Raw genomic sequence first — 57671 nt, 5'->3', positions numbered from 1 at the left:
GCGAAGACCCGTACGCCGTTGCCGCACATCTCGGCGATCGAACCGTCGGCGTTGCGATAGTCCATGAACCACTCGGCCTCGCCCGCCATGGCCCGCGCCTCCGGGTGCGCGGCGGACCGTACGGCGTGCAGCAGCCCGTCACCGCCGATGCCGGCCCGGCGGTCGCACAGCCGGGTGACGACGGAGGCGGGCAGGTCGACGGCATTGTCCGGGTCGGGAACGATCACGAAGTCGTTCTCGGTGCCGTGGCCCTTGAGGAAGGCGATCTGCGAGATGCTCACAGGGCAACTGTACGAGGCGGCGCCGACAGCCGACGAAACCAGGTCGCGCAAGGGTGCACCGGGCAGCGACCGGGCATCATGCCGAAGCAGGGTCCCTGCGCCACACTGCTGCAGCCGCTCCGCCCGTCAGCGGAGCCGTGCCACGCGCCAGACGGCGAGTGTGACCAGTGCGGCGCACACGGCGACGTACAGTGCGATCACGCGCCAGTCGGATCGCTCGCCCGAGCCCCGCTGCGGCAGCCCGGGCCAGGTGTAACCCACGCGGCGGGCGGCCATCATGCCCCAGCCCGCGGCGCAGCAGCTGATCAGCAGGCCCAGCATGGCGACGACCGCGCCGCCGTCGCCGAACTCGAAGGCCAGCGGGAACGCGAACATCAGCGATCCCACGGCGGCGAGCATGACGATCGGTGCGAGCTGCCAGATGCGCAGACGCCGCGCGGGCCGCAGCTCGACCTCGACCTCGGGGGTCACCTCGAGCTCATCGGGCCCGTCCGGGCTCAAGCGTCCTGCCTCGTGCAGCGTGTCCGGTGCGTCTTGTTCTGTGTCGCGAGGGCCGGCCTCCATCGCCACGCGCCCTCCCAACTCGGACTCCACTGGTCGATCGATGCTCGATGATGGCACGCTCCCGGTCACCGAAATGACGGGCAGGGCTTCCCGATGCCATCACGTGATCAGGCTGTAACCGCTCGTTCGACCAACGCCAGCGCCTGGTGCGGGAGTTCCCCGCGGTGTTCCGCGGCGCCATTCAGCCAGTGGACCCGCGGGTCGCGGCGAAACCATGAGTCCTGACGGCGCGCGAATCGTTTGGTGGCGCGTACGGTCTCGGCACGCGCCTCGGCCTCCGTGCACCCCTGGGCCAGTGCGGCAAGCACCTGCTGGTAGCCGAGCGCCCTGGACGCGGTCCGTCCTTCGCGCAGACCGTGCGCCTCCAGGGCGCGCACCTCGTCCACGAGTCCGGCCGTCCACATCCGGTCGACCCTCAGCGCGATGCGTTCGTCGAGTTCGGGGCGGGCCACGTCGACGCCGATCTGGACGGTGTCGTACACCGCATCGTTACCGGGGAGATTGGCGGTGAAGGGCTGGCCGGTGATCTCGATGACTTCGAGGGCCCTGACGATTCGGCGGCCGTTGCTCGGCAGGATGGCCCGGCCCGCTTCGGGATCGGCGGCCGCGAGCCGGGCGTGCAGTGCCCCGGAGCCGCGCTCGACCAGTTCCTCCTCCAGCCTGGCCCGTACGCCGGGGTCCGTGCCGGGGAACTCCATGGCATCGATGGCGCCCTTCACATACAACCCTGAGCCGCCGACCAGGACGGGGGTACGGCCCGCGGCAAGCAGCCGGTCGATCTCGGCGCGGGCCAGCCGCTGGTACTCGGCGACGCTGGCAGTCTCGGTGACGTCCCAGATGTCCAGCAGGTGGTGCGGAACGTTTCCGCGTTCGGAGAGCGTCAGCTTCGCAGTGCCGATATCCATCCCCCGGTAGAGCTGCATGGAGTCGGCATTGACCACTTCGCCGTCGAGCTGCTGAGCAAGGAATACCCCCAGATCGGACTTTCCGGCTGCAGTGGGACCGACGACGGTGATGACCCGCGGTGCGGGAGCTGAACTTCTCACCGCCCCAGTCTCGCAAACCTCCGGCCCTCTTCCGGAACGAGTGGGGTGACCCGCTCCGAAAAAACCGTCTGCCGTTCCGGCCACAAGCCCCCGGCCCTGGCGCAGGGGCAGGCGTAGCGGCGGGGTGTGCCGCTCCGAGCGGCGCGGTTCTTCGCCCGGACCAGTAGAATTCGTAAGTGAATACGGGCGTTTTTTCACGGTTTGCCGTTCACTCTCAGGGCTGCCTGATGAGGCCGTCGGCAGCGAGGTCGGAGAGGACGCCCGACCCTAGTCCCCCAGCAGGGAAGGTGCCCGATGGGCTTCCTGGACAATTTGAAGGCCAAGCTGAACCCCGCCAAGGACAAGGTCGGCGATCTCGCGCATCAGCACGGGCACAAGATCGACCAAGGGCTCGACAAGGCCGCACGGACGGTCGACCAAAAGACCAAGGGCAAGTACAGCGACAAGATCGAGTCCGGCACGAAGAAGGCCAAGGAAGCGGTCGAGCGCCTGTCCCACAAGCACGACGAGGGTGGTACCAAGCACGACGAGGGCGGTACGCCGCCGGATACGCCGGGCGGTACGCCGCCGGGCACGCCGCCCGCTTCCTGAACATCAACTGATCAAGCCCGACGGACGGCCGTGGAGCGAGGACGCTGCACGGCCGTCGGCTGTATCTGCTCGGGCAGGGGTAGGGACGGGGGCTCAGGACCAGGTGGCGACCAGGTAGCCCACGCCGTACGGGGCGTCCTCATACAGCAGTCGGCCGCCCAGGCCCGCCCCCTCGGCGGCGCCCGCGAGCACCTGCCAGGGCGCCCGGCCCGCCGCTTTCAGTTCGTACGCCAGCGCCTCGTCCAGCGCGATCAGCGCGTCGGGGTCCGCCGTGCCCAGCGCATGGGCGGCCGCCGCATCGAACGCCTCGGCACGGTCGTCCAGATAGCCGGGGGCCTTGAGCGTGCGGCAGGCGCTGCCGTCGCCCATCACCAGCAGGGCCACCCGGTCCGCCCTGGCGGCCAGGTCCCGTCCGGTGCTCGTGCAGCGAACGGTTTCGAGCGGCTCCCCCACGCCGAGCCCTTCGACCGGCGCCTCGGCCCATTGCGCGCGGGCGAGCAGCCAGGCACCGACGGCGAGGGACGGCGGAAGCGGGCGATCCGTCACCTGCCCCCTTTCGCGCCCCAGCCGCACACCGAGGTCGACGCCGAAGCCCTTGAAGGTGCCGGGGGCCCCCTCAGGATGCGGGCCACGCCCCGCGTGGTCCGCGGGTCCGATCACGATCAGCAGATCGGGCCGGGCGGCAGCGAGCACACCGAGAGCATCGGCGCAGGCGTCCCGCAGGGCGTCGAGCTCGGGCGCGGCACCGGCGGCGACCTCGGGTACCAGCAGGGGCGGGCAGGGGCAGACAGCGGCGGCGACAAGCATGGTGGGCAGCGTACTGCTTGGGTGCGATGCGCCCGTCGGCCACCGCCGCCGTCTGCGTCCTGCCGGTGTCAGTCGCAGCCGCAGCCGGGGGCCGCGGTTGCGGGCAGCGGCGCCGGGGCGCCGATACCGGGCAGCCCGAGCATCACTCCGGCAGGCTTGGCGGCCTCGGTGACGGTGCGCTTCGCCCAGGCGTCCCCGGCCCGGGTCCGCCGTACGCCCACCGGAACGCCCTCGGCGAGGAGGTGGTGCGGGGCCGCGTAGGTGATCTCGACGGTCACCACATCGCCCGGACGCACCTCCTCGTCCGGCTTGGTGAAGTGGACCAGGCGGTTGTCGGGGGCACGGCCGGAGAGGCGGTGGGTGGCGCCGTCCTTGCGACCCTCGCCCTCCGCAACCATGATCTCCAGCGTTCGGCCGACCTGCTTCTTGTTCTCCTCCCAGGAGATCTCCTCCTGAAGGACGGACAGGCGCATGTACCGCTCCTGGACGACCTCCTTGGGGATCTGCCCCTCCATCTCGGCGGCCGGGGTTCCGGGGCGCTTGGAGTACTGGAAAGTGAAGGCGTTGGCGAAGCGCGCCTCGCGGACCGCGTGCATGGTCTGCGCGAAGTCTTCCTCGGTCTCGCCGGGGAAACCGACGATGATGTCGGTGGAGATGGCGGCGTCCGGCATCGCGGCGCGCACCTTCTCGATGATGCCGAGGAAGCGCTCCTGCCGGTACGAGCGCCGCATAGCCTTGAGGATCGTGTCCGAGCCCGACTGCATCGGCATGTGCAGCTGAGGCATCACATTGGGCGTCTCGGCCATCGCCGCGATCACGTCGTCGGTGAAGTCACGGGGATGCGGCGAGGTGAAACGGACCCGCTCCAGGCCCTCGATCTTCCCGCAGGCGCGCAGCAGCTTGGAGAAGGCCTCGCGGTCGCCGATGTCGGAGCCGTACGCGTTCACGTTCTGGCCCAGCAGGGTGATCTCCGAGACGCCCTCGGCGACCAGTGCCTCGATCTCGGCGAGGATGTCGCCGGTGCGGCGGTCCTTCTCCTTGCCGCGCAGCGCCGGGACGATGCAGAAGGTGCAGGTGTTGTTGCAGCCGACGGAGATGGAGACCCACGCCGCGTAGGCGGACTCGCGGCGGGTGGGGAGCGTGGAAGGGAACGCCTCCAGGGATTCGGCGATCTCGATCTGCGCCTCTTCCTGGATACGGGCGCGCTCCAGCAGCACCGGCAGCTTGCCGATGTTGTGCGTACCGAAGACGACATCCACCCAGGGGGCCCGCTCGACGATGGTGTCGCGGTCCTTCTGCGCCAGGCAGCCGCCGACGGCGATCTGCATGCCGGGTCGCTTGGTCTTCATCGGGGCGAGCCGGCCGAGATTGCCGTAGAGCTTGTTGTCGGCGTTCTCCCGCACCGCGCAGGTGTTGAAGACGACCACGTCGGCGTCGCCGTCGGAGCCCTCGGCGGCACGTACGTAACCCGCGTCCTCCAGCAGCCCCGACAGCCGCTCGGAGTCATGGACGTTCATCTGGCACCCGTAGGTGCGCACCTCGTACGTCTTCAAACCGTCCACTACTCCACCAGCCACGTCGTTGCCGCTCACCCGTCCAGGGTAAGGGCTCCGATCGGGCCGCAATGATGAATACCTCTCCGGCCGGGCTCACGGCCCCTGTGTCCGGGTACGGGTACGGGTACGGGGACCGAGGCTCCGTGCCGCCGCGGCCCGGCCCTGGCCATCGCCCCGGCGGGCTGGCAGGATCGCCGCCATGCTCCAGGCACTGTCCCGTATCGGCCGCCGCCGCACCCTTCAGGCGTGCGCCGCCCTCGCCGTCGTGCTCGGGCTGCTGCTGTGGTGGCTGCTCCCGCTCGGGGAACCGGCGCCGAGCGGCACGCTGACCTTCAGCACCGGCGTACGCAGCGGGGTCTACCAGCGCTACGGCGAGCGGCTCAAGGGGGACCTGGCCAGGGATCTGCCCCAGGTGTCGATACGGCTGCAGACCAGTGAGGGATCGCAGCAGAACATCGCGCGGGTGGCGACGGGGAAGGCCGACTTCACCATCGCCACCGCCGATGCCCTCGCCACCTATCTGCGCAGCGGCAAGCCGGGCGCCGACCGGTTGCGGGGCTGTGTGCGGCTGTACGACGACTACATCCAGCTGGTCGTGCCGCGTGACTCGGAGGTGCGGAAGGTCTCGGACCTGATCGGCAAACGCGTCGGGGTGGGGCAGCCGGGTTCCGGGGTACGGCTGGTCGCCGACCGGCTGATGACAGCCGCCGGCCTCGATCCCTCGAACGATGTGACGCCGCTTCCCGACGGTATCGACACCATGCCCGAGAAGCTGGAGAACGGCCTGCTCGACGCCTTCTTCTGGTCCGGCGGACTGCCCACCTCCGCCGTCCAGGAGCTGTCGGACCGGTTCGCGATCAGGCTGGTGCCGCTGGAGGCCCCGCTGATCAAGGAGCTCCAGGCGGCGGGCGGGTCCGCCCGCTACTACCGGTCGGCCGTGATGCCCGCCGATGCCTACCGCAATACGCAGCAGGGGCAGGCGGTACCGACGGTGGCGGTCGCCAATGTGCTGGTGACCGCGGACCGTACGGATCCGGCGATGACCGCGGCGTTCACCCGGACCGTGATCGACAGCCGGGACCGGATCGGGCGCGAGGTGCACGCGGCCCAGTTGGTGGATCTGCGTACGGCGATCTACACCGATCCGCTGCCACTGCACGAAGGGGCCCAGCGCTACTACCGCTCGGTCAAGCCCTGATCCCCGCCGCCGCTCCGTCGGGCCCGACCCCCGAGCCGGACCTTCTCCCGTCCGCTCTCAGCCCTGCGGGCCCTGGCGTGGTACCGACACCGTCACCCGCAGCCCGTGCGGCTCATGGGCGGCATAGCCGATGGAGCCGCCGCCCGCCACCAGGAGAGCCTGGGAGATGGAAAGCCCGAGGCCGGAACCCTTCACGTTCTGATGCTGGGCGCTGCGCCAGAAGCGGTCGCCGACGCGCTCCATCTCCTGTGCGGTGAGGCCCGGTCCGCGGTCGGCGACGACCACCGTGACGTCATCGCGACCGGTGGCGACCGTGACGAGGACCTCTTCGTCGGCAGGGGTGAATTTCAGGGCGTTGTCGATGATGGCGTCGAGGGCGCTCGACAGGGCGATGGGGTCCGCCCAGGCGGTCACGGCGGACGAGCCGTCCGTCCTGAGCCGTACTCCCTTCTCCTCGGCGACCGGACGCCAGGAAGCAACGCGTTCCGTGGTGAGTGCGCCTATGTCCGTGAGCTGCAGATCGGCATCGGCGTGTTCGGCCAGCGCCAGGTCGAGCAGGTCGTCGAGAACCTGCCCGAGGCGCTTGCCCTCCGTGCGCACGGAGGCGATCTCCTCGTTGCCCTCCGGGAGTTCGAGCGCGAGGAGCTCGATCCGCAGCAGCAACGCGGCAAGGGGGTTGCGCAACTGGTGCGAGGCGTCGGCGACGAAGGCGCGCTGCTGCTCCAGCACGTCCTCGACGTTGTCGGCCATCTCGTTGAACGAGCGGGCCAGGCGCCTCAGTTCCGGCGGCCCTCCGGAGGCCGCGACCCGGGATCTCATCCGGCCGCTGGCGATGTCGTGGGTGGCCGCGTCCAGGGTCCGTACGGGCAGCAGTACCCAGCCGGTGAGCCGGATCGCGGCGCCGACCGCCACCAGCATCGCAACGACTTCGCCGACTGCGATGAGCAACCAGCCGCGCAGCGTGCGTGCGCGCATTTCGGAGGTGGGCGAGTCGATGACCACGACGGCGACGACATCGCCGTCCCGCACGACGGGTGAGGCGACGACGACCCTGCCCCGCTGCCAGGGCCAGACCTGCGGCGGATCGTGGCTGCGACGACCCAGGAGCGCCTCCTTGAAGGCCTCTCTCCCCTCCCCCTCGATCGGGAGCTGCCAGGTGGCCGGGGCCTTCGCCATGGCACTGTCGTCGCGGTAGAAGACACCGGCGCGGATGCCGTACACCGATGCGTAGGTGTCGAGTTCGCTCCGCAGGGTGCGGCGCCGCTCGTCGTAACCGGGGGTCCGCTCGGCTATGAACTGGGCGAGCGCGGCGAAGCGTGCCGTGTCGTCGATGCGGTCGATGACGACGCGTTGCTGCTGGGCGCCGGCCACGCTGACGGCCAGCGGGAAGCCGAGGGCGAGCAGCACGCTCGCCATGAGAATGATGAGCAGGGGAAGCAGCCGGGTGCGCACCTGGGACGTACGCCTCTACGCGGACGGGGCGACGAGGCGGTAGCCGACCCCGCGCACCGTCTCGATCAGTGCGGGCAGCCGCAGTTTGGAACGCAGGGACGCGACGTGCACTTCGAGCGTGCGCCCCGTTCCCTCCCAGCTCGTGCGCCACACCTCACTGATGATCTGCTCCCGGCGGAAGACCACACCGGGGCGCTGGGCGAGCAGCGCGAGCAGGTCGAACTCCTTGCGGGTGAGCTGGACTTCCGATCCGTCGACGCTGACCCGGCGGGTCGGCAGCTCGATGTGGACGTGCCCGAGGCGCAGAGCGGCGACGGGCGTGGGAACGGTGTCCTCGCCGACCGATTTACGCCTGCTGACGGCGTGGATACGGGCGAGGAGCTCGCCGGTGTCGTACGGCTTGACCACGTAGTCGTCCGCCCCGAGGTTGAGGCCGTGGATCCGCGACCGGACATCGGCTCGCGCGGTCACCATGATCACCGGGGTGGAGGTGCGCTTGCGGATCTTCCCGCACACCTCGTAGCCGTCCTGGTCGGGCAGACCGAGGTCGAGGAGCACGACACCGAAGGGCTCCGTGTCCGCGGGCAGCAGCGCCTGCAGTGCCTCCTCGCCGCTGCGCGCGTGCACGACCTGGAAGCCGTGCCGGGCGAGGATCGCGGAGAGGGCGGCGGCGACATGGTTGTCGTCCTCGACCAGCAGCAGTCTCATGACCCCCCTTTCCGAAGGTGCGGCATACCGGCCTTCCGTCGATGCGGAGCCGGTGCGTGTCGGTGCGGTTTCTCGTACGCCTCTCGTCACTTCCCCGTACCGAGGTGTTTCACGTCATGGCGTACCAGGGCATCCACTCCGATGACCGGTACGTCAGTCAAGGGCCCGCCCACTGCATCGAGCCATCTGTTATCCACCCGGTACGCCCCGGGGGTCTCGCCCGCCGTCCCCTTCACGCGGAGTGTCCGGTTGCCGCCGGATCGTTATGCTCAATTTCCGCTCAGATGTAATGACGCTGGTCGCACTGCGTCACTAGGGTCCTTCCCAACCGAGGAGGACGGAGCATGAAGCCGATGAGCGGAGTTTCAGTGACCAAGGGCGCCGAGGACGCCGCACCCGCGGCGAACGACCTTGTCGTACTGAGCAACGTCAACAAGCACTTCGGCGCGCTGCATGTGCTCCAGGACATCGACCTGACGATCGCCCGTGGCGAGGTCGTGGTCGTCATCGGGCCCTCCGGGTCCGGGAAGTCCACACTGTGCCGCACGATCAACCGCTTGGAGACGATCGACTCGGGCGCCATCTCGATCGACGGCAAGCCGCTGCCCGCGGAGGGCAGGGAGCTGGCCAGGCTGCGTGCCGATGTCGGCATGGTCTTCCAGTCGTTCAATCTCTTCGCGCACAAGACGGTGCTCGAGAACGTGATGCTGGGCCAGATCAAGGTCCGCAGGACGGACAAGAAGGCCGCCGAGGACAAGGCCCGTTCGCTGCTGGACCGGGTGGGCGTGGCGACGCAGGCCGACAAGTACCCCGCCCAGCTCTCCGGCGGCCAGCAGCAACGTGTGGCCATCGCACGGGCGTTGGCGATGGACCCGAAGGTGATCCTCTTCGACGAGCCGACCTCCGCGCTCGACCCGGAGATGATCAACGAGGTGCTGGAGGTCATGCAGCAGCTCGCCCGGGACGGCATGACGATGGTCGTCGTCACGCACGAGATGGGCTTCGCGCGCTCGGCGGCGAACCGCGTCGTCTTCATGGCGGACGGAAAGATCGTCGAAGAGGCCACGCCCGACCAGTTCTTCAGCAACCCGCGCAGTGACCGGGCCAAGGACTTCCTGTCGAAGATCCTTCACCACTGACTGATCCTGCACCACCGGGCCCCGGACCGGCTGATCACTCACATCGCGTCAACTCTAGGGAAAACCACCATGCAGCTTCGTAAGGTCACCGCCGCCTCGGCCGCCGTGCTCGCCCTCGCCCTCACGGCCACCGCCTGTGGCTCCGACAAGAAGGACGGCGGCTCGGGCGACGGCAAGAAGATCACGATCGGCATCAAGATCGACCAGCCGGGCATCGGCCTGAAGACCCCCGACGGCAAGTACACCGGCTTCGACGTCGATGTCGCCACGTACGTCGCCAAGGAACTCGGCTACGACGCCAAGGACATCGTCTTCAAGGAGACCAAGAGCGCCGACCGCGAGACGGCGATCGAGCGCGGTGACGTGAAGTTCATCGCCGCCTCCTACTCGATCAACGACGAGCGGCTGCAGAAGGTCGACTTCGCGGGCCCGTACCTGCTGGCCCACCAGGACATCCTGGTCCGCGCCGACGACGACTCGATCAAGTCCCCGGCCGACCTGAACAACAAGAAGCTGTGTTCGGTCGCCGGCTCGACCTCGGCGAAGAACGTCAAGGACAAGCTGGCGCCGAAGGCGCAGCTCCAGACGTACGGCGGCTACTCGGAGTGCCTGACCGGCCTGGAGAACAAGGCCATCGACGCGCTGACCACCGATGACAGCATCCTGGCGGGCTTCGCCTCGCAGCAGAACTTCCAGGGCAAGTTCAAGCTGGCCGGCTTCAAGATGACCAACGAGAACTACGGCATCGGCCTGAAGAAGGGCGACGCAGACCTCAAGAAGAAGGTCGACGCCGCGCTCACCAAGATGGTCTCGGACGGTTCCTGGGACAAGGCAGTGAAGGACAACTTCGGCCCGGCGAACTACAAGAACGAGCCCGCCCCGAAGATCGGCAACATCGTCAAGTGAAGCAGGGCTGACCGGGCGCGCCGTCCGTGAACGGCGGCGCGCCGTGCCCTCCTACACGCGGAAGCGCGGGAGATCGTGTTCGACTTTCTTGAAGGTTACGACCTGCTGGGGGCCTTCTGGGTGACGGTGCAGCTCGCCGTCTACTCCGCCCTCGGCTCCCTTATATGGGGAACGCTGCTGGCCGGAATGAAGGTCAGCCCGGTCCCCCTGATGCGCGGCTTCGCCACCGCGTACGTGAACGTGGTCCGGAACATTCCGCTGACCGTGATCATCGTGTTCTCGTCGCTGGGTCTGAACCAGACGCTGACCATCTCGCTCGGCGCCGATGTCATCGAAGACATCAACTTCCGGCTGGCCGTGCTCGCCCTGGTCGCCTACACGGCCGCCTTCGTCTGCGAGGCGCTGCGCTCCGGCATCAACACAGTGCCGGTCGGCCAGGCCGAGGCGGCGCGCGCACTCGGGCTGAGCTTCACGCAGGTACTGCGGCTGATCATCCTTCCTCAGGCGTTCCGCGCGGTGGTCAACCCGTTGTCCAACGTGCTGATCGCACTGACGAAGAACACCACGATCGCCTCCGCGATCGGCGTCGTCGAGGCCTCCTACCTGATGAAGGACATGATCGAGGCCGAGGCCCAGCTGATCCTGATCGCGCTGGTCTTCGCGTTCGGCTTCGTCGTCCTGACCCTCCCGACCGGCCTGATCCTCGGCTGGGTGAGCAAGAAGGTGGCGGTGAAGCGATGAGTTCCGTCCTCTACGACGCCCAGGGGCCCCGCGCCAAGCAGCGCAACATCCTCTACACGGTGCTGTTCGTCCTGGGCGCCGCGGCCGTGGTGTGGTGGGTCTACGACGGCCTGGCCGAGAAGCACCAGCTCGACTGGATCAAGTGGAAGCCCTTCTTCACCAGCTCCCAGCCGTGGGAGACGTACATCTGGCCGGGCCTCCAGAACACGCTCAAGGCGGCGTTCTTCGCTCTGCTCATCGCGCTGCCGCTGGGCGCCCTGTTCGGCATCGGCAGGCTCTCGGACCACCGCTGGGTACGGATGCCGGCCGGCTTCGTCGTGGAGCTCTTCCGCGCCGTCCCGGTACTGATCCTGATGATCACCGCGAACGCGGTGTACGCGGAGTACACCGCCATCGACACCGAGACGCGTCCGCTGTACGCCGTGGTGACCGGACTGGTGCTGTACAACTTCTCGGTCCTCGCCGAGATCGTGCGGGCCGGAATCGAGACCCTGCCGAAGGGCCAGGCGGAGGCGGCCAAGGCGCTCGGCATGCGCAAGAGCCAGATCATGCTGTCCGTGCTGCTGCCGCAGGCGGTGACGGCCATGCTGCCGGCGATCGTCAGCCAGCTCGTCGTCATCGTGAAGGACACCGCGCTCGGCGGCGCCATGATGACCTTCCCCGAGCTGCTGGCCTCGATCCGCCCGATGAGCGCGAACTACGGCGCCAACACCATCGCGTGTTTCACGATCATTGCCCTGATCTACCTCGCGCTGAACTTCGCGCTCACCACGTGCGCGAACCGGCTGGAGCGGTGGCTCCGGCGCAAGAAGAAGGTGAAGGGCACCGCGCCCGGGGGCGCACCGGAGACCATCGGCACTCCGGCGCTCATCACCGATGACGGACACGCCGCCTGACGGCTCGTCGAAATGCGTTCACGAGGGGCGGTGGCAGATGAGCCACCGCCCCTCACCGCTCTTTGGTGTCGCTTGACGCAAGCACCGCCAGTAGGTTGCATACGTTCTGTGATCGCGCCCCCTGTCCTCTCCGTCGCCACGCCTCCTCAACCCTCCATCCACCTTTCGAGCCGCTCGCTTCTCGCGTCCGCGTCGTTTGAACGGATCCCAGGAGTCGCGCCGTGGACCCGGTGATCGTCGTCGGTGCCGGGCCGGTCGGCCTGGCGCTGTCGCTCGCCCTCGCGGCGCAAGGCGTTCCCTCCGTCCTGCTCGACGAGGACCCGGGCAAGGACGAGACACGCCCCGCCCGCACCGTGGTGCTGCGCGAGGACACCGCGGCCCTGGTGGAGCGGCTGGGCTGCAAGGCGCTCCGGCACGAGGGGGTGCGGTGGTCCGGGTGGCGGTCGATGCGGCGCAGGCAGTTGGTGCGTGAGCTGCCGCTCGGCGAGGACTCCTCCGAGGGTGATCCGTTGCCGGCCCCCATCCATCTGCCCCAGCATGTACTGGCGCGCGGGCTGCGGGACGCGGTGGTCGCGCAGGAGCTGGTGCGGGTGGCCCCGTACAGCCGGATCGGCACCCTGGAGCAGGACGCCACCGGCGTCACCGTGCACACCAGGGAGCCGAACGCGACCTGGTGGCGCGGGAGTTACCTGGTGGGCTGCGACGGCGCCAGGTCCACCGTGCGCAAGCTGCTCGACATCCGGTTCCCCGGGCGTACGGCGGTGGAGCGGCATGCCGTCGCGGCGCTGCGCACCGAGCTGCCCTGGCCCGGGCAGGCCGTGCTGCACCGGCTGCCGCCGTGGCGCACCGGCGGCGCCGAGGTGACCGCGCGGCCGCTGCCGGACGGCGCCTGGCGGCTGGACTGGCTGCTTCCGCCGCGTGGCGAGCTCGTCACCCCGGACGCCCTGATCACCCGGGTCCGGGACACCCTGGCGGGCTGGTGCGGCGAGACACCGCCGTACGAACTGCTGGACACGGGCGTATACACGCTGCACCACCGGCTCGCCCTGCGCTGGCGGGTCGACCGGGCCTTCCTGGCCGGGGATGCCGCCCATCTGCTGGGCGCGCTGGGCACCCAGGGGCTCGACGAGGGGCTGCGGGACGCCGAGAACCTGGCCTGGAAGCTGGCCCAGGCCTGGCACCACGGCGCCTCCGACGTACTGCTCGACAGCTACCAGGCGGAGCGCCGGGCCGCGGTCGCCGCACGGCTGCGCGCCGCGGACCAGTCGCTGCCGATACTGCGCGGCGGCGGAGGTCTGCGGACCTTGGTACCGGGGAGCGCACGGGGGCACGATTCACTGCTCACCGACGGACATCTGGGGTGTGGCCCCCTCGGTGCGCCCCCCTCGTACTCGCACTCGCCCCTTGCGCCCGCACGCGCCGAGGCGCACACATCTGTGGGTACGCCCCCCGGTGCGCCGGTCACCGATGTACGGGTGACGGCACCCGACGGCACGACCGTGCGGCTGCGCGAGCGGCTGGGGCAGGGTCATCTGCTGGTGGTCCTGGTGGCGCCCGGAACCGGGGTGTGGGACCGACGGCACTGGATGTCCGCGGGCGTCATGCCCCGCCTCGTCGCGGCTGTCGACGCGCTGCCGGTGAAGGGCGAGCTGCTGGTGACCGAGAGCTATCCAGGGGCGTCGGCGCACACCGTGCTGCTGATCAGGCCGGACGGTCACCTGGTGGCGTCGTTCGACGGGGTACGGCCCCCGGAGCTCTTCGCAGCGGCGGACGCGATGCGCGGCGGCGCGGCACACACCTCAGCACGCTCCGACCGGACAGCGGACATCAATTGACCATCGCAGGCGCACATGGTGTACTCCGGAACGTGATCGACACCGATGTGCGCCTGTGGCGGAGGGTCCATATGGACCTCGTCCGCTATGCGGGCTGTATGTGTCGCCCGTCCTGCTGAATCGCCTCCTCCTGCCGCGCCGTGCGCTCTGTCGTGCGGCTGTGCATCCGCGCGAACCCTCAGGACGGTCTCTGTGTCTGCCCCTTCGTCACACTCTGTACGCATGTGCTCCTCCACCGCCGACGGTGCTACCGGTCCGACGGCCGCAGAGCTGCTCGATTTCGTCCGCGGGGTCGCCGCCGACGCCGAGATCGTCGCCTCGCTCCCCCTCGATCCCGAGGGCCGCACATGGGTCCAGCTGGAAGGACCGGGCGGCAGTGAGGCGTGGCTGATCGGCTGGCCGCCGGGTACCGGCACCGGCTGGCACGACCACGCCGACTCGATCGGCGCCTTCACCACCGCAGTCGGTAGCCTCAAGGAACTGTCGCTCGCCGCCCGGCTGCCCACCGACGGCTGGAAGACCCTCGAACTCACCGAGGGCATCGACCGTTCCCGGCAGTTGGCCCCCGGCCAGGGCAGGGCATTCGGCCGCCACCACGTCCACGAGGTGCTGAACGAGTCCGGCACGGAGCACGCCGTCTCCGTCCATGCGTACTACCCACCACTGCCGCAGATCCGGCGCTACAGCCGTACCGGTGCGGTGCTCCGTCTCGAGCAGGTCGAACGGCCGGAGAACTGGCAGTGAGCGACAGTCGTCGGGGTGGTACGGAGCCGGTCGGTATCGACGAACTGCTGGAACGGGTCCGGGCCGGGTTCGTCCGGGTCGGCCCGCAGGAGGCGGTCGCGGCCGCTGCGGACGGTGCGCTGCTCGTGGACATCCGCTATGCGGAGCTGCGGGAACGGGACGGACTGATTCCGGGGGCGCTGGTCGTCGAGCGCAACGAGTTGGAGTGGCGGCTCGACCCGCAGGGAAGCCATCGGGCCCCGGAGGCGGTGAGTCACGATCTCCACATCGTGGTGCTCTGCAACGAGGGCTATGCGTCGAGTCTCGCCGTCGCGTCCCTGCGGCAGCTGGGGCTGCATCGGGCGACCGATCTCATCGGCGGATTCCAGGCGTGGCGCGCGGCGGGGCTTCCGGTCGAGGCCTGACGGACGGCGCTGGGACGGAGCAGGGGCGGGAGTGTCGAGCTGGAGGACGGCGTCGGGGCGGGTGGAGTCGGGCGGGGCGTCCCAGCCGCAGGACGCCGACGCCTGATCCCGTCGGAGGTTCACTGCCTGGACGTGGCCACCTCCACCGGGCGGACCCTGAGTGCCAGTCGCCCGGGCAGCGCCGTGGCGGTCAGTGCCAGCAGTGCGGCGGCGCCCACCACCGTCGCGAACACCAGCGGCAGAACCGCGGGCGCCGCACTACCGGTCATGCCGATGCTGAAGGCGGTCAGTACAGCCAGTGCGATACCGCTGCCGAGGGCAGCGGCGATCAGCAGGACCGACAGGGCCTCGATGCGGAGCATCCGCAGGACCTGACGCCGGGTCGCGCCGGCCAGCCTGAGCATGGCGAACTCCCTGATGCGTTCGGACACGGACATGGCAAGGGTGTTGACGACCGCGATGGCGGTGAACGCCAGGACCAGGCCCATGGCGAGATGGTTGACCGCCGCATTCTCCTGCTGTCGGTCCGCCTGGAGCCGGTCGGCGGTCGCGGGGGCGAGTACGGAGACACCGGGGAACTGCTCGAGTGCGGCGGCGAGTTCGTCGCGGTCGCTGTTCCCGGCGACCAGGACGGTGGCGGCAAGGGGGTTGTCCATGTGGCGGGCGAGCAGCTCGTGGGGCAGGGTCAGGTCGCCGAAGCCCAGGCCCCGGCTGTAGACGGCGGCAACGGTGAGGGTGGCGGGGGTGCCGTCGCCGAGGTGGAGTTTCAACTTGCTGCCGGGGTGAAGGCCGAGCCGGTCGGCAGCGAGCTCACTGATCGCGACGGTGCCGGGGCCGGAGATGAACTCGGTGAGCGATCCGCTCGTCACGTCAGGATCCCAGGTGCGGGCGAGTCCGGCCTGGGTGACGCCCTGGGCCGGGTACTTGTCGAGGCCGACGCGCACGGTGGTCCGTACGACCTCGGTGGCGGCCGTGACACCCGGCGTCCTACGGATGGTCTCGGCGGCCGCGGACGGGACACCTGGCCCCTGCGCGGCCAGTACCCAGGTGGCGCGGACGCCGTCGTGGGCCTGGGCGCGGGCGGCGTCGCCGAGCGTCGGCTGAACGAAGAGAACCGTGCAGGTCATCCCGATGAGCAGGGTGAGCGGGGTGACGACGGAGGCCATCCGGGTGGAGTTCCCGCGGATGTTCGCGGTCGCGAGCGGTCCGCCGGAACCTGCCAGTCGAAGTGGTCCCGCAAGCAGTACAGAAGCCAGTCGCACGAGGAACGGCCCCAGCAGTGACACGGCCGTGGCCGACACGACGACGGCCAGGAACGTGACAGGGGTCGCGGCGGCCTCGGTACGCAGGACGCTCAGTACGGCGACGAGAGCGGCGCCGCCCGCGAGCAGCACGAGACCCGCGACGATCCGGCCGCGGGCCGGGCCGCGCTCGACCGTGGACTCGGCCATGGCCTCGGCGGGACGGATACGGGCGATGCGGCGGCCGGAGATCCTCGCCGCCGCCCAGGCGCCGAGGAGAGTGACGGCCAGGGCTGCGCAGGCCGGGAAAACGCCTGCGGTGCGTTCCAGGGTCGCCGGGATCACGCCCATGTCGATGAATCGACTGTGCAGCCAGTCGGCGAGGGGCAGTCCGGCAAGTGCGCCCAGGGCACCGGAAACGGCTCCGACGGCCAGGGCCTCACGGCCGAGGAGGCGGCGGACCTGACGCGGGGTGGCAGCGATGGCGCGGAGCAGGGCCAGTTCGCGGTGGCGCTGCTGGATGGAGAGCGCGAAGGTGCCGACCACGACGAGGATCGCGACCAGGAGGGACGTACCCCCCATGGCGCCGCCCATGGAGACCAGCTTGATACGGGCTCCCGCGGCGTCCAGGAACTCGACGGGCCCGCGGTCGTCACCGGTGGCGACCTGCGCGGTGGTGCCCTTGAGCGCCTGTTCGACCTGCTGCTTCAGCCGGTTGAGGTCGGTACCGGGCGCGGGCATCACGCCGAGGGCGCTGATCCGGCCGGGGCGGGCGGCAAGTCGCTCGGCCTCGGCGGTGGAGAAGAAGAGCGAGGACTGCTGCCGGAGATCGCCCCGGCCGGCCGGGGCCGCAATGCCACTGATGCGGTACGGGCGGGGGGCGCTGGTGGACTGGACGACGATCCGGTCACCGGGCTTCAGGCCCTTCTGCTCGGCGAGGCCGCGGTCGATCACCACGTCGTCCTCGGAGGCGGGGGCGCGGCCTGAGACGAGAGCGAAGGGGGTGAGTGGGGCGGAGTCCCAGGAGTGGCCGTACGAGGGGTGGGCGGCGAACTGGGGCGCGGACCGAGTCACGGGCTGGGCCAGGAAGGTCAGCTCGGGAACGACCTTCCGTACGCCTTCCAGGTTGCTGATCCGGTCAGCGACGGCCGTGGACAGCCAGGCGCGCTCGGCGACCGGCTTCGACTTGTGTTTGACCTTGGCTTTTCCGTTGCCCTTGTGCTTGACGGTGGTGCGGTGGACGTTCTGGTCGGCGGAGACCACGAGCGGCGCGGCGGCATAGCGTTCGGTGACGATCCTTCCGCGCAGGCCCGTCTCCAACAGCGTGCCGCAGGCGGTGATGAGGGCGGCGGCACACATGAGGGCCAGGAAGGCGCCGAGGAATCCGCCCTTACGGTCCCTGATCGTCTGCAGGGCATAGCGCAGCATCATGATGCGTCCGTCTCTTTTCTGTTGTTGTCCGCCGGGGTCACGGCCGGGTCCGGGATCCCGGTCGGGTCCGGGATCCCGGTCGGGTCCGGGATCCCGGTCGGGTCCGGGATCCCGGTCGGGTCCGGGGCCACGGCCGGGTCCGGGGCCGGGTCGCTTCCGCGTTGGAGCTGCTCGAAGAGGACGAGGTCGGCGCGCAGGGCCAGTGCACGCGGGTGGTAGCTGGTGGCGTGCCCAGCGTCTGTGTCGTGCACGACTGCCATGGGTGGCTTCTCTGCCATGCGTCACACAGTGCTCTGTGCACAGATGTCCGTGCACTGGAGCGCGCCTGCGTCTTCGTGCTGGGGCTACCCCCCGCACGCCGTTCGCCAATCCCCCGTATCCGCCCCGACACACCCGAACGCCACGCTCCGGTGGAGCAATCCCCGTACCCGACAGACATTCACCTCAACGCCAAGGACCGACGTGACGGAGACCTCGCACCCATGCCGACCCCCACCCTCACCCCCGACCAGCTCGACGTTCAGGCCGCTCGCCTCCATGACACCGAGGCGTGGCAACAGATCCTCTCCGGCTGGGACCTCACCACCCCCGAGCCCGTACTCCCCTCCTCCCCCGGCACCTCGGAACAACTGCCGGTCAGCCACCCGGCCGACTGGCGTGACCTGCTGTCCGTACCGGTCGACCAGCTCATTGCCGACTCCGTCCGTGCCTTGCCGGCGACCGCGCCGCGCGAACGGCCCCTTCCCGGGCGCCTGGGTGCGATCCTCCCCGACCGGCTCCACTCCTGGCGGCGCATCGGACAGCCCGAGGTGCGTCCCTCCACCCATCTCGCCTGCGCACGACAGATCCTGACCGAGTGGGGCTGGCAGAACACCCCGTACCGGTTGCGCAACGCCCGCGGCGCGCGGTGCATCTGCGGCGCCCTCCTCACCGCGCACCGCCTGGGCTACGGCTCCCGCGACACCGTGGACCGGGCCGGCGCCTGGCTCGTCGCCGAGCTCCGCTCCCAGGGCTGGACCGGGCTGATCGGACCCTGGAACCGGCGCCCCGGCCGCACCGCCGCAGATGCGCTCGCCCTGATCGACGCCACCATCAGCCGCGCCGCTCGCGCAGGGCAGTAATCACCACAACCGCCCTGCCCAGTACGGGCCCGGTCAGTAGGGCTCGTCCAGGCCTTCCGTGTCCTCGCCCTCGTCTTCCAGCGCCTGCCGCACCACGCGCAGGGCCATGCCTTCCCCGTATCCCTTGCGAGCGAGCATGCCCGCAAGGCGGCGCAGCCGCTTGTCGCGGTCCAGGCCGCGAGTGGAACGCAGCTTGCGCGCGACCAGCTCTCGGGCGGTCGCCTCCTCCTGCTCGGAGTCGAGCTGCCCGACGGCCTCGTCGATCACGGCGGAATCCACCCCCTTGGTGCGCAGCTCACGGACGAGTGCGCGGCGGGCCAGCCCTCGGCCGTGGTGCCGGGACTCCACCCAGGCGTCCGCGAACGCGGCATCGTCGATCAGCCCGACATCCTCGAAGCGCGACAGCACTTCTTCGGCCGCCTCGTCCGGGATCTCCCGCTTGCGCAGGGCATCCGCAAGCTGCTTTCGGGTGCGCGGGGTCCCGGTGAGCAGTCGCAGACAGATGTTGCGCGCCTGCTCGACCGGGTCTCGCGGCTCCCCCTTCTCGGCCCTCGACGAGGAAGGGGAGCCGCTGCTCCTGGAGCGGGAGCGGGCACCACGGCCCGCCCCCTCACCGAATCCGGCGCCCGAGCCGGCGCCGTGGCCGGCCTCCGGCTCGTACGCGCCCTCGGACTCGGCCGTGTGTCCGGCGGCGAATTCGGGGCCGGGACCGGCGCCATGGTCAGTGGCGCTGACCGGCCACTCCGTACGACGCGTCACGGTCTAGCTCTTGGCCGCCGCGGTCTTGGCCGGCTTGGCCTTGCCGGCCGGAGCGGGCACCGACTTCGCGCTGTCGGCCGAAGCGGCGGCGCCGCCCGCCGCATCCGCACCGGGCTCGGCGGCGTCGGCATCAGGCCTGACGCCGACGCCCAGCTTCTCAAGGATCTTCTTCTCGATCTCATTGGCGAGATCGGGGTTGTCCTTGAGGAAGTTACGGGCGTTCTCCTTGCCCTGGCCGAGCTGGTCGCCCTCGTACGTGTACCAGGCGCCCGCCTTTCGGACGAAGCCGTGCTCCACACCCATGTCGATCAGACCGCCCTCGCGGCTGATGCCCTGGCCGTAGAGGATGTCGAACTCGGCCTGCTTGAAGGGCGGCGCGACCTTGTTCTTCACGACCTTGACGCGGGTGCGGTTGCCGACGGCGTCGGTGCCGTCCTTCAGCGTCTCGATCCGGCGGATGTCGAGGCGCACCGAGGCGTAGAACTTGAGCGCCCGGCCACCGGTCGTGGTCTCCGGCGAGCCGAACATCACACCGATCTTCTCGCGGAGCTGGTTGATGAAGATCGCGGTGGTCTTGGACTGGTTGAGCGCGCTGGTGATCTTGCGGAGTGCCTGGCTCATCAGGCGGGCCTGCAGACCCACGTGCGAGTCGCCCATCTCGCCCTCGATCTCCGCACGCGGCACGAGCGCCGCGACGGAGTCGATGACGATCAGGTCGAGGGCGCCGGAGCGTACCAGCATGTCCACGATTTCGAGGGCCTGCTCACCGTTGTCCGGCTGGGACAGGATGAGGCTGTCGATGTCGACGCCGAGCTTCTTCGCGTACTCGGGGTCGAGGGCGTGCTCCGCGTCGATGAAGGCCACCGAGCCGCCGAGCTTCTGCGCATTCGCCACCGCGTGCAGCGTCAGCGTCGTCTTACCGGAGGACTCCGGTCCGTACACCTCCACCACACGGCCGCGCGGCAGGCCGCCGACGCCGAGGGCCACGTCGAGGGCAGTCGACCCGGTGGGGATCACCTCGATGGGCTCGTTCGGCCGCTCGCCGAGGCGCATCACCGCGCCCTTGCCGAATTGCCGTTCAATCTGTGCGAGTGCGGCGTCCAGCGCCTTCTCGCGGTCGGTTCCTGCCATGGGTTCCACCCGATTTGCTTGAGTCGATCGCTTCACGTCAAAGACGCTAACCCCTGCCACTGACAATGGGCCTCGACGTCCTCCCGGCCTGTGGACAACTCCACGGTCGGGCCCGGGAAAACCCGGCCGGAATCCCATGAGAATGGATGTTCGATTTTGATGTCAAGCACACCGCGTCGGACCGAACTGCCCCCAGCGTAGCGCCCTAGCACTCCGCCCCCGAGGGAGTCAAGATCAGCGAGCGACACCACACTGAATCCGACCAAATAGGGACAGAACCAACAGGCAAAGTGGCTCTGGTGGCCGGGGCGACGCGGGGTTCGGGCCGCGGCATCGCTGTTCAGCTGGGTGCGACCGGAGCGACCGTCTACGTCACGGGGCGGACGAGCGGGTCGCAGCGCTCGGAGATGAACCGCCCCGAGACCGTCGAGGAGACAGCGGCTCTCGTGGACGAGGCCGGCTGCCACGGAATCCCGGTTCGGGTGGACCATCTGATGCCCGAGGAGGCCGGCGCGCACGTAGCCCGCATCCGGAGAGAACCGGGCTGTCGGCATGCTCTCGTGAACGACATCTGGGGAGCGGAGATCGAGTGGAACAAGTCGGTCTGGGAATCCTCCCTGGAAACCGGGCCGCACACCCTGCGCCCGGCCGTGGACACCCATGCCAGGCGAACTGGCGTGACGCGATCGCACACTCGCCCCATTTCGCCATCTCCGAGAGCCCGGCGTCCCGGCGGTGGCCGCGCTCGCGCAGGACCCCCGGGTGTCGCGCTGGAACGGCATGTCGCTGTCCAGCGGGCAGTCGGAGAAGGTCTACGGCTCAGCCGACCTCGACGGCAGTCGGCCCGATGCCTGGAGATATGTCACCGAGGTCCAGGGCCCGGGCCGGCCGGCCGGTCGGCCAGCCGACGTAACGGGCTATCGCTGAGACGAGCCCCCACCACCGAGCCGGTCAGGCACGTTCCGGATGCTCCCCGGCCCCGTCCTGTCCGCCCCGGCCCTCATTGCTCCCGGCAGTCCGCCAGGACCGGCGCAGCCGCGTGAGTACCGGCTCACCACGTTGCTGGTGGCGGCCGTGCACCCGCAGATCGTCTGTCACGTCGTACCGCTTCACATAGGCGCCGAGGAACGCCTGAAGCGTGGCGACGGCCGGGATCGCGATCAACGCACCCACGGCACCCATCAACGCCGTGCCCACGATGACCGATCCGAAGGCGACCGCCGGATGGATGTCGACGGTCCTGGAGGTGAGCTTGGGCTGCAGCGCATAGTTCTCGAACTGTTGATAGACCACGACGAATCCGAGCACCCACAGCGCGTACCAGGGGTCGACGGTGAACGCGATCAGCATGGGCAGGGCGCCCGCCAGATACGTACCGATCGTCGGGATGAACTGGGAGACCAGCCCGACCCAGATGGCGAGCGCGGGCGCGTACGGAACACCGAGGATCACCAGCAGGATGTAGTGCGCGATCCCGGAGAAGAGTGCCATCAGGCCGCGCGAGTAGAGGTAGCCGCCGGTCTTGTCGACCGCGATCTCCCAGGCCCGCAGGACCTCGGCCTGCTTGGCGGGTGGCAGTACGGAGCACAGCGCGCGCCGCAGTCTGGGGCCGTCGGCGGCGAAGTAGAACGAGAACAGGAAGATCGTCAGAAGACGGAACAGCCCGCCGAGCACGGTGGTGGAGATGTCGAGCACTCCGGTCGCGCTGTTCTGGACGTACTTCTGCAGCCAGTCGGAGTGCAGCACGCTGTCCTGGATCTCGACCCGGGAGAGCTCGGTGTGGAAGCTCTGGTTGACCCAGTTGATCACCGAGTCCAGATACTTCGGGAACTCCTCGACCATGTCGACGATCTGGCCCGCGAGCATCGAGCCGAGCAGCACGACGAAACCGGCTGCGGCTATCAGCACGACGAGGAAGACCAGGAAGGTGGCAAGGCCGCGACGCATGCCGCGCGACGACATCCGGCTCACCGCGGGCTCGATGGCGAGCGCCAGGAAGAACGCGATCAGCACATTGATCAGCAGCCCGATGAGCTGGTCGAATGCCCAGCTGCCGAGCTGGAAACAGGCGTAGAGCGCCAGGGCGAGCACCATGGCACGCGGCAGCCACGCGGGCATACGGGCCGACCCGTAGCCGGTCGGCGGGACCGGCGGGGCGGGCTGGGTGAGAGGCGTCTGGGTCTGGGCTGTCTCGTCTGTCGGTGACACGGCTCCAGTCTCGCCTACGGCTGCGACAAACAGCCGCCCACCCCGGACAACATCACAGGTCCGGCCATTGACGAGCCGGCGATCAGCGCTTGTCGGCGGGGATGCCGACCGCCGTACAGACACCGCGCCAGACATCCTTGGCCTCCCAGCCCGCGGCCAGCGCCTGGTGCACCGTCTGCCCGCCGAGCTCGGCCATCACATGATCGCGCGCGAAGGAATCGGCGTATCCCGCGCCGAAGTGGTCCGCCATCCGTTCCCAGAAAATCGTCAACCGCATGACCTCAGTATCCCGCTCCTGAGAGTGCAGCCAGGCCGCTACGTCTTGCCGAGAGCGCTTACCGCCCTACGGTCGGTCCATGGCTGGAACCGGAACAAGTCCCCTCAACCGTGCCGAGCAGTTCATCTGGCTCACGGCCCGTGCCCTAGAACAGCGGCGGTTCGCCCATCACTTCCTGAAAGGAAGTGCGGAGGCCGTGGAGACCGCACTCGCCGCCTATCTGAATGAGGACGGCGGATACGGGCACGCACTCGAACCCGATCTGCGTGGCCCCGTCAGTCAGCCACTGCACACCGCGCACGCACTCAACGTCCTCGACTCCATCGGCTGCTGCAGCGGGCTGCGAGTGGAGCGGATCTGCCGCTTCCTGACCGAGGTGTCCACCAAGGAGGGGGCACTGCCCGCTCTCCTGCCGTCGCAGCGCGGCTATCCGGCGGCACCGTTCATCCCGATCACCGACGACCCGCCCGCGGCACTGTTGACCACCGGACCCGTCGTCGGGCTCCTGCACCGCAATGCGGTGTGGCATGCCTGGCTGTTCCGGGCCACCGATTTCTGCTGGGCGGCGGTCGACGCTCTGGACCGGTCGCATCCGTACGAGATCGAGGCGGCGCTCGCCTTTCTGGACGGCGCTCCGGACCGGGCCCGTGCAGAGGCGGCGGCCGACCGGCTCGGGCGGCTGGTGCGGGAACAGCGGCTCGCCGTGCTGGATCCGGAGAGGAGCGCGGAGTACCCGGTGACGGCCGGATACGCACCGGGCGAGCAGCACTTCCCGTACGACTACGCCCGTACACCCGATTCGCTCGCCCGCCGCTGGTTCACCGACGAGGAGCTGGCCCGCTCGCTCGACCATCTTGCGGCCGAGCAGCAGACGGACGGCGGCTGGCCGGTGAACTGGCGGCAGTGGGCGCCTGGGACGGCTCTGGAGGGACGGCCCATCGTGACGCTCAAGGCGCTCCTGACACTGCGGGCCCATGGGCGCAGCCTCGACTGAGACCAGGCGGGCAAGGCGGCGCAGCGGGCTCGTAGCCCGGCCCCGTGCGCTGCGCGCTGTGTGCAGTGCGCCGTGCCCCGTGCACCCGAGCCGTGCCGCCGTGCATGTGCCGTCCGTGTCGGTCAGCCGACTGCGGACACGCCGTCTGCCCCGGCAGCGGTGTCGCGCAGCAACAGGGCCGCGATGGCCAGCGCGGCGCCACGTGGCGACGATGGATCGAGTCCGGTCAGCTCGGTGAACTTGGCCAGCCGGTTGTCGACGGTGTTGGGATGCAGCCCCAACAGTGCCGCGGTGAGGCGCCTGTCCTGGTGCTGTGCCAGGTGCGTGCGGAGGGTCTGCAGCAGTTCCGGGCGGCCCGCGGCGGGGTCCAGCAGGGCGGCGATGCGGTGGCTGCTGGGGCCGGGGCGCGACAGATGGAATTCGAGGAGTACGTCGTCGAGGCTGTGCAGCCCGGGCGGCAGACCGCATGTGCGGGCGACCCGGAGGATCTCCACGGCCGTCCGCGACGCCTCGGGGACCGCCTCGGGTGCCACTGCCGGGACGGCGGCGATCCGGACTTCGGCCCCGCAGGCACGGGTAAGACGATGGGCCAGGTCGCCGGGGGGCTCGCAGCCCTGCGGCACGACGGCCCGTCCGGTTCCCGCGTCGAAGAGAAAAAGCAGTTCTGTGCCGAATCCCTGGTCGAGCACGGTCTGGATGCGACGCATCCGTCGCCGTACGGTCACCGCGCTCCCCAGTTCCGAGCCGCCCGATTCCGGATCGGCGTCGGCCGAGGGTTCCAGGACAACAGCGAGCACGAGCGCGGGCCCGTCGAGACCGAGGTGCTCGAGCAAGGCACGGCCGGGTTCCAGCGTCCCATCGAGAAAACCGCGTACCAGGGAGCGGCGCTGCTCGCGCTGTTCCGCTTCCAGCGCGGATCGCTCGTCCATATAGGTCTCGGCCACTGCACCGACCAGAGAGTGGTGCGACTGGAGCAGCAGATCGACCAGTTCGATGAGCGCACCCTCCTCACCCGGCTCGGCGGTCTCACGCAGCGACTGCCACAGGACGTATATGCCGAGCGCGTGACTGCTCAGCAGCAGATGCAGCGGCATCCCTTCCTCGGCACGCTGCGCCGCCCGTTCGCGGAAGAGGCGGAGCCCGCCGGAACCGGGGTGTGGTTCCGTGGCGCGGCGGAGGAAGAGGCGTACGCCGTGCCGGATGGTCGCGGCGATCTCCAGGTCCTTCACGTCGTCCGGGAGTCCGGCGTATCCGGGGAGCTGCTCGAAGGAATGGCGGGTCATGCGCCGCGCCAGCTCATTGACCTTGGGCTCGCAGCGCAGGGCGAGGACCCTGGCCCCGTCGGACAGTGGCATGGCGGCGCTCCCTCTCCCCCGGCAGCCCTTGTGATGTGTCACAGTACGCAGCTCATCGAGATGTGACGAGGGCGGGTGTCGCAGGTCACTTCTTGGGCCGACACTCAGGTTCCAGGCGATCCGCAGTACAGCACCGAAGGAGCCGCAGGTATGACCGAGCACAAGTCGACGGACTATCTCAACTACATCGACCGGGTGTGGCAGGGGGAGGACACACTGCTGGCACATCTGTCCGGGGCGTACTCGGGCGCGGAGCTGGTGACCGTGCGCGAGCGGGTCGGTTTCCTGCCCGCCTTCGCCAATGTGTCGGTGTTCGACACCGGTGACGGGCTGGTTCTGGTGGACTCCGGCGACATCCGCACGGCGGGTCCTCTGCACGAGGCGGTGCGCGCCTTCAGTGAACAGCCGGTCAGTACCGTCGTCTATACGCACGGTCATGTCGACCATGTCTTCGGTGTTGCGCCGTTCGACGCGCAGGCGGACAGCGAGGGCCGTACACGGCCCGAAGTGATCGCGCACGAGGCGGTCACGGCCCGCTTCGACCGATACATCAGCACGGCGGGCTACAACTCCTGGATCAACCGCAGGCAGTTCGGCGTACCGTCGCTGGACTGGCCGTCCACCTACCGCTACCCCGACACCACCTACCGCGACCGGATGACCGTCGAGCGCGGTGATCTGACCTTCGAGCTGGTGCATGCCAAGGGTGAGACGGACGACAGCACCTATGTGTGGGTTCCCGAACTCAAGACGCTGTGCACCGGTGACCTCTTCATCTGGAACACCCCGAACGCGGGCAACCCCCAGAAGGTGCAGCGGTACCCGGAGGACTGGGCGCGGGCGCTGCGCGCCATGCAGGAGCTCGGCGCCGAACTGCTGCTCCCCGGCCACGGCGTGCCGATCGTCGGCAGGGAGCGCGTGAACCGGGCGCTCGACGACACGGCGCGGCTCCTGGAGTCGCTCTGTGAGCAGACCAGGGCCTTGATGAACGCCGGTCACCGCCTCGATGCCGTGCTGCACGGCGTACAGGTGCCGCAGGAGCTGCTGGAGAAGCCCTATCTGCATCCCGCCTACGACGAGCCGGAGTTCGTCGTACGTAACCTGTGGCGGCTCTGGGGCGGTTGGTACGACCAGAACCCGGCCCACCTCAAGCCGGCCCCGGACGCCGCGGTCGCCACCGAGTTCGCGGACGCAGCGGGCGGCGCTTCCGTACTGGCTCAGCGGGCGGTGAAGCTGCTGGAGGAGGGTGAGCTGAGGCTCGCCTCGCATCTGGCGGAGACCGCCGCGCTGGCGGCCCCTGCCGATGTGGAAGTGGCACGGATACGTGCGCGGGTGTACGCGCGGCGGGCGACGTCCGAGACGTCGACCATGGCCCGCGGGGTGTTCAACTGGGCGGCCGCGGAGTCGGCGGCGGTGGCCGAGGGGACCGATCTGGAGACCGAGCTGACGCGCTCCCCGGAAGGCCGGAAGCGGGCCGCCGGAATGATCAGCGTCGGAGTCGCGGACGAGGACGAGTGCGGCTGCGGCGGGGCGCCCGGGGAGGACGGGTGACCATGGATCGGCTCCGTACGGGAGACGGGGCCGCCGCGGAGGAGCAGGCACGCAAGGGCGCCTGGGGCACCACCTGGCTGCTGCTCGCCTTCATGCTGGTGAACTTCGCCGACAAGACCGTCATGGGCCTTGCCGCCGACCCCATCCGCGACGAGCTGGGACTGACCCGGGGTGAGTTCGGCACGGCGCAGTCCTCGTTCTTCGCCCTGTTCAGCCTGGCCGCGCTGGGGGTGTCGTTCCTGACCCGTCGCGTCCGCACCACCGTGCTGCTGCTCGGGATGGCGTTGCTGTGGTCGGTGGCTCAGCTGCCGATGCTGCTCGGCGCCGCCGGGTTCGGGACGCTGATCGCGACCCGGGTGCTGCTCGGGGCTGCCGAGGGGCCTGCGGCGCCGGTGGCGGTGCACCATCTGCACGGCTGGTTCGGGCAGAAGGAACGGACGCTGCCGACCGCCGTGCTGATGGTCGGTGCGGCGGGCGGAGTGGCGCTGTCCGCTCCGCTGCTGACCGTGGTGATCGATGTGTGGGGATGGCGCTGGGCCTTCGGCGCCGTGGGGCTGGTCGGCCTGGGGTGGGCGGTGTGCTGGTACGTACGGGGCGAGGAGGGGCCGCTCGCACCTCCCTCGGGAAGGGGCCTCTCTGCTGTCTCCGGCGGGGCCGTTCCGTCCGTTCCGTATCGCAGGCTGCTGCTCTCCGGCACCTGGCTGACGGCTGCCTTCGGGGCGTTCGCCGCCTACTGGATGCTCTCGGCGGGTCTGACCTGGGCGCCGGACTATCTGCACGAGGTGTCGGGGCTGACGCTGAAGCAGTCGGGGGCGGTGGTGACGGCAACGGCTGTCGGTAACGCCGTGGTGCTGCTGGGGCATGGGCTGCTGGCACGGCGGACGGCCCGGAACGGGACCGCTCCCAGACTGCCCGTCGGGCTCGGCGGCGGTCTCCTGATGTGTGTGGCCGCCCTGTCGATCGCGGTGTTCGCCGAAGTGGACCCGGTGGGCGTGAAGATCGCGCTGATGGTCGGGCCGATGGCGCTGACGAATGTGATCCTCACCGTCTCGCAGACGGCCGTCGCGCGGATCGCACCGGCCGGGCAGCGCGGAGTGGCGCTGGGTGCGCTGGCCTTCGTCTATGCGCTCGCCGGGATTCTGTCGCCGCTCGTCACGGGCCGGATGGTGGATGCGGCGGCCTCCGTGCCCACGGGCTACCACTCGGCGTATCTGCTGATGGCGGGGCTGGTGGCGGTGGCCGGCGTGCTCGCCGTCTGCTTCCTCCGGCCGGAGAAGGACGCGGCACGGCTGGATGTGGCACAGACCGCGCCGATGGGCCTCGCAGTGCACTGAACGGGTCGACAAGTACGTGTGTAAGGGGCTCGGTCCTATAGGAACCGAGCCCCTTACACACGTGTCTCACCAAGGTGTCCAACCGAGGGCACGTACCCCTGCGGTGACGACCACGGCGGCCCCTACGACCACGAGGAAGGGCGCGCGCAGAACCAGTGCGAGCGCCGCCGCGGCGAGCCCCGCGCCCCTGGCATCCAGCGTCAGGTGCTGCCCGTCGCCGAACGTCTGCTGCGCGGTGAGGGCGGCCAGGAGCGCCACTGGCAGCAGCGCGGCGAGACGCTGCGCGAGCGGACGTTCCAGCACCCCGGCGGGCACCAGCAGTCCGAGCAGTTTGGCGAGGTAGCAGCCGACGGCGGTCAGCGCGATGGCGATCCAGATGTTCATCAGTTCTCCTCCGCCGTGGCCGTGCCCCGGCTCGTTCCCTTCCGGCGTCCGCTCAGGAAGAGGACGGCGGGTGCGGCGAGCGCGGACAGCAGGACGGGGACACCTGCAGGCAGTACGGGCAGCAGTCCGAGCGCGAGCAGAACCGCGATTGCGGCGGTGATGCGTTCCGTCGTGCTTTTCAGCATCGGCGCGAGCAGGGCGAGGAAGACCGCAGGCGATGCCGCGTCCAGCCCCCAGGCGTCGGTGTCACCGAGCGCCTCGGCGCCGAGGGCCCCCAGCAGCGTGGTCAGGTTCCACAGCACGTAGAGGGTGAGTCCGGTGACGGCGAAACCGATCCGTGCGGCCCGCCGAGTGGGCTGCGGCAGTGTCACGGCGGTCGTCTCGTCGATGACCCATTGGGCGGCGAAGGGGCGGAGCGCGCGTGGAAGGGCGAGCAGCTGCGACAGTCGCAGGCCGTAGAACGAGTTGCGTACGCCGAGGAAGAAGGCCCCGGCAGCCGCCGTGTACGGGTTGCCGCCCGCCGCGAGAGCGCCCACGAGGGCAAACTGCGAGGCGCCGGTGAAGACGGCGAGGCTGAGCGCGCAGGTCTGCAGCAGGCTCAGTCCGGAGCCGGCCGAGGTCACGCCGAAGGCGAAGCCGGAAAGTCCGACGGCTATGCCGACACCGAGCGCGTCGCGTACGACGGCCGCGTCCGACTTCGCCCCGACAGCGTCCGGCTGCACCCCGGGAACGGTCGCGCTGTCGTGGGGTGCGCCGACTGCTTCGCCGACGCCCTCTGGGAGAGTTGTCTGTTCTGCCACGGCCGGAACGCTATGTGGGCAGGTCGCGCCCGGTCTTGTACGTTCTTGCACGTTCGCGCCGGTACGCGCCGGGCGGCACTCCCACGATCCGGGTGAAGTGACGGTTGAGATGCGGCTGATCGGTGAAGCCGACCTCGGCGGCCGCCTCCGCAGGTGCCGTCCCCGCGTCGAGCATCCGGCGCGCGGCCCGCACCCGGGCATCCGTGAGCCAGGCGTGCGGCGGCATCCCGTACTGCTTCTTGAAGGCCCTCAGCAGCGCGAACGGGCTGGTTCCGAGCTCCGCGGCCAGCGCCTCCAGGGTGGGCGGCTCCGCCATCCTGCCCTCCAGCACCGCGCGGGCCCGCGCCGCGTCGCGGGCACCCGCCGAGCGGGGCACGCGCGCGGGCAGCGCACTGCCGTGCAGGCTCAGCAGCCGCGCGACCATCACCCGCAGCACGGTGTCCGCGGCGAGTGCGTTGCCCTCCTCGGCTGCCCGGTGGACCTCGCCGATCAGCCGGGCCGCGTACGGGTCCATGACGCTGGTCTCGGTGAAACCGACAGTGCCGCGCAGACTCGTCGTATCGGCCGCGATGTCGTTGATCACCTGCGCGGACGGGTACAGCGTGGCGTACACCCAGCCCTCCGGAACACCCGCACGGGCGGTGTGCGGCACCTCCGGATTGATCATGACTACGGCGCCGGGGCCCGCGTGTACGACGGTGCCGCCGGGCAGCCCGACGTCCTCCACGCCTCGGGTGATGGTGCCGAATACGTAGCCCTCGTGGCTGTGGCGCGGGAAGGTGTGGCGCACGTACCGGGCACGCAGCAGATCGAGGTCGGGCAGCTCCGCGTACTGCCAGTGCCTCGCCCACTCCCCTGACCCCGACTCCGGTATTGCCACCATGGACGAATTCTCGCAGCTCCGGGGTCCGGTCGCCGATGGCCGTCACAGCCGTTGTCAGTGCCGGGGTGCACGATGGGGGACATGGCCGGCTCTGCGCTCGACTCGTTCTCCCCTGCGACCCGCAGCTGGTTCGCGGGTTCCTTCAGCGCGCCCACCGCCGCGCAGGAAGGCGCCTGGCGCGCGATCGGCGAGGGCTCGGACGTGCTGGTCGTCGCGCCGACCGGCTCCGGCAAGACCCTGGCCGCGTTCCTCGCCGCGCTGGACGGTCTTGCGTCCGTCCCGCCGCCCGCCGAGGCGAAGAAGCGCTGCCGCGTGCTGTACGTGTCGCCCCTCAAGGCCCTAGCGGTCGATGTCGAGCGCAATCTCCGCTCACCACTGACCGGCATCCGCCAGGAGTCGGTGCGTCTGGGGCTGCCCGAGCCCGAGGTCCGGGTGGGAATCCGCTCCGGCGACACCCCGCCCGCCGAGCGCCGCTCGATGGCGACCCGGCCGCCGGACATCCTGATCACCACGCCCGAATCGCTGTTCCTGATGCTGACCTCATCGGCCCGGGATGCGTTGTCCGGCATCGAGACGGTGATTCTCGACGAAGTGCATGCCGTGGCGGGTACGAAGCGGGGCGCCCATCTCGCCGTGTCGCTGGAGCGTCTCGACGAGCTGCTGCCGCGGCCCGCACGGCGGATCGGCCTGTCGGCGACGGTCCGTCCGGTCGACGAGGTGGCGCGCTTCCTCTCACCGCAGCGGAAGGTGGAGATCGTCCAGCCGCCGTCCACCAAGCGGTTCGACCTGTCGGTGGTCGTGCCGGTCGAGGATCTGGGCGAGCTCGGCGGCTCTCCCGCCACCGACACCGACCAGGCGGGCCAGGCGGACAAGCCGTCGATCTGGCCCCATGTCGAGGAACGCATCGTCGATCTCGTCCAGGAGCATCGCTCCACCATCGTCTTCGCCAATTCCCGCCGCCTCGCGGAGCGGCTCTGCAACCGGCTCAACGAGATCGCGTACGAGCGGGCCACCGGCACTGTGCTCGATGAGCACGGCTCCGCCACGACGCTGCCGGAAGCACACTCCCCGGCCGAGATCATGGCCCAGTCGGGCGTCGCGAAGGGCGCCCCCGCGCTCCTCGCCCGCGCACACCACGGTTCGGTTTCCAAGGAACAGCGCGCCCAGGTCGAGGAGGACCTCAAGGCGGGCCGGCTGCCGGCCGTGGTCGCCACCTCCAGTCTGGAGCTGGGCATCGACATGGGGGCGGTCGATCTGGTGGTCCAAGTGGAGTCGCCACCGTCGGTCGCCTCCGGGCTGCAACGGGTCGGCCGGGCCGGGCACCAGGTCGGTGCGGTCTCCACCGGAGTGGTCTTTCCGAAGTACCGGGGCGATCTGGTGCAGGCTGCCGTGGTCACCGAGCGGATGCGCGAGGGCTCCATCGAGGCGCTCCGGATCCCGTCCAACCCCTTGGATGTGCTGGCCCAACAGCTCGTCGCCATGGTCGCCCTGGACACGTGGCAGGTGGATGACCTGCTGGCCGTGACCCGCCGCGCCGCCCCCTTCGCCGCCCTGCCCGAGTCGGCGTTCACGGCCGTGCTGGACATGCTCGCCGGGCGCTATCCGTCCGATGCCTTTGCCGAGCTGCGCCCGCGTGTGGTCTGGGACCGGGTGGCCGGTACGGTCACGGGCCGCCCCGGCGCCCAGCGACTCGCCGTCACGTCCGGCGGGACCATCCCCGACCGCGGGCTCTTCGGGGTCTTTCTCGCCGGCGCCGACCCCAAGAAGGGCGGCGGCCGGGTGGGTGAGCTGGACGAGGAGATGGTGTACGAGTCCCGGGTGGGCGACGTCTTCACGCTGGGCACCACGTCCTGGCGGATCGAGGACATCACCCGCGACCGGGTCCTGGTGTCGCCCGCCCCCGGGGTTCCCGGCCGACTGCCGTTCTGGAAGGGCGATCAGCTGGGCCGCCCACTGGAGCTGGGGCGTGCACTCGGCGCGTTCCTCCGCGAGATCGGCGCACTGTCCCAGGAAGATGCCCGGCAGCGTCTGCTCGCCGCCGGTCTCGACACCTGGGCCGCCGACAACACCCTGTCGTACATCGACGAACAGCGCCGCGCCTGCGGCCACGTACCGGACGACCGGACCATCCTCGTCGAGCGTTTCCGTGACGAACTGGGTGACTGGCGGGTCGTCGTCCACTCCCCGTTCGGCGCGCAGGTACATGCCCCCTGGGCGCTGGCGCTGAATGCCCGCCTCGCCGAGCGGTACGGCATGGACGCCCAGGTGATGCATGCCGACGACGGCATAGTGCTGCGGCTGCCCGACGCAGACCTGATGGGCCTGGACCTCCTGGACTTCGATCCGGCGCAGGACCCGGCCCAGGATCCGGCACCGTTGCCGGGCCCCTCGTACGACAGCGGACAACCGCCCGTCGGTGCTGCGGATGTGACCTTCGACCAGGGCGAGATCAACCAGATCGTCACCGACCAGGTCGGCGGATCAGCCCTGTTCGCCTCGCGGTTCCGCGAATGCGCGGCGCGCGCCCTGCTGCTGCCGCGGCGCAGCCCCGGCAAGCGCACCCCGCTCTGGCAGCAGCGCCAACGCGCCGCACAACTCCTTCAGGTCGCCTCCGAGTTCGGCTCCTTCCCCATCGTTCTGGAAGCGGTCCGCGAATGCCTCCAGGATGTCTTTGACGTCCCCGGGCTGACGGAACTCATGGGCGACCTCGAAGCACGCCGTGTCCGGCTGGTCGAGGTGACCACCCCGGAGCCATCGCCCTTCGCCCGCTCGCTCCTGTTCGGCTATGTCGCCCAGTTCCTGTACGAGGGCGACTCGCCCCTCGCCGAGCGGCGGGCCGCCGCCCTCTCACTCGACTCCCACCTCCTGGCCGAGCTCCTCGGCCAGGCAGAACTGCGCGAACTGCTCGACGCCGACGTCCTGACCGAGCTGGAGCAGGAACTCCAGTGGCTGACCGAGGACCGCCGGATCAAGGACATCGAAGGGGTCGCCGATCTCCTTCGAGTCCTCGGTCCGCTCACCGACGCGGAGTTGGCCGAGCGCGGCGCCCAGCCGCCCTGGGCTCCGGAGCTGTCCGCCGCCCGCCGGGCCATCCGGGTCCGGATCGGCGGAGCGGACCACTGGGCCGCGATCGAGGACGCAGGACGGCTGCGCGACGCACTGGGCACCGCCCTCCCGGTGGGTGTCCCCGAGGCTTTCACCGAACCGGTGAAGGACCCACTCGGCGATCTTCTCGCCCGATACGCGCGTACGCACGGCCCGTTCACCTCCACCGAGGCCGCCACCCGTTTCGGCCTCGGCACCGCTGTCACGGACGGCGCGCTGCAGCGGCTCGCCGCGACCGGCCGGATCGTCCAGGGCGAGTTCCACCCCGCCGGCATCGGCCAGGAGTGGTGCGACGCCACCGTGCTGCGCCGGCTGCGCCGCCGCTCGCTCGCCGCGCTCCGACATGAGCTGGAGCCGGTCCCGCCCGCCGCCCTCGCCGGCTTCCTTCCGCAGTGGCAGCACCTGGGCAACAACAGCCTGCGCGGCATCGACGGACTGGCCCGCGCCATCGAACAGTTGCAGGGTGCGCCCGTCCCGGCGTCGGCCCTGGAGAAACTGATCCTGCCGGGCCGGGTCACCGGCTACTCCCCCGCGCTGCTGGACGAGCTGACCACCACCGGCGAGGTCGTCTGGGCCGGTGCGGGTGCCCTTCCCGGCAAGGACGGCTGGCTGTCCCTCTACCTCGCCGACAGCGCACCCCTGCTCCTCCCGCCCCCGCACCCGCTCGAGCTGAGCGCATTGCACGAATCCGTCCTGACGGCCCTGACCGGCGGATACGGACTGTTCTTCCGGCAAATCGCCGACCAGGTCCGCGCCACCACCCACCCGGACTGCACCGACCCGCAACTGGCCGATGCAGTCTGGGACCTGGCCTGGTCGGGCCGGCTCACCAATGACACGCTCGCCCCGCTGCGTTCGCTCCTCGGCTCCGGTCGCACGGCAGGATCGACCGCCCACCGCGCCAAACGGAGCGTCCCGCGCGGGCGTTACGGCTCACTCACCGGCGCCGCCCGGCCCGTGTCCCGCACCGGCCCGCCCACCGTCTCGGGCCGCTGGTCCCTGCTGCCCGCCACCGAACCCGACCCCACGCACCGTGCGCACGCGCTGGCCCGCACACTCCTCGACCGCCACGGGGTGGTGACCCGCGGCGCGGTCCAGGCCGAAGGCGTCGAGGGCGGCTTCTCCGCTACGTACCGCGTCCTCTCCGCCTTCGAGGACAACGGGCAGGCCCGGCGCGGCTATGTCGTCGAGGGCCTGGGAGCGGCCCAGTTCGCGATGGACGGCGCGGTCGACCGGCTGCGTGCCACGTCCACCGCCCGCGACCGTACGGAGCCGGGAGCCGCACCCCACGCCCTGGTCCTCGCCGCGGCGGACCCGGGCAATGCCTATGGCGCGGCCCTGCCCTGGCCCGAACCGCCGGACGGCGCCGGGCACAAGCCCGGCCGCAAGGCGGGCGCCCTGGTGGTGCTGGTCGACGGCGAGCTGGCGATGTACATGGAGCGTGGCGGCAAGACGCTGCTGGCCTGGCCCACCGACCCGGAGGACCCGGCACTCCTCGCGGCAGCCGGGGCACTGGCGGCAGCCGCCCGTGCGGGGGCGCTCGGCACGGTCACGGTGGAGCGCACCAACGGCGCCTCGTCCCTGACCTCCCCGCTCGGCCGCACGCTGGAGGCGGCCGGATTCCTGGCCACCCCGAGGGGACTCCGCCTGCGCGCCTGAACCACCTGCGCACCTCACGCCTTGTACGCCACTCCGCCCGTCCCCAACACCACCCGCGCCCAGCACGCCACACTCCCCACCCGACCCCGCATCATGGAGGCATGCCCGAAGGAGACACCGTCCTGCAGACCGCCAAACGTCTGCACACCGCACTCGCCGGCCGGGTCCTCACCCACTCCGACCTGCGCGTCCCCCGGTTCGCCACAGCCGACCTCACCGGCCGGACGGTTCTGGACGTCACCTCGCGCGGCAAGCATCTCCTCACCCGTATCGAGGGCGGCCTGACCCTCCACAGCCATCTGCAGATGGACGGCGCCTGGCGGATCTATGCTCCGGGCGAGCGCTGGCGCGGCGGCCCTGCTCACCAGATCCGCGCCGTCCTCGCCAACGCGGAACACACCGCCGTCGGCTACCGGCTCCCCGTCCTCGAACTCCTCCGCACCCGGGACGAGGAGAAGGCGGTCGGTCATCTCGGCCCCGATCTGCTGGGCCCCGACTGGAACGCCGAAACCGCTCTGCACAATCTGCTCAGCGACCCCGCCCGTCCCCTGGGCGAGGCCCTCCTGGACCAGCGCAACCTGGCCGGAATCGGCAACATCTACAAGGCCGAGCTCTGCTTCCTCGCCCGTGCGACCCCCTGGCTCCCCATCGGCGACCTGGCCGCCCCCGCCGCCCGTCTTGTCACCACGGCCAAACAGCTCCTCGAAGCCAACCGCGACCGTCCCATGCGCACGACCACCGGCGCAGCGCCCCGCGGATACGGCGCGAACGAACGGCTCTGGGTCTACGGAAGGACCAACCGCCCCTGCCTGCGCTGCGGCACGCCCATCCGCACAGCCGATCAGGACGCCCGCCCCACCTACTGGTGCCCGCGTTGCCAATCGGGCCCCACAAGCTAGTTGACGATCCGTCAGATTCGGTCGTACCGTCCGGTCATGTCCCTCACCGCGTACGACCTCACGGGCCGCTCCGCGTTCATCACCGGCGCGGCGGGTGGCATCGGCCGCGCAGGCGCCATCCTGCTCGCAGCGGCGGGCGCCACCGTGCACTGCGCGGACCGCGACGAGAAGGGCCTGCTGGAGACCCGGGACCTGATCGCCGAAGCCGGTGGCACATCCCGCATCCACGCCCTCGATGTCACCGACCGCAGTCGGATCAGGGCCGCGGTGGCCGCCGCGGGCAAGCTCGACATCCTGGCCGCCGTTGCCGGAATCATGCATACGAGCAGCGTCCTGGAGACCGCGGACGACGACCTTGATCGCGTCCTCTCGGTCAATTTCAAGGGCGTTCTGTACGCCTGTCAGGAAGTTGCCCGCAGCATGATCGCGCGCGGCGAACCCGGCTCGCTGATCACCATGGCCTCGGGAGCGGTCGACGCCGCGAGCCCCGGGCTGCTCTGCTACAGCGCGGCCAAGGCGGCGGTCGTCCAGCTGACGAAGACCCTCGCAACCGAGTTGGGGCCTCATTCCATCCGTGTCAACGCCGTCGCCCCGGGCTGGATCCGTACGCCCATGACCGCCCGCCACGACGCGGAACAACAACAACGGGCGGAGGCCACAATGGCGCGGATTTCCCCGCTCGGCCGGGTCGGCGAGCCCGAGGACGTCGCCCACACCCTGGTCTATCTGGCATCCGATGCGTCGGCCTTCATGACCGGTCAGATCCTCCGCCCGAACGGCGGCGTAGCCATGCCCTGGTAGTCCGCCAGGCCCGGCCACCACACCGCATCCCAACAGCGGACCATCGATTCACGCACCGCCTCCCAAGTGCGGACCACCGCCCCAGGCACCGCGTCCCGATGTCGGACCACCAACCCGCACACCGCATCCCAAGAGCAGACCACCGCCCCGCATCCGCCCCGCTCGCCCCCGTCGGCCCAGCGGTCGCGGCCACATGCACCGGCAGGAGGCTCAGCCCCCATCCGCCCGCCGCCACCGCACCCTCGACAAGCCCCGCATGGGCCGGTTCCAGCACGAGCCGCAGCACGGCCCACCACCACACCCCGCCGAGAACGAGCGCCGGCACCCATCGCCGTACCATGGCTGCCTCCTCCGGCCGAACCTAGTCCGGCCCGCTCGCCCGGCGGGAGGGCGCACCGGTGCACCACCGGCGCGCAGTGCGCTGCCGCAGACCGTTGTGCGCTCTCCGCCCGGGACATCCGGGCTTGCTCCGGATCACGGCTCCACCCGGGCCCGAGGCACTCAGGCACCCGGGCGCAGGCCGCATCGAGACACGTCAGGCCACGTCAGACCATGTCGGGTCACCCGTGATCTTCCTGATCGATGCCTCCTACTCGCAGTCTCACCCAGAGACTCCCGAGCCGCATCCAGAACAGACCATGCCCACCCACCCCGGACCATGCAGGAGCCCCGGCCGCCCCCTGAGGGGCCGACCGGGGCTCCGCTTCACACCGGACCTCGCGGGTCAGGCGGCGACGACATCCACCGCTTCCGCGGGCGCCTTGATGGTCACCCGTCCCGTCGGCACACCTGCCACCGACGTCACGGAGACGGAATTGAGCATTGGACGTACCGGCACAGGCACCGGATCGCTGGCTGCTGCCGACTCGGCCAGTTCGGCCAGCGACAGCTCATCGCTCACTTCACGCATGAGCTCGGACATCCGTACGTCAAGCGCGTCGCAAATAGCGGAGAGCAGCTCGGAGGATGCCTCCTTCTGCCCCCGCTCCACCTCGGAGAGATAGCCGAGCGAGACTCGGGCGGACGAGGAGACTTCGCGCAGAGTACGGCCTTGGCGCTGGCGCTGCCGACGCAGCACGTCACCAAGCAGGCGACGGAGCAGAATCATCGGTGGCTCCCTCCTCGGACCGCGTAGCCGCATCCTTCACGCCCCACCGTACCGCCTTGCGCCGCGGCCGTGCGGGGAGCGATGTCGTGTTCACTCAGGGCTGCAAACATCAATTCCCCCCGTTCTGTTCCGTATCCTGTGCGCTTGCATTCTTGCCGAGTTCGGCGGAGAGCAATGCCAGCACGCTCCGTACACTCTCTCTACGGATGTCCGCACGCCCGCCGTTCAATCGCAGCGCGGTCACATTCTCCGCGCCGTCCGGCCCGGCCACCGCAACATAGACCGTGCCGACGGGTTTGCCGTCCTGCGGCTCGGGGCCCGCAACGCCGGTGGTGGCCATACCCCAGTCTGCCCCGAGAACGCGGCGCACACCTGCCGCCATCTGCCGCGCCACCTCCGGGTCGACCGCACCGCGCTCCGCCAGGAGGACACCGTCGACACCCAGCAAATCCCGCTTCAGGGGCGTTGCGTACGCCGTCACGGACCCGCGGAAGGAGTTCGAGGCACCCGGTACGGATGTCAGCTCCGCCGCGACCAGACCGCCGGTCAGCGACTCGGCGACGGCAAGAGTCTCACCGCGATCCACGAGCAGCTCCAGCACCCGGGCCGCGGCAGTCACCGCTCGGCCTCCGCCGAACCACGGGCACCCGGGGCCCCGGAGACCGGCCCTGCCCCCTCAGCGGCCCCGGACACCCCGGGCCTCGCAGATACCCCGGACACCGCAGCCGATCCGGACCCCCCAGCAGCCTCCGCCGCGGCGGCCCGCTCGGCCGCGAGCCCCTGGCGTCGCAGCACGACGGCCTGGCGCACATAGTCGAGCCCCGTGACGACCGTCAGCACGACAGCCACTGCCATCACCCAGAAGCGCAGAGTGGCAAGTGGACCGGTCAGCGCCAGGACGTACATCCCGACGGCCGTCCCCTGCGCCAGAGTCTTCATCTTCCCGCCGCGACTGGCCGGGATCACCGCATGCCGTATCACCCAGAACCGCATCAGCGTGATGCCGATCTCGCGGAAGAGGATCACGCCCGTGACCCACCAGGGCAGATCGCCGAGATACGACAGACAGATCAGCGCCGCACCCATGATCGCCTTGTCCGCGATCGGGTCGGCGATCTTCCCGAAGTCGGTGACCAGGTTGTATGTGCGCGCGAGATGACCGTCGAACAGGTCGGTGATCATGGCGATGGCGAACGCCGCCCAGGCGAACGACCGCCAGGCCGGGTCGTAGCCGCCGTTGTGCAGGAGCAGCATCACGAATCCGGGCACCAGCACCAGCCGCAGCATGGTGAGCAGATTGGCGATGTTCCACAGGCTGGCCTGGTTGACGGCCGCAGTACCCAGCTTGCCGCCGCGGACCGGCTTCGCGCCGGAGCCGCCTGCCGCGGATGCCGGGACTCCCGTCATCTGGCCGCCTCCACGAGCTCGGAACACTCGGCCACCAGGTCCACTCCTTCGGTGCCCACAACCTTTGCCTCGACCATACGGCCGGGCACGAGGCCCTCGCGTGCGGTGAAGAGCACCTGGCCGTCCGTTTCGGGGGCCTGGTGTGCCGCGCGCCCCACCGCACCGTCCTCTTCGTCCACGGACTCGACCAGCACCTGCAGGGACTCACCCAGGCGCTCCTCGGCGCGCTGCGAGGTCAGTTCCTCGGCCAGCTGCGAGATGTGCGCGAGCCGCTCCGCGATGACGTCGGCGTCCAGCTTGTTCCCGTAACCGACCGCCTCGGTGCCCTCCTCGTCGGAGTAGCCGAAGACGCCGATGGCGTCGAGCCTGGCGCCGGTGAGGAAGCGTTCCAGCTCCGCCAGGTCGGCCTCGGTCTCGCCGGGGAAGCCCACGATGAAGTTGGAGCGGGCACCGGCCTGCGGCGCCTTGCTACGGATGGTGTCCAGGAGCTCCAGGAAGCGGTCGGTGTCACCGAAGCGGCGCATCGCCCGCAGCACGCCGGGGGCCGAGTGCTGGAAGGACAGGTCGAAGTACGGGGCGACCTTGGGGGTCGAGGTCAGTACGTCGATGAGGCCCGGCCGCATCTCCGCCGGCTGAAGATAGCTGACCCGGATCCGCTCGATCCCCTCGACGTCGGCGAGCTCCGGCAGCAGCGTCTCGAGCAGCCGGATGTCGCCGAGGTCCTTGCCGTACGAGGTGTTGTTCTCGGAGACCAGCATGACCTCCTTCACGCCCTGCTCGGCCAGCCAGCGGGTCTCTCCCAGCACGTCCGACGGGCGGCGCGAGATGAAGGAGCCGCGGAAGGAAGGGATGGCGCAGAAGGAGCAACGGCGGTCGCAGCCGGAGGCGAGCTTCACCGAGGCGACGGGGCTGGTGCCCAGCCGACGGCGCAGGGGCGCCCGCGGCCCGGAGACCGGAGCAACTCCGTCCGGAAGGTCCTCGGGAGCGGGGGCCGGTGCGGCCTCCTGTGCGTGCCCCGGCAGGGCCACGGCGGCGTCCTGCCGCTCGGCCGGGCTGATCGGCAGGAGCTTGCGGCGGTCGCGCGGGGTGTGCGAGGCGTGAATGCCACCGTTGAGGATGGTCTGAAGGCGGTCGGAGATGTCGGCGTAGTCGTCGAATCCGAGGACGCCGTCCGCCTCGGGCAGGGCCTCGGCGAGGTCCTTGCCGTAGCGCTCGGCCATGCAGCCGACGGCGACCACGGCCTGGGTTCTGCCGTGGTCCTTCAGATCATTGGCTTCGAGCAGGGCATCGACGGAGTCCTTCTTGGCGGCCTCGACGAATCCACAGGTGTTGACGACGGCGACATCCGCGTCGGAGGCATCCTCGACGAGCTCCCAGCCGTCCGCTGCCAAGCGGCCTGCGAGCTCCTCCGAGTCCACCTCGTTACGGGCGCAGCCAAGAGTGACAAGGGCGACGGTACGGCGTTCGGGCATGGGCTCAAGACTACTTTGTCCCAGCACTCGCCCTGCCGTGCAGGGTTCCACCGTCACACCGAGTGACAAGGCAGGCGAGCGCCCGGCAGGATTGCCGGGCGCTCGCCGTGTTGCTGATCCGCTTGGGAAACCGTGCGTGCAGGGGTCAGCCGACCGCCGGGTCGCCCTTCGTGTACGAGAGCCGCTCGACCTGGCCCGGCTGGAACTTGTCCTCGACCTTCTTGCCGTTCACAAAGAGCTCGATGGACCCGGCGTCACCGAGGACGAGGTCGACTCGCTCCTGGTCCTGGAAGGTCTTGGACTGGCCCTGCAGCAGCAGCCCGTCGAAGAGCAGCCGCCCGTTGTGGTCCTTGGCGGAGATCCAGCTCTTGCCCTGGCTGGCACTGAGCTTCACCGTCACCTTGTCCCTGGGTGCCGCGGCGATGGCACTGTCGGAGGGCTGCGGCTTGGGGTCGACGGGCTTGTTGGTCTTCGGCTTGGGGCTCTTCGTGTTGGGCGTCGAGCCCTCCGCGACCTGTGTGGTCGTGGAGCCGTCGTCGCCGCCCTTGAAGAAGGTGAAGCCGACGAATCCGACGACGACGACGATCGCGGCGACCATGGCCGCCGTCCAGTTGGGCCGACGGGGTTCGGAACGGATTCTCTCGGCCTCGAACAGCGGCGCCGCGGGCGTGGGTGCGGGACGGCCGCCGTGCTCGGCGTCGTACTGCGAAACCAGCGGTTCCGGATCGGTCCCGACGGCACGCGCCAAGGTACGGATATGGCCGCGCGCATACACGTCGCCGCCACAGCGGGAGAAGTCGTCCTCTTCGATCGCGTGCACGATGGGGATGCGCACCCGGGTGGACGAACTGATCTCTTCGACCGTGAGACCTGCGGCGATACGAGCCTGCTGGAGCACTCGACCGATCGAAGGCCGGTCGTCTTCGGGGGAGTTGCCGATGGACACGGGGGCGCCTTTCGAGCGTGAGCCACCTGCTGGGTGTTCAGTCTAGGGGGGGTACGAAAGGGTGGGGCAACCGGGAGGAAGGACTTTGTACGCCATCAGACTCGAACGCCGTCCGATTCTCTGGGCCACCCCGAGAAGGACAATCTTGCCGCCCCTCCCTTCAACTTGACGTACGACCCGACGAAACGGTTGCCCGTTCTTCTCCTACGAAGCGGTTTCCCCGCGGATCAGTGCCAACACCCCGTCCAGCTCGTCCGGTTTCACCATGACGTCGCGCGCCTTGGATCCCTCGCTCGGCCCGACGATGTTCCTCGACTCCATCAGGTCCATCAGCCGGCCGGCCTTGGCGAAGCCGACCCGCAGCTTGCGCTGAAGCATCGAGGTGGACCCGAACTGGGTGGAGACGACCAGTTCGGCGGCCTGGCAGAGCAGATCCAGGTCGTCGCCGATGTCCTCGTCGATCTCCTTCTTCTTGGCGGTGCCGACCACCACGTCCTCGCGGAAGACCGGCGCCATCTGATCCTTGCAGTGCTGGACGATGGCCGCGACCTCGTCCTCGGTGACGAAGGCGCCCTGCATACGGGTGGGCTTGTTGGCACCCATCGGCAGGAACAGACCGTCACCCTTTCCGATGAGCTTCTCGGCGCCGGGCTGGTCGAGGATGACGCGGCTGTCGGCCAGCGAAGACGTCGCGAAGGCGAGTCGGGAGGGCACATTCGCCTTGATCAGACCGGTGACGACGTCGACCGAGGGCCGCTGGGTCGCAAGCACCAGGTGGATACCGGCAGCGCGGGCCAGCTGGGTGATACGGACGATGGCGTCCTCCACATCCCGGGGAGCGACCATCATCAGGTCGGCCAGCTCATCGACGATCACCAGCAGATACGGGTACGGCGAGAGCTCGCGCTCGCTGCCCTCCGGCGGCTTGACCTTGCCGTTGCGGACGGCCTGGTTGAAGTCGTCGATGTGCCGGTACCCGAACGCGGCGAGGTCGTCGTACCGGAGGTCCATCTCCCGCACGACCCACTGGAGGGCCTCGGCGGCGCGCTTGGGATTGGTGATGATCGGCGTGATCAGGTGCGGGATGCCCTCGTACGCGGTCAGCTCGACCCGCTTGGGGTCGACCAGCACCATCCGTACGTCGTCCGGCGTCGCCCGCACCATGACCGAGGTGATCAGACAGTTGATGCAGGACGACTTGCCGGAACCGGTCGCACCGGCCACCAGCACGTGCGGCATCTTCGCCAGGTTGGCCATCACATATCCGCCCTCGACGTCCTTGCCGAGCGCGACCAGCATCGGATGGTCGTCCTCGGCGGCGTCCGCGAGGCGCAGCACATCTCCGAGGTTGACCATCTCCCGGTCGGTGTTGGGGATCTCGATGCCGACCGCCGACTTACCCGGAATCGGGGAGATGATCCGGACGTCGGGACTGGCGACTGCGTACGCGATGTTCTTGGCGAGCGCGGTGATCCGCTCGACCTTCACCGCGGGACCGAGCTCCACCTCGTACCGCGTGACCGTGGGTCCGCGGGTGAAGCCGGTGACGGCGGCGTCGACCTTGAACTCGGTGAAGACGTTCGTCAGGGACGCGACGATCGCGTCGTTGGCGGCGCTGCGGGTCTTGCCGGGCCCGCCGCGTTCCAGCAGGTCGAGCGAGGGCAGGGAGTACGTGATGTCGCCGGAGAGCTGCAGCTGTTCGGCGCGGGCGGGCAACGGCTGGGACTGCGACCGGTCGGGCGCGGGCTTCGTCAGATCGGGTACGCCGCCCGAGGGCACCGCCCCCTTCGCCGGTTTCCCTCCCCCGCCGGCGGGTTCGCCCTCCCTGGCACCCGGCACCGGCGTGCCTGGGCGTTCGCGCTCGACGGAGACGCCCTGTGTGAGGTCGGCGACGATCGGCGAGGGCGGCATGCCGTTGAGCACGGCCCCGTCGAGCGCGGCGGCCGCGGCGGCCGCGACATCCACCGCGTCCATGGTGCGGTTCATCGTGGGCTGCACGGAAGGCCTGCGCGGCCTGCGGCGCTTGGAGAGCGCGTCGGCCTCCGTCTGGTCGGGGTCGTACTCCGCAGGCGCTTCGGAGCGGCGTGCTGCGGAGCGACGGGAGCGGGCGGGCAGCGCCTCGCGCCACTGCTCGTCGTAGCGCTCGTCGTCGCTCTCCTCTTCCGCGTCGGGGTCGTACACCGGGTCGAGGATGCCCAGTTTGGTGCCGAGCAGCCGGAGCCGTTGCGGAATGGCGTTCACCGGGGTGGCGGTGACGACCAGCAGTCCGAAGACGGTGAGCAGCAGCAGCAGCGGTACGGCGAGGACCTCGCCCATCGTGTAGACCAGCGGTTTGGAGGCCGCCCAGCCGATGAGTCCGCCCGCGTCCTGCATCGCCGTGGTGCCGTCTCCCCGGCCGGGCGATCCGCACGCGATGTGGACCTGTCCGAGCACCCCGATGACCAGGGCGGAGAGCCCGATGACGATGCGGCCGTTGGCCTCGGGCTTCTCTGGGTAGAGGATCAGCCGTACGCCGATGGCGCCGAGCAGTATCGGTACGAGCAGATCGAGCCGGCCGAAGGCTCCGGTGACGAGCATCTCGACGAGGTCGCCGACGGGCCCGCGCAGATTCGACCAGGTACCCGCGGCGACGACCAGTGCGAGACCGAGCAGCAGCAGCGCGATGCCGTCCTTGCGGTGCGCGGGATCGAGTCCCTTGGCACCACGCCCTATGCCACGGAACATCGCGCCGACGGCGTGGGCCGCACCGAGCCAGACGGCGCGCGCCAGGCGGTACACACCGCCGGTGGGCGACGGTGCCGGTTTGGGCGCGGCCGCCTTCTTGGCCACCGCCTTCTTGGCGGGGGCCTTCTTCGCGGGCGCGGTCTTCTTCGCGGCGGTCTTCTTCGCGGGTGAGGCTTTCTTGGCCGGCCCCGCGGTACGGCCGACGCGCTTCGCGGTGCCCGCCGTGCCCTGGGAACCCTTGCCGGACGTACGTGAGGCCATGGTGCCGAGGTTACCGGTGTCGACGGCCGTGAACACGTGTGCCTGCCGCTTCACCCGACCGTGTCGCTGCACAGAGGCAGGAAACTGACGTGTCCTCACGCCACCGCGCCGCTGAATGCCCCTGCCGCCGAACCGTCGAACGGCCGAGACGGCAGGGCAGTTGGGCCGAGCGTCCCGACAACCGCCCGTTCCTCGGCCTGAGGTCGTACCGCCGGACCGCTCCCCGCCATGGAGTCGCGGAGCAGTACGACGCTACGAGGGAAGGGCTGCCGCGCCGCTGCCGGTGCCGGGCTCCAGCGCGTCCAGTGCCCGGCGCAGGCCGGTCAGCTTGCGTTCCAGATGGGCGGCGGTGGCCACGGCCGCGGCGTCCGCCGACTCGTCGTCGAGCTGCTTGGAGAGCGCTTCGGCCTGCTCCTCGACGGCCGCGAGCCGCGCCGAAAGCTCGGCCAGCAGCCCTGCGGCCTCATTCTCGTGGCCCGCGCTGCCGCTGGCATCGCCCTCCAGTTGGAGCCGCAGCAGCGCCGCCTGCTCGCGCAGCTTGCAGTTCTTCATGTAGAGCTCGACAAAGACCGAAACCTTGGCCCGCAGCACCCACGGGTCGAACGGCTTCGAGATGTAGTCCACCGCGCCCGCCGCGTAACCCCTGAAGGTGTGATGCGGACCGTGATTGATCGCGGTGAGGAAGATGATCGGGATGTCCCGGGTCCGTTCTCGCCGCTTGATGTGCGCGGCGGTCTCGAAACCGTCCATGCCTGGCATCTGGACGTCCAGCAGAATGACCGCAAAGTCGTCCGTGAGCAGCGCTTTGAGCGCTTCCTCCCCTGACGATGCCCGTACCAGTGTCTGATCGAGCGCAGAGAGGATGGCCTCCAGCGCCAGCAGATTCTCCGGCCGGTCATCGACCAGGAGGATCTTGGCCTTCTGCACCATGGCCCGTCCTCCTCGCCCCGGAATTGCACCGGGCGCCGCCCCAGGGGACGACTCCCTTACGCCGTCCGTCCTTGTGCCGGTCATGGTAGCCGCACCCCGCCCGTCACCACACCCTGTCACCGCGATGTCACTGTGCACGCAACAGAAACGCGGTGGGGGACCAGAAGGTTCCCCGTACAGCGCCTTCTCACACCCCTGCGAGCACAGCCGCTCATCAACTCATCGCAATTCTCTCAGTCAATGATCACTCTCCGCGCATCCACTGCTCCATCACGGAAAGAAGATGATCGGGATCGACAGGCTTGGTGACATAGTCGGAAGCGCCGGATTCGATCGCCTTCTCCCGGTCACCCTTCATGGCCTTCGCGGTCAGCGCGACGATCGGCAGCCCGGCGAACTGCGGCATCCTGCGGATCGCCGCCGTCGTGGCATAGCCGTCCATCTCCGGCATCATGATGTCCATCAGTACGACCGTCACATCGTCGTGCTGTTCCAGGACTTCGATGCCCACACGGCCGTTCTCCGCGTACAGGACCGAAAGACCGTGCTGCTCCAGCACGCTGGTGAGTGCGAAGACGTTACGGATGTCGTCGTCGACGATCAGCACCTTCTCGCCGTGGAACCGGAACGTCCTGCGGACCTCCGGTTCCTCCTGCCCGGCAAGCGTCCACGGCTCCTGCGGAACAGCCGGGGCGGCGGCGCGGGACGGCGGCGCGGGCCGCCGCTCCGCGCTCCCCAGGGTCTTGCGGCGACGCCGCATCAGCCCGGCGGCACCCGCCGAATCGTGCACGGTGGCCGTCGAGTCGGCGCCCGGACCGGCCTCCGGAAGCAGACGTTCCTCGACTGCGGCACCGTGTGCCTCGATGGGCCCAGGACCGATCTGCGGATAGCCCTGCGGCGGCAACTCGCTCGGGTGCAGCGGCAGATAGAGCGTGAACGTCGAGCCGCGGCCCGGCTCGCTCGCCGCGTGGATCTCGCCGCCCAGCAGCCGGGCGATCTCCCGGCTGATGGACAGGCCGAGCCCCGTACCGCCGTACTTGCGACTGGTCGTACCGTCCGCTTGCTTGAACGCCTCGAAGATCACCAGCATCTTGCTGGACGCGATCCCGATACCGGTGTCGGTGACCGAGAAGGCGATCAGATCGGCATCGGCATCACGCAGCGAGCCAGCCTCCAGAAGCTGCTCACGGATGGCGTTCGGCACATCCTCGTTGGCGTGCCGGATCACCAGCTCGACCGCCCCGCTGTCGGTGAACTTCACCGCGTTGGAAAGGAGATTGCGCAGCACCTGGAGCAGCCGCTGCTCGTCCGTGTGCAGCGTCGCGGGCAGCTCCGGCGAGACCCGTACGGAGAAATCGAGCCCCTTCTCCGCGGTGAGCGGCCGGAATGTCGCCTCCACATAGTCGACCAGCTGGACAAGTGCGATCCGCGTCGGGCTGACGTCCATCTTGCCCGCCTCGACCTTCGTCAGATCGAGGATGTCATTGATCAGCTGAAGCAGATCGGAACCGGCTCCATGGATCGTCTCGGCGAACTCCACCTGCTTCGGCGAGAGATTGCCCTCAGCGTTGTCCGCGAGCAACTTGGCCAGAATGAGCAGCGAGTTGAGCGGGGTACGCAACTCGTGCGACATGTTCGCCAGGAATTCGGACTTGTAGCGCATCGAGACCGCGAGCTGCTCGGCACGCTCCTCCAGGACCTGCCGGGCATCCTCGATCTCGGTGTTCTTGACCTCGATGTCGCGGTTCTGCTGGGCCAGCAGCTCGGCCTTCTCCTCCAGTTCGGCGTTGGAGGCCTGAAGTGCCTTCTGCCGGTTCTCCAGCTCCTGTGAACGGTCCCGCAATTGCTCCGCCAGCTCCTGCGACTGCTCAAGGAGCTTCTCGGTCTTCGTATTGACACTGATGGTGTTGACGCTCGTCGCGATCATCTCGGCGAGCTGATTGAGGAAGTCCCGCTGGATATGGGTAAACGGCTGGAAGGAGGCCAGCTCGATCACACCGAGAACCTTCCCCTCGAAGAGCACCGGCAGCACGATCACATGCGCGGGCGGTGCCTCACCGAGCCCGGAGGAAATCTTCAGATAACCCGGCGGAACATTGTCCACCTGGATGGTCCGCTTCTCCTCCGCCGCCGTGCCGATGAGCGTCTCACCGGGCCGGAAGGATGTCGGCATCGATCCCGCCGAGTATCCGTAGCTGCCCCTCATACGGAGTTCGTACGAGCTGTCCTTGTCGCTGTCCGATCCCACCGCGTCGGTGTCACCGGTCGCCATGGCCAGGAAGAACGCACCGTGCTGCGCGGAGACGACCGGGGTCAGCTCGCTCATGATCAGCGAGGCCACGTCGTCGAGATCGCGCCGCCCCTGCATCAGACCGGAGATCCGGGCAAGATTGCCCTTCAGCCAGTCCTGCTCCTTGTTGGTGGCCGTGGTGTCACGCAGGTTGGCGATCATCGTATTGATGTTGTCCTGCAGGGCCTGGATCTCGCCGGCCGCATCCACATCGATCTTGAGGTTGAGATCGCCGCGGGTCACCGCGGTGGCGACGGCCGCGATGGCCCGCACCTGGCGGGTGAGGTTGCCGGCCATCTCGTTCACGGACTCGGTGAGGTCGCGCCAGGTGCCGTCGACGTCCCGTACCCGGGCCTGGCCGCCCAGCTGCCCCTCCGTGCCCACCTCGCGGGCGACCCGGGTCACCTGCTCGGCGAACGAGGACAGCTGGTCGACCATCGTGTTGATGGTGTTCTTCAGCTCCTGGATCTCACCGCGGGCGTCGATGTCGATCTTCTTGGTGAGGTCGCCCTTGGCGATGGCCGTGGTGACCGTGGCGATCTGGCGCACCTGACCGGTGAGATTGGACGCCATCGAGTTCACGGACTCGGTGAGGTCCTTCCACGTACCGGAGACGCCCGGAACGCGTGCCTGGCCGCCCAGCTCACCCTCCGTGCCCACCTCGCGGGCAACTCGCGTCACCTCGTCGGCGAACGAGGACAGCGTCGTCACCATCGTGTTGACGGTGTCGGCGAGCTCGGCGACCTCGCCGCGCGCCTCGACGGTGACCTTCTTCGTCAGATCGCCGTTGGCGACCGCGGACGAGACCCGGGAGATGTTCCGCACCTGACTGGTCAAGTTGTTGGCCATCAGGTTGACGTTGTCGCTGAGGTCCTTCCAGATACCGGTCGCACCACGCACCCGGGCCTGACCGCCCAGGATGCCCTCGGTACCCACCTCGCGGGCGACCCGCGTCACCTCGTCGGCGAAGTTGAGCAGCTGGTCGACCATGGTGTTGACGGTCGTGACCAGTTCGAGGATCTCGCCCTTGGCGTCGACCGTGATCTTCTTGGAGAGATCGCCCTTGGCGACCGCTGTGGTGACCTCGGCGATGTTACGGACCTGCAGGGTCAGGTTGTTGGCCATGCCGTTGACGGACTGGGTGAGGTCCTTCCACGTACCGGACACCCCCTGCACCTCGGCCTGGCCGCCGAGGATGCCTTCCGTACCCACTTCACGGGCGACCCGCGTCACCTGTTCGGCGAAGTTCGAGAGCTGGTCCACCATCGTGTTGAGGGTGTTCTTCAGCTCCAGGATCTCGCCGCGCGCGTCAACATCGATCTTCTGCGACAGGTCACCGCGCGCCACCGCCGTGGCGACCTGGGCGATGTTACGGACCTGAGCGGTGAGGTTTCCCGCCATGCCGTTGACCGAATCGGTCAGATCACGCCACACACCGGCCACGCCGGGCACCTGCGCCTGCCCGCCGAGCCGTCCGTCGGTGCCCACCTCGCGGGCGACCCGCGTCACCTGCTCGGCGAAGGCGGAGAGCTGGTCGACCATCGTGTTGATGGTGTTCTTCAGCTCCAGGATCTCGCCGCGCGCGTCAACATCGATCTTCTGCGACAGGTCGCCCCGTGCCACCGCCGTGGTCACCTGTGCGATCTGGCGCACCTGGGAGGTCAGATTCCCCGCCATGAAGTTGACGGAGTCGGTGAGCTCCTTCCACGTACCGGAAACGCCGTCGACCCGCGCCTGGCCACCGAGGCGGCCCTCCGTACCCACGTCACGCGCCATCCGTGTGACCTGATCAGCGAAGGACGACAGCTGCGCCACCATCGTGTTGACGGTGTTCTTCAGCTCCAGCATCTCGCCCGCGACATCGACGGTGACCTTCTGCGAGAGGTCACCGTTGGCGACCGCGGTCGTCACCTGCGCGATGTCGCGCACCTGCCCCGTAAGGTTCCGGAACGCCGTGTTCACCGAGTCCGTGAGGTCCTTCCAGGTCCCCGCCGCACCCGGCACCTCGGCCTGACCGCCCAGCCGGCCCTCGACGCCGACCTCTCGGGCCACCCGGGTCACTTCCGAACCGAAGGACTGGAGCTGGTCCACCATCGTGTTGACGGTGTTCTTCAGCTCCAGCATCTCGCCGGCCACGTCGACGGTGACCTTCTGCGTCATGTCGCCGCTCGCCACCGCCGTGGTCACCTGCGCGATGTCGCGCACCTGAGTCGTCAGGTTCCGGAAGACCGTGTTCACCGAGTCGGTGAGGTCCTTCCAGGTCCCCGCCGCCCCCGGCACCTGCGCCTGACCGCCGAGCAGCCCCTCGCCACCGACCTCGCTGGCCACCCGGGTCACTTCGTCGGCGAAGGTCCGCAGTGTCTCGGTCATCTGGTTGATGGTCTCGGCGAGCTGTGCGACCTCGCCGCGGGCGCTCACAGTGACCTTCTGGGACAGGTCACCATTGGCGACCGCGGTCGTCACCTCGGCAATCCCCCGCACCTGCGAGGTCAGGTTCCCGGCCATCGTGTTGACGGAGTCGGTGAGGTCCTTCCACACCCCGGCCACACCGGGCACGGTCGCCTGCCCGCCCAGCTCGCCCTCCGTGCCCACCTCGCGGGCGACCCGGGTCACCTCGGAGGAGAACGACGACAGCTGGTCGACCATCGTGTTGACGGTGTTCTTGAGCTGAAGCATCTCGCCGGCCACATGGACGGTGACCTTCCGCGACAGATCGCCCTTGGCGACCGCCGTCGTCACCAGGGCAATGTCCCGCACCTGCGCGGTCAGCCGGTACGCCATGGTGTTCACGGAGTCCGTGAGGTCCTTCCACGACCCGGACATCCCGCGCACCTGGGCCTGCCCGCCCAGCTTGCCCTCGGTACCCACCTCGACCGCGACCCGCGTCACCTGCTCGGTGAACGCCGACAGCTGGTCGACCAGGTTGTTGACCGTACGGGCGACCTTCAGGAACTCGCCGCGCAGCGGCCGTACCGTCTCATCGGCCGTGTGCGATCGCAGCTCCATCCGCTGTTCGAGATCACCGTCGGCCACCGCCGACAGCACCCGCCCGACCTCCGAGACCGGGCGAGCCAGATCGTCGACCAGCTCGTTGGCGGCGTCGATCGCGGCGGCCCAGGAACCCTCGCAGGCGCCCGTCTCCAGCCGCTCGGTGAGTTTCCCCTCACGTCCGACCACCCTCCGCACCCGGGCCAGCTCGCCGGTGAGATGGAGATTCCGGTCGGCGACTTCATTGAAGACCGCCGCGATCTCCGCCATCGCGCCGTCGCCCGAGACGGTCAGGCGCCTGCGGAAGTTCCCGTCGCGCATCGCCACCAGGCCTGCCAACAGTCTGTTGAGCGCTGCCGCGTCGACGTCGATGGTTCCATTGCGCTGCTTTTTCACGGACTGTCCGCCTTTTGTGCGCGTGCCTGTTCCCCGCGCCGCCACGCCAGACTCCACCGTGATCCCTCCCGCAGGGGTTGACCGTATCGCTCGGGCCTTATCTGGGAGCTTGCCCAGTTCCTCATTGGCTCACCACCACAGCCAACCGTCGACGGGTGACCATGCGGACGTCAAATCGTTGAAACGTACCAGGCCCGAACGAATCAGGGTGCAGCCTCCAACGGTTGTCCCACATCACCCTGTTGGGAAGCCCAAACTTGTCCGGTCACATGCCTGTTCCTGGTCGTTCCTGCCCGAAGTCGGCCCTCGTGTACCCGGCACCGAGACCGAGCGTCTAGCCTGGCAGGCGAATCGAAGCGGCGAGAAACGGGCACAGGACTCGGGGAAGCGACGAGACACCATATGGGGAGTGCTGTGATCACCGCGCGCGCGGCTGCCACCTTCGACCCGGCCGGGCGCTCCGTCGCGACCGCCCGCGCCTTTGTCCGTGACACTCTCCAGGGGTGGGGATACACGGATGTCGTCGACGACGCCGTCGTCCTCACCAGCGAGCTCGTGACCAACGCGGTGGTGCACGCAGGCACCGCCGCGGACGTGCTGTGCCTGCGCACGGAGGACGGCGTCCGGATCGAGGTCTCCGACCACTACCCGGAACGCGAGATCCCGCTCCAGAGCACAGGTCCGGATTTTGGCAGCCCGGACCGTGAGAACGGCCGGGGGCTGCTGCTCTGCGCGGCGCTCGCTTCCCGGTGGGGCGTCGAGTATTCGCCCACCCATAAACATGTCTGGTTCCAGCTCGATCTTCCCGAGCGCCCTGTGGGAATCCGCTCCGCCGGCCCCCTGCTGCCGGTCGGCCTGCTCCCGGTCGCCGACGAGCGCGTGCGGGTGGCCGTCGTCCAGATCGACAGCGCCGGTTCCATCGCCGCCTGGAACGAGGACGCCGCGTTCCTCTTCGGATACGCCGCGGAACAGGTCACCGGTAAGCAACTCACCGACTTCACCGCCTGGCCGCAGACACCCGGCACCAACACCGGCATCGTGGACGCACTGCAGCTCTCGCGCTGGGAAGGCAGTTATGGAATCCGCGGCGCCGACGGCCGCACCATCCCCGTCTACGCCTCGCATCTCCGGGTGCGCGACACCCACGGCGAACCGTCCACGGTCTGTCTGCTCGTCCGCGACTACGAACGTGCCGTGCTCCAGTCCCCGGTACGCACACCGGTCTCCGACGCAAATGCCGAGAGCCACAAGACGGACCCGTTCGAGATCTTCATCGGTTCCCCCGCCCCCGACGATCTCGACGGCCTGCTCCAGCGCACGGTCGAGCGGGCGCGCGACATGCTTGACGCCGATTCGGCCTTCCTGCTGCTGGCGACGGACGACGAAACGGAACTGGAGGTGCGGGCGACGACCGGTCTGCCCTCCGCCCGCCAGCGTTTCGCCCGGGTGCCGGTGGAGGCCGGTACCGGACGTTACGGATCCGCCCGGATGCCCGCCGTCCACGAAGACCTCGACAGCCTGCCCGGCGCCGTCCCTCTGCTCGGTGGCACGGGGATGCGCTCCGTCGTCACCGTCCCGCTGAAGGTCGAGGGTCGCCTCACGGGCTCGCTGGGTGTCGCCGCGGAAGCAGCAGGACGCTACTCCAACGAGGAGGCGCTACGCCTCCAGTTCGCCGCGGACCGCATTGCGCTGGCCGTCGAATCGGCCCGCCTGGGCGAGCTGGAACGCCTGCGCCGCGGTTCCCTCTCCTTCCTCGTCGAGGCCTCCGACCTGCTCGCGGGCACCCTCGACCGGGACCAGACCTTGGCGCTGATGGCCCAGATGACGGTCCCCACCCTGGCCACATGGTGCGCCGTCTACACGATCGCGGACCAGTCCTCGGAGCCGTATCTCTCCTATGTGCTGCATGAGGACGAGGAGCTCATCGACGGCCTCAAGGCCCTGCTCTCCAAGATCGCGCCTCCGGACCCCGTGCCGACCCCAGGTGCCCGTGTCTGGGCGGCCCCGTCAGAGGCCGCCCACCAGGCAGCTCTGCGCACCTCGATGCGTACGCTCGGCCTCGGTGAACCCGGCGGGCTAGGCTCCGGCATCCGTACGACGCTCGCCACCGCGGCCGCGGTGGGCGGGGAGACGGTGGTCCTGCCACTCGTCGCCCGAAACCGCGTCATCGGCATGCTCACGCTCGGGAAGCCCTCCGACGACCACTTCCGCCAGGAGATCCTGGAACTGGCCGAGGACCTCTCCCGCCGCGCCGCCCTCGCCCTCGACAACGCCCGCCTCTACTCGGAACGCATGGCGATCAGCCAGTCCTTGCAACGCAGCCTGCTGCCGCCGGGGTTGCCCGAGGTCCCCAATGTCGAGATCGAGGTCATCTACCGCGCGGCGGGCGAAGGCAACGAGGTCGGCGGCGACTTCTACGACGTCTTCCCGATCCGCGACGGCGCCTACGGCTTCGCCATCGGTGACGTCTGCGGTACGGGCCCGGAGGCCGCGGCCGTCACGGGCCTCGCCCGCCACGCCCTGCGCCTCCTCGCTCGCGAAGGCTTCGGCGGCCCGGCCGTTCTGGAGCGCCTCAACGCCGCCATCCTGGACGAAGGCGCCCGCAGCCGCTTCCTGACCCTTCTGTACGGGGAGCTGTGGCCCCAGGAAGACGGCAGCGCGCTCCTGAAGGTGGTCTGCGCGGGGCACCCACTGCCGTTGCGCCTGCGCCAGGACGGCTCGGTGGAGTCAGCGGCCGAACCTCAGCCCCTGCTGGGCGTCATCGAGGACCTCGAACTGTACGAGCAGACGGTCACCCTCGCTCCTGGCGATGTCCTGCTGTGCGTGACCGACGGCATCACGGAACGCCGTGAGGGCACCCGCATGCTCGGCGACGACGGTCTGGCGGACGTCCTGGCCACCTGTACCGGCCTCACGGCCGGCGCGGTGGCAGCACGCATCCTGCGGGCGGTCGAACGCTTCGCAGCCGAGCCGGCCTCCGACGACATGGCCATCCTCGCCATGCGCGTCCCTGAACCGCCCACCACCTGACCGCACTTCATCGGGCGAAGGCTCCGAAGCACTCTGGCCCATGACTTCAGAGACGAACAGTCCATCAGCGCGCTCCGGCATGCGATCGAGCTCGGCGTGAACCACATCGGCACCGCCGCGTTCTACTTCTCGTCGCTGCGGTTCGCCAAGGAACTGATCAACCAGGCGCTCAACCCGCAACACTTCGGTGCCCTGTCCGAGTTCCGCGACGCCGGCCTCATCTGCCACGCCCGGGCCATCCGGTGGTGTGCATACAGACCGCTACGACCTCGACTTCCGCAACGCGGGCACGGACGATGTTCTGCGGCTCTGTGGAGAGCAGGGCACCGCGTTCCGTCCCCTTCTTCTCCGTCGCCGGCGAGGGACGCAAGGAGGGCGCAAACACCACGGGCGCCACCGACGACGAGCTGCTCGCCATCGCCCGCGCACATGGCGCGACGGTGGCGCAGGTCCGGCTGGCCTGAACGCTGCATCAGGCCCTGACGCACTGAGCCCTTTCCAATCTCGCGGCACTGACCACGAGTGGACACGCATGCGGAACGACGAAGCTCCTGGCAGACGGGTTCTCGACCAAGAGCTTCGCGCGCTTGTCTACCCGTCGTCGATGGAATTGGGGGCCTCAGGGGCGCCCGGGGTGGGGTCGTGCGCGGCTTCGCCGGGCCCGCGGGCATGTTCTGGGCGTGATGTACGGCACCTGGGCCAGCTGCTTCCCGGCACGTTCTCACGCACCCGCCCGCAGCTTCGTCAGAACGGCTCTGACCTGGTGTTTTCATTGATTTCACATAGGCTGCGGAGGTCTGCCGGGCACCATGGGAGGGGTCTTCGTGAGTGGGGAAAGAATGGGGTACGACGCTGTCAGGATCGAGGAGCTGGAGGGGCGGGAAGCCGTTCGGAAACGGCCCGGTATGTGGGTTGGCTCGACCGGCGAACGCGGTCTGCACGAGTTGGTGTTCCAGGTCGTCGGCTGGGCCGTGAACCATGTCCTGGCCGGCCGCGGCGACGGCTCCGTCGATGTCACGCTCACCCCCGATGGCGGCGTGCGGGTCGCCCACAACGGGCTTGGGCGTCCCTTCGCCGCCGAGGGGGACACCGGCGGCCGCGGTCTCGAAGCCCTGCTGACCCGTATGCCCGCCGAGGCCGAGCCCGGTGGTCGGCACATCGCGGCCGTGAGCCATGGCCGGATTATGGGGCTCTTCGTAGCCAACGCCCTGTCGAGCAGACTGATGGCCGAGGTGCAGTGTGAGGGGGCCCGCAGGGTCCAGGAGTACGCGCGCGGTGTCGCGGCCGCCCAGCCCGCCGCCGTGGGGCCGACGGCCGGAAGCGGGACGACCATCACTTTCTGGCCCGACGCCGAGATCTTCGAGGCGACGTGGTGCTCGTTCGCCGTGCTGGCGGAGCGTTTCCGGCAGGTGGCCTTCCTCAACCGGGGCCTGGGGATCTCGCTGGCCGACGAACGCCCGGCGGGCGGGGCCCGGGCGGTGAGCTTCCGGTTTCCGGACGGAGTGCGGGACTTCGTGGCCGCCCTCGACGCGGAGACGGGGGCCGCCCTCCATCCGGACGTCATCGGCTTCGAGCGCGAGGATCCACGGATGGCGGGGACGATGGAGGTGGCCATGCTGTGGAGCGGCTCGGGCCAGGAGCAAATCCGCAGCTTCGCCAACAGCCGGGCCACTCGCCAGGGCGGCACGCACGTGGACGGCTTCCGAGACGGAGTAACGGCGGCGGTCACCGCGTACGCGCGTGAACGAGGGCTGCTGGCGGCGGACAACGATCCCTGCGCCGACCGGATCAGCAAGGGCCTCACGGCAGTCGTGTCGGTGAAACTCGAACGCCCCGAATACCTCGGCGCCACGCACGAGCTGCTGGGCAACACCGACGTACGCGGCTGTGTCAGGCAGGCTGTCCGGGAACACCTCGGCAACTGGATCGAGGAGCAGTCGAAGCAAGCCACGCAGGTCGTCGACCGAATCCTCCGGAACATCCATCAGGACTGACCGGCGACGGAACTCCCGCTATGGACGGGATCTGCGGAACGATGAAGCTCCTGGTAGACGGGTTCTTGACCAGATCGCTTGCAGCCACCAGGAGCTTCGCGTGCTTGTCTACCCGTCGTCGATCGACCTGTCCAGTCGTACTTTGCAGTGTCTGACCGGACGACTCGCTGTCCGGCGAGGGGAGATCGGAACCCGATGGCGACGCCTGACCGCCGGCCGTCAGGCTCTCCTCGCCCTGGCCCATCTGCGCTGCGGCGACACGTACGCCCAGCTCGCCGCCGGGTTCGGCATCGGCATCGCGACCGTGTACCGCTACATACGCGAGGCCATCGAGGTGCTGACCAGCCTCGCACCCACCCTGGCCGAGGTCATGCAGATCGCACGAACCAAGGCGTTCGTCATCCTGGACGGCACCCTGCTGCCGATCGACCGGATCGCCGCCGACACTCCGTACTACTCGGGCAAACACAAACGTCACGGCATGAACGTCCAGGTCCTCACCGATCCCTTCGGGCGGCTGCTGTGGGCCTCACCAGCACTGCCCGGTTCCACCCACGACCTGACCGCCGCCCGGACCCACGGCATCGTCAAAGCACTCATCGACGCCGACCTCAAGTGTTGGGCCGACAAGGCATATCAAGGTGCTGGTGGTGCCATCCAGGTGCCCTTCCGGGGCCGCCGTCTCAAGCGGTGGCAGCGTCGGCACAACAGCACGCACGCCAAGATCCGCTGCCTCGGCGAACAGGCCATGGCCACCCTGAAGGGCTGGCGCCTCCTGCGCAAGCTCCGCTGCAGCACCAACCGCATCACAGCGATCGTCCAGGCAGTCCTCGTCCTTCATCACGCGTCAGCGTGAGGTTGGAAAAGGCTCACTGGCCAGCCGAATTCGCCCCTCTCGCTTCGCACCATGCCGACGGACAGTGAGCGCGGAAGCATCGGAACATGCGAAAGGCCCCCGCCGAGTGGCGGGGGCCTTTCATCTTGCCTGAGCCCCAATGCGGAATCGAACCGCAGACCTTCTCCTTACCATGGAGACGCTCTACCGACTGAGCTATTGGGGCCTGCTGCGCTGTGGCAACGAGGTAAAGCATACCCTGAACTCAGGGGTACTCAGAACCACTGACCGCACAAGATTCTGACGGACACTCACCGGGCCCCGCCGTCCCTCTCACCAAGACGCATGCGTGGCCCACGCCTGCCTCGTCCGAGCCGGCCAGCCGCACACGTGGGTGAACGCAGAAAAGCCCCGTGCCACAAGGGCACGGGGCTTTCCCGTAAAAGGAGTTCGGCGGCGTCCTACTCTCCCACAGGGTCCCCCCTGCAG

46 protein-coding genes, 1 tRNA gene and 2 pseudogenes (1 of these 49 running past the window's edge) are annotated in these 57671 nt (G+C 69.4%); 22 read left to right on the top strand and 27 right to left on the bottom strand.

Translation table 11 applies throughout. From position 1 onward, the window contains the following. The 3 genes from dapF to miaA all read right to left on the bottom strand — a co-directional run. Positions 1-281 carry the beginning of a diaminopimelate epimerase gene (gene dapF / locus ACZ7IB_RS34015; protein ID WP_470917870.1) on the bottom strand. The gene continues 592 nt to the left of window position 1, outside the view, so only the first 281 of its 873 coding nucleotides appear in the window; it begins with the start codon at positions 279-281; its stop codon lies beyond the left edge, outside the window. Between the two features lie 126 nt (positions 282-407). Beyond that, complete coding sequence (locus ACZ7IB_RS34010) at positions 408-845, bottom strand: hypothetical protein (RefSeq protein WP_470917925.1); 438 nt, start codon at positions 843-845, stop codon at positions 408-410. Between the two features lie 107 nt (positions 846-952). Beyond that, positions 953-1891: a tRNA (adenosine(37)-N6)-dimethylallyltransferase MiaA gene (gene miaA, locus ACZ7IB_RS34005; protein ID WP_470917868.1), complete on the bottom strand. Its 939-nt coding sequence runs from the start codon at positions 1889-1891 to the stop codon at positions 953-955. A gap of 294 nt (positions 1892-2185) precedes the next feature. On the opposite strand from miaA, the gene ACZ7IB_RS34000 reads away from it, so the two are divergent. Then, positions 2186-2482 carry an antitoxin gene (locus ACZ7IB_RS34000; RefSeq protein WP_470917866.1) on the top strand — a complete coding sequence of 99 codons (297 nt, stop codon included), beginning with the start codon at positions 2186-2188 and terminating at the stop codon, positions 2480-2482. Between the two features lie 93 nt (positions 2483-2575). On the opposite strand, the gene ACZ7IB_RS33995 is transcribed toward ACZ7IB_RS34000, so the two are convergent. Together ACZ7IB_RS33995 and miaB are read right to left on the bottom strand one after the other, a co-directional pair. Then, complete coding sequence (locus ACZ7IB_RS33995) at positions 2576-3289, bottom strand: class III extradiol dioxygenase subunit B-like domain-containing protein (RefSeq protein ID WP_470917864.1); 714 nt, start codon at positions 3287-3289, stop codon at positions 2576-2578. 68 nt (positions 3290-3357) lie between these two features. After that, entirely contained in the window at positions 3358-4851 is a 1494-nt protein-coding gene (gene miaB / locus ACZ7IB_RS33990) for a tRNA (N6-isopentenyl adenosine(37)-C2)-methylthiotransferase MiaB (RefSeq protein WP_470917923.1), read from the bottom strand. A gap of 193 nt (positions 4852-5044) precedes the next feature. Between miaB and ACZ7IB_RS33985 the strand changes: the two genes are divergently transcribed. Beyond that, positions 5045-6043, top strand: coding sequence for a TAXI family TRAP transporter solute-binding subunit (locus ACZ7IB_RS33985; protein ID WP_470917862.1), 999 nt, complete (start codon positions 5045-5047; stop codon positions 6041-6043). A gap of 57 nt (positions 6044-6100) precedes the next feature. On the opposite strand, the gene ACZ7IB_RS33980 is transcribed toward ACZ7IB_RS33985, so the two are convergent. Together ACZ7IB_RS33980 and ACZ7IB_RS33975 are read right to left on the bottom strand one after the other, a co-directional pair. Beyond that, positions 6101-7495: a sensor histidine kinase gene (locus tag ACZ7IB_RS33980; protein WP_470917861.1), complete on the bottom strand. Its 1395-nt coding sequence runs from the start codon at positions 7493-7495 to the stop codon at positions 6101-6103. A gap of 15 nt (positions 7496-7510) precedes the next feature. Then, complete coding sequence (locus ACZ7IB_RS33975; protein WP_382907212.1) at positions 7511-8203, bottom strand: response regulator transcription factor; 693 nt, start codon at positions 8201-8203, stop codon at positions 7511-7513. Between the two features lie 353 nt (positions 8204-8556). On the opposite strand from ACZ7IB_RS33975, the gene ACZ7IB_RS33970 reads away from it, so the two are divergent. From ACZ7IB_RS33970 to ACZ7IB_RS33935, 8 genes are all read left to right on the top strand, one after another. Further along, entirely contained in the window at positions 8557-9342 is a 786-nt protein-coding gene (locus tag ACZ7IB_RS33970; protein ID WP_384760786.1) for an amino acid ABC transporter ATP-binding protein, read from the top strand. Positions 9343-9411: 69 nt separating this feature from the next. Continuing rightward, positions 9412-10248 (top strand): glutamate ABC transporter substrate-binding protein, encoded by an 837-nt coding sequence (locus ACZ7IB_RS33965; protein ID WP_470917859.1) that lies wholly within the window; start codon positions 9412-9414, stop codon positions 10246-10248. Positions 10249-10323: 75 nt separating this feature from the next. After that, positions 10324-10989, top strand: coding sequence for an amino acid ABC transporter permease (locus ACZ7IB_RS33960; RefSeq protein ID WP_072488401.1), 666 nt, complete (start codon positions 10324-10326; stop codon positions 10987-10989). Next, entirely contained in the window at positions 10986-11885 is a 900-nt protein-coding gene (locus ACZ7IB_RS33955; RefSeq protein WP_470917857.1) for an amino acid ABC transporter permease, read from the top strand. Before ACZ7IB_RS33960 ends, ACZ7IB_RS33955 begins: the two co-directional genes overlap by 4 nt. Positions 11886-12106: 221 nt before the next feature. Then, on the top strand, positions 12107-13720 hold the full coding sequence (locus ACZ7IB_RS33950; RefSeq protein WP_470917855.1) for an FAD-dependent monooxygenase: 1614 nt from the start codon (positions 12107-12109) through the stop codon (positions 13718-13720). A gap of 32 nt (positions 13721-13752) precedes the next feature. Then, a complete protein-coding gene (locus ACZ7IB_RS33945; protein ID WP_470917921.1) occupies positions 13753-13839 on the top strand; it encodes a putative leader peptide in 87 nt (28 codons plus the stop codon). Positions 13840-13942: 103 nt separating this feature from the next. After that, positions 13943-14464: a cupin domain-containing protein gene (locus ACZ7IB_RS33940; RefSeq protein ID WP_470917854.1), complete on the top strand. Its 522-nt coding sequence runs from the start codon at positions 13943-13945 to the stop codon at positions 14462-14464. After that, positions 14461-14868 carry a rhodanese-like domain-containing protein gene (locus ACZ7IB_RS33935; RefSeq protein ID WP_470917852.1) on the top strand — a complete coding sequence of 136 codons (408 nt, stop codon included), beginning with the start codon at positions 14461-14463 and terminating at the stop codon, positions 14866-14868. The genes ACZ7IB_RS33940 and ACZ7IB_RS33935 overlap by 4 nt, the downstream gene beginning before the upstream one ends. Positions 14869-14987: 119 nt before the next feature. On the opposite strand, the gene ACZ7IB_RS33930 is transcribed toward ACZ7IB_RS33935, so the two are convergent. Further along, positions 14988-17540, bottom strand: a complete 2553-nt coding sequence (locus tag ACZ7IB_RS33930; RefSeq protein WP_470917850.1) for an FtsX-like permease family protein — start codon at positions 17538-17540, stop codon at positions 14988-14990. Further along, positions 17537-17818, bottom strand: coding sequence for a hypothetical protein (locus ACZ7IB_RS33925; RefSeq protein ID WP_470917848.1), 282 nt, complete (start codon positions 17816-17818; stop codon positions 17537-17539). Before ACZ7IB_RS33925 ends, ACZ7IB_RS33930 begins: the two co-directional genes overlap by 4 nt. A gap of 204 nt (positions 17819-18022) precedes the next feature. Here ACZ7IB_RS33925 and ACZ7IB_RS33920 point away from each other — a divergent pair, with 204 nt between their 5' ends. Beyond that, positions 18023-18661: a DUF6197 family protein gene (locus ACZ7IB_RS33920; RefSeq protein WP_470917847.1), complete on the top strand. Its 639-nt coding sequence runs from the start codon at positions 18023-18025 to the stop codon at positions 18659-18661. Between the two features lie 33 nt (positions 18662-18694). Here ACZ7IB_RS33920 and recX read toward each other — a convergent pair whose 3' ends face one another. Together recX and recA are read right to left on the bottom strand one after the other, a co-directional pair. After that, positions 18695-19420 (bottom strand): recombination regulator RecX, encoded by a 726-nt coding sequence (recX, locus tag ACZ7IB_RS33915; protein ID WP_470917845.1) that lies wholly within the window; start codon positions 19418-19420, stop codon positions 18695-18697. Between the two features lie 3 nt (positions 19421-19423). After that, on the bottom strand, positions 19424-20551 hold the full coding sequence (gene recA / locus ACZ7IB_RS33910) for a recombinase RecA (RefSeq protein WP_470917843.1): 1128 nt from the start codon (positions 20549-20551) through the stop codon (positions 19424-19426). A 290-nt stretch (positions 20552-20841) separates the two neighbouring features. Here recA and ACZ7IB_RS33905 point away from each other — a divergent pair. Further along, positions 20842-21478 (top strand): annotated as a pseudogene (locus ACZ7IB_RS33905) (hypothetical protein). A 24-nt stretch (positions 21479-21502) separates the two neighbouring features. Here ACZ7IB_RS33905 and ACZ7IB_RS33900 read toward each other — a convergent pair. Beyond that, positions 21503-22669 (bottom strand): AI-2E family transporter, encoded by a 1167-nt coding sequence (locus ACZ7IB_RS33900; protein WP_470917919.1) that lies wholly within the window; start codon positions 22667-22669, stop codon positions 21503-21505. 172 nt (positions 22670-22841) lie between these two features. After that, complete coding sequence (locus ACZ7IB_RS33895; protein WP_266357346.1) at positions 22842-23036, bottom strand: DUF3046 domain-containing protein; 195 nt, start codon at positions 23034-23036, stop codon at positions 22842-22844. Positions 23037-23115: 79 nt separating this feature from the next. Between ACZ7IB_RS33895 and ACZ7IB_RS33890 the strand changes: the two genes are divergently transcribed. Continuing rightward, on the top strand, positions 23116-24030 hold the full coding sequence (locus ACZ7IB_RS33890; RefSeq protein ID WP_470917841.1) for a hypothetical protein: 915 nt from the start codon (positions 23116-23118) through the stop codon (positions 24028-24030). A 122-nt stretch (positions 24031-24152) separates the two neighbouring features. On the opposite strand, the gene ACZ7IB_RS33885 is transcribed toward ACZ7IB_RS33890, so the two are convergent. Next, positions 24153-25385, bottom strand: a complete 1233-nt coding sequence (locus ACZ7IB_RS33885; protein WP_470917839.1) for a PucR family transcriptional regulator — start codon at positions 25383-25385, stop codon at positions 24153-24155. 150 nt (positions 25386-25535) lie between these two features. On the opposite strand from ACZ7IB_RS33885, the gene ACZ7IB_RS33880 reads away from it, so the two are divergent. Beyond that, positions 25536-26936 (top strand): alkyl sulfatase dimerization domain-containing protein, encoded by a 1401-nt coding sequence (locus tag ACZ7IB_RS33880; RefSeq protein WP_470917838.1) that lies wholly within the window; start codon positions 25536-25538, stop codon positions 26934-26936. Between the two features lie 2 nt (positions 26937-26938). Then, positions 26939-28270 carry an MFS transporter gene (locus ACZ7IB_RS33875; protein ID WP_470917917.1) on the top strand — a complete coding sequence of 444 codons (1332 nt, stop codon included), beginning with the start codon at positions 26939-26941 and terminating at the stop codon, positions 28268-28270. Between the two features lie 66 nt (positions 28271-28336). On the opposite strand, the gene ACZ7IB_RS33870 is transcribed toward ACZ7IB_RS33875, so the two are convergent. Genes ACZ7IB_RS33870 through ACZ7IB_RS33860 form a run of 3 tightly spaced genes read right to left on the bottom strand, consistent with a single transcriptional unit; the run spans position 28337 to position 30337 of the window. Next, the gene (locus ACZ7IB_RS33870; RefSeq protein WP_405684095.1) at positions 28337-28654 is read right to left on the bottom strand and encodes an AzlD domain-containing protein; all 318 of its coding nucleotides are present in this window, start codon (positions 28652-28654) and stop codon (positions 28337-28339) included. Continuing rightward, a complete protein-coding gene (locus ACZ7IB_RS33865; protein ID WP_470917837.1) occupies positions 28654-29454 on the bottom strand; it encodes an AzlC family ABC transporter permease in 801 nt (266 codons plus the stop codon). The genes ACZ7IB_RS33870 and ACZ7IB_RS33865 overlap by 1 nt, the downstream gene beginning before the upstream one ends. A 10-nt stretch (positions 29455-29464) precedes the next feature. Continuing rightward, positions 29465-30337: an AraC family transcriptional regulator gene (locus ACZ7IB_RS33860; protein WP_470917835.1), complete on the bottom strand. Its 873-nt coding sequence runs from the start codon at positions 30335-30337 to the stop codon at positions 29465-29467. A gap of 81 nt (positions 30338-30418) precedes the next feature. On the opposite strand from ACZ7IB_RS33860, the gene ACZ7IB_RS33855 reads away from it, so the two are divergent. From ACZ7IB_RS33855 to ACZ7IB_RS33845, 3 genes are all read left to right on the top strand, one after another. Then, positions 30419-35101, top strand: a complete 4683-nt coding sequence (locus ACZ7IB_RS33855; protein WP_470917833.1) for an Lhr family helicase — start codon at positions 30419-30421, stop codon at positions 35099-35101. 101 nt (positions 35102-35202) lie between these two features. Continuing rightward, the gene (locus ACZ7IB_RS33850; protein WP_470917832.1) at positions 35203-36000 is read left to right on the top strand and encodes a DNA-formamidopyrimidine glycosylase family protein; all 798 of its coding nucleotides are present in this window, start codon (positions 35203-35205) and stop codon (positions 35998-36000) included. Between the two features lie 36 nt (positions 36001-36036). Further along, entirely contained in the window at positions 36037-36801 is a 765-nt protein-coding gene (locus ACZ7IB_RS33845) for an SDR family NAD(P)-dependent oxidoreductase (RefSeq protein ID WP_470917831.1), read from the top strand. 145 nt (positions 36802-36946) lie between these two features. Here the strand turns inward: ACZ7IB_RS33845 and ACZ7IB_RS33840 are convergent. The 9 genes and pseudogenes from ACZ7IB_RS33840 to ACZ7IB_RS33800 form a co-directional block, all read right to left on the bottom strand. Next, positions 36947-37141 (bottom strand): annotated as a pseudogene (locus ACZ7IB_RS33840) (hypothetical protein); the annotation flags it as partial. Positions 37142-37525: 384 nt separating this feature from the next. Further along, positions 37526-37909 (bottom strand): helix-turn-helix domain-containing protein, encoded by a 384-nt coding sequence (locus ACZ7IB_RS33835; RefSeq protein ID WP_018105285.1) that lies wholly within the window; start codon positions 37907-37909, stop codon positions 37526-37528. A 109-nt stretch (positions 37910-38018) separates the two neighbouring features. Continuing rightward, positions 38019-38528 (bottom strand): CinA family protein, encoded by a 510-nt coding sequence (locus tag ACZ7IB_RS33830; protein WP_470917830.1) that lies wholly within the window; start codon positions 38526-38528, stop codon positions 38019-38021. Next, positions 38525-39316, bottom strand: coding sequence for a CDP-diacylglycerol--glycerol-3-phosphate 3-phosphatidyltransferase (gene pgsA, locus ACZ7IB_RS33825; protein WP_470917829.1), 792 nt, complete (start codon positions 39314-39316; stop codon positions 38525-38527). The genes ACZ7IB_RS33830 and pgsA overlap by 4 nt, the downstream gene beginning before the upstream one ends. Next, on the bottom strand, positions 39313-40788 hold the full coding sequence (rimO, locus tag ACZ7IB_RS33820; protein ID WP_470917827.1) for a 30S ribosomal protein S12 methylthiotransferase RimO: 1476 nt from the start codon (positions 40786-40788) through the stop codon (positions 39313-39315). The genes pgsA and rimO overlap by 4 nt, the downstream gene beginning before the upstream one ends. A 145-nt stretch (positions 40789-40933) precedes the next feature. Further along, on the bottom strand, positions 40934-41734 hold the full coding sequence (locus ACZ7IB_RS33815; RefSeq protein ID WP_470917825.1) for a helix-turn-helix domain-containing protein: 801 nt from the start codon (positions 41732-41734) through the stop codon (positions 40934-40936). 204 nt (positions 41735-41938) lie between these two features. Further along, on the bottom strand, positions 41939-44719 hold the full coding sequence (locus ACZ7IB_RS33810) for a DNA translocase FtsK (RefSeq protein ID WP_470917824.1): 2781 nt from the start codon (positions 44717-44719) through the stop codon (positions 41939-41941). Between the two features lie 252 nt (positions 44720-44971). Beyond that, positions 44972-45649 (bottom strand): response regulator, encoded by a 678-nt coding sequence (locus ACZ7IB_RS33805; protein WP_470917822.1) that lies wholly within the window; start codon positions 45647-45649, stop codon positions 44972-44974. Between the two features lie 244 nt (positions 45650-45893). Then, positions 45894-51323, bottom strand: a complete 5430-nt coding sequence (locus ACZ7IB_RS33800; RefSeq protein WP_470917820.1) for a HAMP domain-containing protein — start codon at positions 51321-51323, stop codon at positions 45894-45896. 414 nt (positions 51324-51737) lie between these two features. Here ACZ7IB_RS33800 and ACZ7IB_RS33795 point away from each other — a divergent pair, with 414 nt between their 5' ends. The 4 genes from ACZ7IB_RS33795 to ACZ7IB_RS33780 all read left to right on the top strand — a co-directional run bounded on the left by ACZ7IB_RS33795 (position 51738) and on the right by ACZ7IB_RS33780 (position 57203). Continuing rightward, positions 51738-54353, top strand: a complete 2616-nt coding sequence (locus tag ACZ7IB_RS33795) for a SpoIIE family protein phosphatase (RefSeq protein ID WP_470917818.1) — start codon at positions 51738-51740, stop codon at positions 54351-54353. A 311-nt stretch (positions 54354-54664) separates the two neighbouring features. Further along, entirely contained in the window at positions 54665-54817 is a 153-nt protein-coding gene (locus ACZ7IB_RS33790) for a hypothetical protein (RefSeq protein WP_470917817.1), read from the top strand. Between the two features lie 360 nt (positions 54818-55177). Next, entirely contained in the window at positions 55178-56347 is a 1170-nt protein-coding gene (locus tag ACZ7IB_RS33785; protein WP_405685539.1) for a DNA topoisomerase subunit B, read from the top strand. Between the two features lie 100 nt (positions 56348-56447). Further along, a complete protein-coding gene (locus tag ACZ7IB_RS33780; protein WP_406500219.1) occupies positions 56448-57203 on the top strand; it encodes a transposase family protein in 756 nt (251 codons plus the stop codon). Positions 57204-57335: 132 nt separating this feature from the next. Here ACZ7IB_RS33780 and ACZ7IB_RS33775 read toward each other — a convergent pair. Continuing rightward, positions 57336-57408: transfer RNA gene (locus ACZ7IB_RS33775), tRNA-Thr, on the bottom strand. Between the last annotated feature and the right edge of the window lie 263 nt (positions 57409-57671).

It is taken from the genome of Streptomyces sp. NPDC037301, from assembly GCF_055602785.1.
Note: the sequence above shows the minus strand (reverse complement) of the source record. Positions and strands in the feature narration are given on the sequence as shown.

Bases quoted from the DNA above. Each gene is read 5' to 3' on its own strand.
- ACZ7IB_RS34010 (WP_470917925.1), bottom strand. From the start codon at position 845: ATGGAGGCCGGCCCTCGCGACACAGAACAAGACGCACCGGACACGCTG.
- ACZ7IB_RS34000 (WP_470917866.1), top strand. From the start codon at position 2,186: ATGGGCTTCCTGGACAATTTGAAGGCCAAGCTGAACCCCGCCAAGGAC.
- ACZ7IB_RS33995 (WP_470917864.1), bottom strand. From the start codon at position 3,289: ATGCTTGTCGCCGCCGCTGTCTGCCCCTGCCCGCCCCTGCTGGTACCC.
- ACZ7IB_RS33985 (WP_470917862.1), top strand. From the start codon at position 5,045: ATGCTCCAGGCACTGTCCCGTATCGGCCGCCGCCGCACCCTTCAGGCG.
- ACZ7IB_RS33975 (WP_382907212.1), bottom strand. From the start codon at position 8,203: ATGAGACTGCTGCTGGTCGAGGACGACAACCATGTCGCCGCCGCCCTC.
- ACZ7IB_RS33970 (WP_384760786.1), top strand. From the start codon at position 8,557: ATGAGCGGAGTTTCAGTGACCAAGGGCGCCGAGGACGCCGCACCCGCG.
- ACZ7IB_RS33965 (WP_470917859.1), top strand. From the start codon at position 9,412: ATGCAGCTTCGTAAGGTCACCGCCGCCTCGGCCGCCGTGCTCGCCCTC.
- ACZ7IB_RS33955 (WP_470917857.1), top strand. From the start codon at position 10,986: ATGAGTTCCGTCCTCTACGACGCCCAGGGGCCCCGCGCCAAGCAGCGC.
- ACZ7IB_RS33940 (WP_470917854.1), top strand. From the start codon at position 13,943: ATGTGCTCCTCCACCGCCGACGGTGCTACCGGTCCGACGGCCGCAGAG.
- ACZ7IB_RS33930 (WP_470917850.1), bottom strand. From the start codon at position 17,540: ATGATGCTGCGCTATGCCCTGCAGACGATCAGGGACCGTAAGGGCGGA.
- ACZ7IB_RS33925 (WP_470917848.1), bottom strand. From the start codon at position 17,818: ATGGCAGAGAAGCCACCCATGGCAGTCGTGCACGACACAGACGCTGGG.
- ACZ7IB_RS33920 (WP_470917847.1), top strand. From the start codon at position 18,023: ATGCCGACCCCCACCCTCACCCCCGACCAGCTCGACGTTCAGGCCGCT.
- recA (WP_470917843.1), bottom strand. From the start codon at position 20,551: ATGGCAGGAACCGACCGCGAGAAGGCGCTGGACGCCGCACTCGCACAG.
- ACZ7IB_RS33900 (WP_470917919.1), bottom strand. From the start codon at position 22,669: ATGCCCGCGTGGCTGCCGCGTGCCATGGTGCTCGCCCTGGCGCTCTAC.
- ACZ7IB_RS33895 (WP_266357346.1), bottom strand. From the start codon at position 23,036: ATGCGGTTGACGATTTTCTGGGAACGGATGGCGGACCACTTCGGCGCG.
- ACZ7IB_RS33890 (WP_470917841.1), top strand. From the start codon at position 23,116: ATGGCTGGAACCGGAACAAGTCCCCTCAACCGTGCCGAGCAGTTCATC.
- ACZ7IB_RS33885 (WP_470917839.1), bottom strand. From the start codon at position 25,385: ATGCCACTGTCCGACGGGGCCAGGGTCCTCGCCCTGCGCTGCGAGCCC.
- ACZ7IB_RS33880 (WP_470917838.1), top strand. From the start codon at position 25,536: ATGACCGAGCACAAGTCGACGGACTATCTCAACTACATCGACCGGGTG.
- ACZ7IB_RS33875 (WP_470917917.1), top strand. From the start codon at position 26,939: ATGGATCGGCTCCGTACGGGAGACGGGGCCGCCGCGGAGGAGCAGGCA.
- ACZ7IB_RS33870 (WP_405684095.1), bottom strand. From the start codon at position 28,654: ATGAACATCTGGATCGCCATCGCGCTGACCGCCGTCGGCTGCTACCTC.
- ACZ7IB_RS33860 (WP_470917835.1), bottom strand. From the start codon at position 30,337: ATGGTGGCAATACCGGAGTCGGGGTCAGGGGAGTGGGCGAGGCACTGG.
- ACZ7IB_RS33855 (WP_470917833.1), top strand. From the start codon at position 30,419: ATGGCCGGCTCTGCGCTCGACTCGTTCTCCCCTGCGACCCGCAGCTGG.
- ACZ7IB_RS33850 (WP_470917832.1), top strand. From the start codon at position 35,203: ATGCCCGAAGGAGACACCGTCCTGCAGACCGCCAAACGTCTGCACACC.
- ACZ7IB_RS33845 (WP_470917831.1), top strand. From the start codon at position 36,037: ATGTCCCTCACCGCGTACGACCTCACGGGCCGCTCCGCGTTCATCACC.
- ACZ7IB_RS33835 (WP_018105285.1), bottom strand. From the start codon at position 37,909: ATGATTCTGCTCCGTCGCCTGCTTGGTGACGTGCTGCGTCGGCAGCGC.
- pgsA (WP_470917829.1), bottom strand. From the start codon at position 39,316: ATGACGGGAGTCCCGGCATCCGCGGCAGGCGGCTCCGGCGCGAAGCCG.
- rimO (WP_470917827.1), bottom strand. From the start codon at position 40,788: ATGCCCGAACGCCGTACCGTCGCCCTTGTCACTCTTGGCTGCGCCCGT.
- ACZ7IB_RS33810 (WP_470917824.1), bottom strand. From the start codon at position 44,719: ATGGCCTCACGTACGTCCGGCAAGGGTTCCCAGGGCACGGCGGGCACC.
- ACZ7IB_RS33805 (WP_470917822.1), bottom strand. From the start codon at position 45,649: ATGGTGCAGAAGGCCAAGATCCTCCTGGTCGATGACCGGCCGGAGAAT.